Origin of the sequence: Leptolyngbya sp. PCC 6406 (genome assembly GCF_000332095.2) — a bacterium.
Lineage (GTDB): Bacteria > Cyanobacteriota > Cyanobacteriia > Phormidesmidales > Phormidesmidaceae > PCC-6406.
In genome coordinates this window covers 4452627-4499227 of sequence record NZ_KI913949.1, presented here as the reverse complement: position 1 = coordinate 4499227, position 46601 = coordinate 4452627, and the positions used below count along the sequence as shown (strand labels likewise).

At 57.1% G+C, this 46601-nt stretch carries 38 protein-coding genes; 20 read left to right on the top strand and 18 right to left on the bottom strand.

What is annotated here, in order from left to right:
• Positions 1 to 90: 90 nt before the first annotated feature.
• From pstC to LEP6406_RS0219945, 7 genes are all read right to left on the bottom strand, one after another.
• Positions 91 to 1998: a phosphate ABC transporter permease subunit PstC gene (gene pstC / locus LEP6406_RS0219970; protein ID WP_008312319.1), complete on the bottom strand. Its 1908-nt coding sequence runs from the start codon at positions 1996 to 1998 to the stop codon at positions 91 to 93.
• Positions 1999 to 2120: 122 nt separating this feature from the next.
• Positions 2121 to 3821: a putative bifunctional diguanylate cyclase/phosphodiesterase gene (locus LEP6406_RS0219965; RefSeq protein WP_008312320.1), complete on the bottom strand. Its 1701-nt coding sequence runs from the start codon at positions 3819 to 3821 to the stop codon at positions 2121 to 2123.
• 37 nt (positions 3822 to 3858) lie between these two features.
• On the bottom strand, positions 3859 to 4629 hold the full coding sequence (locus LEP6406_RS35515; protein ID WP_317133859.1) for a 3-phosphoshikimate 1-carboxyvinyltransferase: 771 nt from the start codon (positions 4627 to 4629) through the stop codon (positions 3859 to 3861).
• A gap of 1 nt (position 4630) precedes the next feature.
• Positions 4631 to 5248 carry a 3-phosphoshikimate 1-carboxyvinyltransferase gene (locus LEP6406_RS35510; RefSeq protein WP_317133858.1) on the bottom strand — a complete coding sequence of 206 codons (618 nt, stop codon included), beginning with the start codon at positions 5246 to 5248 and terminating at the stop codon, positions 4631 to 4633.
• Positions 5249 to 5522: 274 nt separating this feature from the next.
• Positions 5523 to 6209: a uracil-DNA glycosylase gene (locus tag LEP6406_RS0219955; protein WP_008312322.1), complete on the bottom strand. Its 687-nt coding sequence runs from the start codon at positions 6207 to 6209 to the stop codon at positions 5523 to 5525.
• Between the two features lie 287 nt (positions 6210 to 6496).
• Entirely contained in the window at positions 6497 to 6970 is a 474-nt protein-coding gene (locus tag LEP6406_RS0219950) for a GNAT family N-acetyltransferase (protein WP_008312324.1), read from the bottom strand.
• A 211-nt stretch (positions 6971 to 7181) separates the two neighbouring features.
• Positions 7182 to 7784: a DJ-1/PfpI family protein gene (locus LEP6406_RS0219945; protein WP_008312326.1), complete on the bottom strand. Its 603-nt coding sequence runs from the start codon at positions 7782 to 7784 to the stop codon at positions 7182 to 7184.
• Positions 7785 to 8128: 344 nt separating this feature from the next.
• On the opposite strand from LEP6406_RS0219945, the gene LEP6406_RS30565 reads away from it, so the two are divergent.
• On the top strand, positions 8129 to 12331 hold the full coding sequence (locus LEP6406_RS30565) for an nSTAND1 domain-containing NTPase (RefSeq protein WP_008312329.1): 4203 nt from the start codon (positions 8129 to 8131) through the stop codon (positions 12329 to 12331).
• Positions 12332 to 12750: 419 nt separating this feature from the next.
• Here LEP6406_RS30565 and LEP6406_RS0219935 read toward each other — a convergent pair whose 3' ends face one another.
• The gene (locus tag LEP6406_RS0219935) at positions 12751 to 13026 is read right to left on the bottom strand and encodes a hypothetical protein (RefSeq protein ID WP_263971199.1); all 276 of its coding nucleotides are present in this window, start codon (positions 13024 to 13026) and stop codon (positions 12751 to 12753) included.
• Between the two features lie 250 nt (positions 13027 to 13276).
• Complete coding sequence (locus tag LEP6406_RS0219930; RefSeq protein WP_008315861.1) at positions 13277 to 15094, bottom strand: sodium:solute symporter family protein; 1818 nt, start codon at positions 15092 to 15094, stop codon at positions 13277 to 13279.
• 113 nt (positions 15095 to 15207) lie between these two features.
• On the opposite strand from LEP6406_RS0219930, the gene LEP6406_RS0219925 reads away from it, so the two are divergent.
• Positions 15208 to 15999, top strand: a complete 792-nt coding sequence (locus LEP6406_RS0219925) for a cyclic nucleotide-binding domain-containing protein (RefSeq protein ID WP_008315859.1) — start codon at positions 15208 to 15210, stop codon at positions 15997 to 15999.
• A gap of 589 nt (positions 16000 to 16588) precedes the next feature.
• Here LEP6406_RS0219925 and LEP6406_RS0219920 read toward each other — a convergent pair.
• Entirely contained in the window at positions 16589 to 17344 is a 756-nt protein-coding gene (locus LEP6406_RS0219920) for an SAM-dependent methyltransferase (RefSeq protein WP_008310233.1), read from the bottom strand.
• A 202-nt stretch (positions 17345 to 17546) separates the two neighbouring features.
• Between LEP6406_RS0219920 and btpA the strand changes: the two genes are divergently transcribed.
• From btpA to LEP6406_RS0219895, 4 genes are all read left to right on the top strand, one after another.
• Complete coding sequence (gene btpA / locus LEP6406_RS0219915; RefSeq protein ID WP_008310235.1) at positions 17547 to 18407, top strand: photosystem I biogenesis protein BtpA; 861 nt, start codon at positions 17547 to 17549, stop codon at positions 18405 to 18407.
• Between the two features lie 268 nt (positions 18408 to 18675).
• Positions 18676 to 20775 (top strand): bis-aminopropyl spermidine synthase family protein, encoded by a 2100-nt coding sequence (locus LEP6406_RS0219905; RefSeq protein WP_008310237.1) that lies wholly within the window; start codon positions 18676 to 18678, stop codon positions 20773 to 20775.
• Positions 20765 to 21259: a GNAT family N-acetyltransferase gene (locus LEP6406_RS0219900; RefSeq protein WP_008310239.1), complete on the top strand. Its 495-nt coding sequence runs from the start codon at positions 20765 to 20767 to the stop codon at positions 21257 to 21259. The genes LEP6406_RS0219905 and LEP6406_RS0219900 overlap by 11 nt, the downstream gene beginning before the upstream one ends.
• A 277-nt stretch (positions 21260 to 21536) precedes the next feature.
• Positions 21537 to 22454 carry a vitamin K epoxide reductase family protein gene (locus LEP6406_RS0219895; protein WP_008310240.1) on the top strand — a complete coding sequence of 306 codons (918 nt, stop codon included), beginning with the start codon at positions 21537 to 21539 and terminating at the stop codon, positions 22452 to 22454.
• Between the two features lie 154 nt (positions 22455 to 22608).
• Here the strand turns inward: LEP6406_RS0219895 and LEP6406_RS0219890 are convergent, their stop codons facing one another.
• The 4 genes from LEP6406_RS0219890 to LEP6406_RS0219875 form a co-directional block, all read right to left on the bottom strand.
• Complete coding sequence (locus tag LEP6406_RS0219890) at positions 22609 to 24477, bottom strand: peptidoglycan D,D-transpeptidase FtsI family protein (protein WP_008310242.1); 1869 nt, start codon at positions 24475 to 24477, stop codon at positions 22609 to 22611.
• 11 nt (positions 24478 to 24488) lie between these two features.
• Positions 24489 to 25022: a hypothetical protein gene (locus LEP6406_RS30560; RefSeq protein ID WP_008310244.1), complete on the bottom strand. Its 534-nt coding sequence runs from the start codon at positions 25020 to 25022 to the stop codon at positions 24489 to 24491.
• Between the two features lie 249 nt (positions 25023 to 25271).
• Positions 25272 to 27164 carry a biosynthetic-type acetolactate synthase large subunit gene (ilvB, locus tag LEP6406_RS0219880; RefSeq protein WP_008310248.1) on the bottom strand — a complete coding sequence of 631 codons (1893 nt, stop codon included), beginning with the start codon at positions 27162 to 27164 and terminating at the stop codon, positions 25272 to 25274.
• A gap of 160 nt (positions 27165 to 27324) precedes the next feature.
• Positions 27325 to 27924, bottom strand: a complete 600-nt coding sequence (locus tag LEP6406_RS0219875) for a hypothetical protein (protein ID WP_008310250.1) — start codon at positions 27922 to 27924, stop codon at positions 27325 to 27327.
• A 634-nt stretch (positions 27925 to 28558) separates the two neighbouring features.
• Here LEP6406_RS0219875 and LEP6406_RS28995 point away from each other — a divergent pair.
• A complete protein-coding gene (locus LEP6406_RS28995) occupies positions 28559 to 28906 on the top strand; it encodes a late competence development ComFB family protein (RefSeq protein WP_008310251.1) in 348 nt (115 codons plus the stop codon).
• A 409-nt stretch (positions 28907 to 29315) separates the two neighbouring features.
• Positions 29316 to 30935, top strand: coding sequence for a sensor histidine kinase (locus LEP6406_RS28990; RefSeq protein ID WP_081748116.1), 1620 nt, complete (start codon positions 29316 to 29318; stop codon positions 30933 to 30935).
• On the opposite strand, the gene LEP6406_RS30555 is transcribed toward LEP6406_RS28990, so the two are convergent.
• Entirely contained in the window at positions 30932 to 32350 is a 1419-nt protein-coding gene (locus tag LEP6406_RS30555) for an ATP-binding protein (protein ID WP_008310254.1), read from the bottom strand. The two genes, LEP6406_RS28990 and LEP6406_RS30555, sit on opposite strands and share 4 nt — an antisense overlap.
• Positions 32351 to 32898: 548 nt before the next feature.
• On the opposite strand from LEP6406_RS30555, the gene LEP6406_RS0219855 reads away from it, so the two are divergent.
• The 7 genes from LEP6406_RS0219855 to LEP6406_RS0219830 all read left to right on the top strand — a co-directional run bounded on the left by LEP6406_RS0219855 (position 32899) and on the right by LEP6406_RS0219830 (position 39136).
• Complete coding sequence (locus LEP6406_RS0219855) at positions 32899 to 34149, top strand: type IV pilus twitching motility protein PilT (protein ID WP_027269288.1); 1251 nt, start codon at positions 32899 to 32901, stop codon at positions 34147 to 34149.
• 4 nt (positions 34150 to 34153) lie between these two features.
• Positions 34154 to 34909, top strand: coding sequence for a circadian clock KaiB family protein (locus tag LEP6406_RS0219850; RefSeq protein WP_008315508.1), 756 nt, complete (start codon positions 34154 to 34156; stop codon positions 34907 to 34909).
• A 398-nt stretch (positions 34910 to 35307) separates the two neighbouring features.
• A complete protein-coding gene (locus LEP6406_RS0219845) occupies positions 35308 to 36651 on the top strand; it encodes an AAA family ATPase (protein WP_027269286.1) in 1344 nt (447 codons plus the stop codon).
• Positions 36629 to 38380 carry a tetratricopeptide repeat protein gene (locus tag LEP6406_RS0219840; RefSeq protein ID WP_027269285.1) on the top strand — a complete coding sequence of 584 codons (1752 nt, stop codon included), beginning with the start codon at positions 36629 to 36631 and terminating at the stop codon, positions 38378 to 38380. The genes LEP6406_RS0219845 and LEP6406_RS0219840 overlap by 23 nt, the downstream gene beginning before the upstream one ends.
• A gap of 49 nt (positions 38381 to 38429) precedes the next feature.
• Positions 38430 to 38573, top strand: coding sequence for a hypothetical protein (locus LEP6406_RS33040; RefSeq protein WP_155834729.1), 144 nt, complete (start codon positions 38430 to 38432; stop codon positions 38571 to 38573).
• Positions 38574 to 38769: 196 nt separating this feature from the next.
• On the top strand, positions 38770 to 38910 hold the full coding sequence (locus tag LEP6406_RS35705) for a DUF6972 family protein (RefSeq protein WP_409978145.1): 141 nt from the start codon (positions 38770 to 38772) through the stop codon (positions 38908 to 38910).
• Complete coding sequence (locus LEP6406_RS0219830) at positions 38864 to 39136, top strand: hypothetical protein (RefSeq protein WP_008315889.1); 273 nt, start codon at positions 38864 to 38866, stop codon at positions 39134 to 39136. The genes LEP6406_RS35705 and LEP6406_RS0219830 overlap by 47 nt, the downstream gene beginning before the upstream one ends.
• A gap of 180 nt (positions 39137 to 39316) precedes the next feature.
• Here the strand turns inward: LEP6406_RS0219830 and LEP6406_RS33035 are convergent, their stop codons facing one another.
• Positions 39317 to 39457: a hypothetical protein gene (locus LEP6406_RS33035; RefSeq protein WP_155834728.1), complete on the bottom strand. Its 141-nt coding sequence runs from the start codon at positions 39455 to 39457 to the stop codon at positions 39317 to 39319.
• Positions 39458 to 39506: 49 nt separating this feature from the next.
• Between LEP6406_RS33035 and LEP6406_RS33635 the strand changes: the two genes are divergently transcribed.
• Positions 39507 to 39677 carry a hypothetical protein gene (locus LEP6406_RS33635; protein ID WP_008315887.1) on the top strand — a complete coding sequence of 57 codons (171 nt, stop codon included), beginning with the start codon at positions 39507 to 39509 and terminating at the stop codon, positions 39675 to 39677.
• A 147-nt stretch (positions 39678 to 39824) separates the two neighbouring features.
• On the opposite strand, the gene cofG is transcribed toward LEP6406_RS33635, so the two are convergent.
• Entirely contained in the window at positions 39825 to 40826 is a 1002-nt protein-coding gene (cofG, locus tag LEP6406_RS28980) for a 7,8-didemethyl-8-hydroxy-5-deazariboflavin synthase subunit CofG (RefSeq protein ID WP_008315885.1), read from the bottom strand.
• A 337-nt stretch (positions 40827 to 41163) separates the two neighbouring features.
• Here cofG and psbA point away from each other — a divergent pair, with 337 nt between their 5' ends.
• The 3 genes from psbA to LEP6406_RS28975 all read left to right on the top strand — a co-directional run bounded on the left by psbA (position 41164) and on the right by LEP6406_RS28975 (position 43723).
• Positions 41164 to 42225: a photosystem II q(b) protein gene (gene psbA, locus LEP6406_RS0219815; RefSeq protein ID WP_027269284.1), complete on the top strand. Its 1062-nt coding sequence runs from the start codon at positions 41164 to 41166 to the stop codon at positions 42223 to 42225.
• Between the two features lie 354 nt (positions 42226 to 42579).
• A complete protein-coding gene (locus LEP6406_RS0219810) occupies positions 42580 to 42930 on the top strand; it encodes a carbon dioxide-concentrating mechanism protein CcmK (protein ID WP_008318328.1) in 351 nt (116 codons plus the stop codon).
• A gap of 151 nt (positions 42931 to 43081) precedes the next feature.
• A complete protein-coding gene (locus LEP6406_RS28975; protein WP_008318331.1) occupies positions 43082 to 43723 on the top strand; it encodes a hypothetical protein in 642 nt (213 codons plus the stop codon).
• A gap of 251 nt (positions 43724 to 43974) precedes the next feature.
• On the opposite strand, the gene LEP6406_RS0219800 is transcribed toward LEP6406_RS28975, so the two are convergent.
• Positions 43975 to 44835 (bottom strand): MlaE family lipid ABC transporter permease subunit, encoded by an 861-nt coding sequence (locus tag LEP6406_RS0219800; RefSeq protein ID WP_008318334.1) that lies wholly within the window; start codon positions 44833 to 44835, stop codon positions 43975 to 43977.
• A 267-nt stretch (positions 44836 to 45102) separates the two neighbouring features.
• Here LEP6406_RS0219800 and LEP6406_RS0219795 point away from each other — a divergent pair, with 267 nt between their 5' ends.
• Positions 45103 to 46092, top strand: a complete 990-nt coding sequence (locus LEP6406_RS0219795; protein WP_008318338.1) for a hypothetical protein — start codon at positions 45103 to 45105, stop codon at positions 46090 to 46092.
• Positions 46093 to 46601 lie beyond the last annotated feature (509 nt).

Sequence of the window (46601 nt, the reverse complement as noted above, 5' to 3'; positions counted from 1 at the left end):
GCGGGTTTAGCTCGTGTCTACTGGGGAATCCCAAATGGGAGGCTCAAAACCCGCCCTACCCAGTCGCTTGCTGTCTTCTGCCTTTCTGTCCTAAAGCGATGCCCTTAGGCGATCGCGCAGGATTCCAGCTAGTCCATTCATGGCTAGGCCAATCAACCCAAGCAACAGCACCGCTGCGGCTGCCTTGGCTTGAAAGGCGGGTTGGGGGCGGGACAGCCAGAAAAAGATCTGGGTTGTCAGGGTGGTAAAGGGGGAGCGTAGACCATCGAGATTGGGGGTAGGGATAAAGGTGATGAAATCGACGGTGCCTAGGGCAATCAAGGGGGAAGTTTCCCCCAGCACCCGCGATAGGGCGAGCCCCATCCCTGTAATCAGATCGGGGAGCGCGGTGGGTAGAGTGATGTGCCAGGTCACCTGCCACCGGCTCATGCCCATGGCATAGCCGCCTTTCTTCAGGGTGGGGGGCACCGATTGCAGGGCCGATCGGGAGGCAGTGATCAATAGGGGTAGTACTAGCAGTGTCATGATCAGAGCGGCGGAAATCAGGGTACGGCCTCCGGTAAACCACCCCAGTGCCCGCGCAAAGACGGCTAAGCCCAACAGCCCGTAGAGAATGCCGGGAATCGCCGTGGCATTGGCCAGATTAATCTCCACAAACCGATTCCAAAGTCCGTCCCGGCCATATTCCTCTAGATAAATGGCGGCGGCTAAGCCTAGGGGAATGGCCAGCAGGGCCGTCAACCCCAGCAGCCACAATGTCCCGGCTAGGGCCGCCAGAACCCCGGCTTGTTCGGGGTTGCGGGAGGTAAAACTGGTCAGAAATTGCCAGTTCAGTTCCGCCAGACCACTGCGAAAGGTAACCAGCACCAGCAGGGCGAAGAATATTGGCCCTACTAAGGACGCCCCCAATCCCAATAGGGCAAAAATGCGATCGCACAGTTGTCGCCAGGGCCATCGCACCACAAAGTCCCCCGATGGTTGGATATCCAGCACCTGTGGGGGCAGGGCAGTGGGGTCCGCAGACACCGCTGCCGTAGGTAAACTCTGCCCCTCGGTAAAGCGCCGGTAGCGGTGAACCAGCGTATTACCCACTGTATTCAGGGCCAGGGTCAGCAGAAAAAGGGTCATACCCACGGCAAAAATTGTGCGGAAAATCAGGCTCTCCGTTGGCACATCCCCCAAACTCACCTGGACAATGAAGGCCGTCATCGTACTGGCGGGAATGAGGGGATTCAGGGTGAGTTGGGGGGTTTGACCTGCTGCCACCGCTGCAATCATGGTTTCTCCTAGGGCGCGGGAGGCCGCCAGGGTAAAGGAGGCAATAATCCCCGGTAGGGCCGCTGGAACCAGCAGCCGGGTAATGGTTTCATATCGGGTCAGGCCGCAGGCAAAGGCTGCTTGCCGCTGGGCTGTGGGCACCGCCCGCAAAGCATCTTCGCTCAGGCTGGCCACAATGGGAATGATCAATAACCCCGTGACCAAGCCTGCACTGAGGCTATTGAAAACCGCCATACCGAGGAAGATCCGCTGCAATTGGGGGGTTACAAACAGCAGGGCAAAGTAGCCATAGACAATGGTAGGTACCCCCGACAGGGTTTCTAGCACGGGCTTAATCAGCCGTCGCACCAGCGGCGGGGCGTACTCGCTCAGATAGATGGCAGATAACAATCCCAAAGGCAGGGCAACTAAAAGTGCGATCGCACTCACCATCACCGTGCCACTCAGCAGTACCACAATGCCAAACTGCTGAGTTGAAAACAGCGGCGTCCAGCGAGTCTCCGTCAGAAACTGCCAGAGGGAAATTTCTTGAAAAAACAGCCAACTCTGGTAGATGAAAACCGCCAGAATTCCCCCAATTACCAGCAGGGGCAACGTCCCAGCCACCGCCAGAATCGCCACCGTGGCCCGCTCTGACCAACGCTGGCTCCAGGGGGCAATGGGTTCAAACACTTGAGACTCGAATTGCAATGATCGCAATGACTTAGGGGAAACAGGCATCACCAAGGGCGCTAGAGGATTCAGCTATAGAATTCATCCGATGCATCAAAAAACGGGCAGATTTTCCCCTCCTCCTCCGACCTTATCCCCCCAAAGTAAAGAAAAGGTAAATGCCCAGACCCTTAAAGGTGCTGGATCAACTCAGCAGCAGTCATGGGCAGCCCCACCCAATAGCCCTGAATGGCATCGCAGCCGTAGGTTTTGAGCAGTTCCATTTCCTCCACCTGCTCCACCCCCTCGGCAACCACCGCCAGATCTAGATCATGGGCCAGGGCAATAATGCGCCGCAAAATAATCTGATTTTTCCAATCCTCCGTCACCCCCCGCACAAAGCAGGTGTCAATCTTGAGGGTATCGATGGGAAGCTGGCGCAGATAGCCCAAGGAGGCGTAACCCGTACCAAAGTCGTCCAGCGCCACCTGTACCCCCAAATCCTTAAACTGGTGCAGCAACACTAGGGCCGACTCCACATCCTGCATCAGGGCCGTCTCCGTTACCTCCAGTTGTAGATGGTGGGCAGGCAGACCGATGTCCTTGAGGATGCGATCCAGGGTTTTACAGAGGTGGGGCTGATTCAGTTGGACACTGGAAAGATTGACCGACACCTGCACCGGAGGTAGACCTTGCTGCTGCCAGCGGGCCGCCTGTTCGCAGACTGTACGCAGTACCCATTCCCCAATCGGGACAATCAGCCCCGTCTCCTCCGCTAGAGGCACAAACCGGGCCGGGGAAATGTAGCCATGGTCAGGATGCCGCCAGCGAATCAGCGCCTCTGCCCCTTCGATGCGCCCAGTCATGAGGGTTTGCTTGGGCTGGTAATAGACCTGAAACTCTTGGCGCTTGAGGGCGTAGCGCAGCCAGGTCTCCAGTTGCAGTTCATCCCCCGACACCACGGGCATGTCAGAACGGTAGAACTGACAATAGTTACTCTTCTGCTGTTTGGCCCAATCCAGAGCGGCGTCGGCCTGACGCAGTAGAGTGCTGATGTCTTGGGTATTTTCGGGAAACAGAGCAATACCGATGCTGGTGGTGACAAAAACCTCCTGCTCCGGTAGGGAAAAGGAACGAGAGAGGCAGTCGATAATGTCTTCGGCAATGAGTTGAACAGCAGCGGCATCGGGGGGAGCGGGCAAAATGATGGCGAACTGGTTTCCTGTCAGGCGAGCTAGGGCGCTGGATCGGGGCAGAATACCCTGCAATCGGCGGGCGGCAGCCCGCAGGAGAGTGTCTCCAGCGGGGTAGCCCAGGGTGTTATTAATTTGCCGCAGGCGATCCAGGCTAATGGACAGGAGAGCGACGTGCTGTTTCCCGAGGGCGGCCCGCTGAACCGCCTGCATTAGACGCTGGCGCAGGAGGTGATGGTTAGGTAAATCCGTCAGGCTGTCATAGTGGGATAGCCGATTTAGCCGCTCCGCTGTGTGGCGCATGAGGGTGTTGTAACGCTGGGTGAGAGCGTCCTGTTTTCGCAGGCGGGCAGCGATGGCCTCTAGCAAGTCTCCATCGCTGAAGGGGGTCACTAGACAATCATCGGCTCCGAGGGTGGCGCATTGCCTCCCATAATCGCGATCGCTACGGTTGGTCAGCACAATAATGGGCAGTGCCACCAAGTCACTTTTATTCGTGATCAGATGCAGGAGGTGGGTATTGTCCCCGCCGCTGAGGTCTAGGCTGCACAGAATCAAATCGGGGGAATACTGGCGGGCGGTTTGAATACCTGCTTCTGCGGTTGCTGCCGTCATCACCTCAAAGCTCTGCTCTTCCAACATTTGGACCCGAGCTTGGCGGGAGATGCCCTGATCTTCAACAACCAACAGTTTGCGCATGGGAGGGGGGTGAAGCCGAGCGGCAGCGGTAAAATGATCAAAGGGGACGGGGTTTTGAGGGGGAAGGAGGGGTGGCCCCAGAGACTTGGGCTAGGGTGTGCATAAATTCGGGATAGGAAATGGCGGCAGCTTCGGCCCGGTGAAGGTGGGTGGTGCCTTCTGCCCGTAGGGCTGCGATCGCAAGGCTCATCGCTACCCGATGATCGGTAAAACTATCCACTTCAGCACCTTTCAGCATCGCACCTCCCATGATTTCCAAGCCATCGGGCCGCTCGACGACGGTGGCTCCTAGTTGGGTCAACTGAGTGGCCATCGCAGTAATGCGATCGCTTTCCTTCACCCGTAGTTCCGCCGCGTCTTGAATGATGGTTTTGCCCTCTGCAAACAGGGCTGCCACTGCCAGGATTGGCACTTCATCGATCAGACGAGGGATTAGATCGCCCCCCAAGGTGGTGCCCTTGAGGACACTGTGGCGCACCCGAATATCCGCCACCGGTTCCCCCGTCACCAAGCGCTCATTTTCCAAGGTAATGTCCGCCGCCATCTGGTGCAGGGCGTCCAAGATACCCGTTCGGGTGGGATTGACACCGACATTTTCAATCACCAATTCAGAACCGGGGGTGATCGCCGCTGCCACCAGCCAAAAGGCGGCGGAGCTGATATCCCCTGGCACGATTACCGTTTGTCCCGTGAGTTGGGCGGGACCATTGAGGGTGACAGTGAGGCTGTCAGGCTCCACCACCAAGTTTGCACCGAAGGCTTGCAGCATCCGCTCACTGTGATCACGGGAGCGGCTGGGCTCTGTCACCCTAGTCTGGCCCTCTGTCAGCCAGCAGCCCCGCTAGCAGCACACAGGATTTGACCTGGGCGGAGGCTATGGGGGAGTGGTAATGGATGGGGCGCAACCGCTGTCCCTGAACCGCCAGGGGGGCGAGGGTATGGCCCCGCCGTCCCCAAATCGTGGCCCCCATCTTTTGCAGGGGGGTGATCACCCGGCCCATGGGCCGCGATCGCAGAGAGGCATCCCCAGTGACGGTAAACACTCGATCGGAGTGGGAGGCCAGTAGCCCCAGCATCAAGCGTAGGGTGGTGCCGGAGTTGCCTGCATCCAGGACCGTATCGGGCTCCTGGAGATGGCCCAAGCCCACCCCCTGCACCGTGATCCAGTCCTGCTCTAGGTCAGAGATCTCCACCCCCATGGCCCGGAAGCAGGCGGCGGTGCTACGGGGATCTTCTCCCAGCAATAGTCCCTGGATGCGGGTCTTCCCCGTCGCGATTGCCCCCAGCATCAGCGCCCGATGGGAAATGGACTTGTCCCCCGGCACCCTCAGTCGTCCCGTTAGTACGACCCCCTGCAGCGGCGGTGTCACCGTTAAGGTCTGATGGTCAGCAGGGGTTTCGGTAATCTGTAAGCAGAGATCTGTCATAGAAATCAGGGCAAGGGAAGCAGGGTAGGGGAACCTAAGCGTCGGAGCCAGGAAAACGGTAATACTGAGCCGCAAGCGATTCTAGGAGGAGGTTGACCGCAAGGCAAGGGATGCAGACTCCTAGACGGTCCCCAGGCGCACAATTTTCCCTGTAGCAGAGCACAACTCGCTCTGCTACAGGGAGCCAATCTAAAGGCTAGGGAGGCAGGGCGGGGAATTCAGGGCGGGAGGTTGGCACCTCCACGGGCAGCATTTGCACCGCTGAGAAGATCTTCTAGGATAACTCGTCTAGCTTGGCTCGCACGGCCTGGATATCTTGCCACATCAGCCATTTGGGCGAACCGCGATCGCGGGATGGATTGCGAAGTAGGTAGGCGGGGTGAAAAATAGCCATACACCAGTGGCCCTGCCACTGCATCCACTGTCCCCGGATTTTGCTAATGGCTTTCTTCTCCCCCGTTAGCCCCTTGAGGGCGGTGGCCCCAGTCAGCAAGATGATTTTAGGATTCACTAGGCGGATCTGTTCCATCAAATAGCCTTTGCAAGCGGTGGATTCCTGGATGGTGGGAGCCCGGTTACCGGGAGGACGACATTTCACCACGTTGCAGATGTACACATCCCGCTCCGTATCCAGACGCACCGCCGCCAGGATTTTCTCTAGCAACTGCCCCGATTTACCCACAAAGGGCAACCCCTGCTCATCCTCCTGCTGCCCCGGCCCCTCCCCCACCACCAGAATTGGAGCCTGGGCACTGCCCCGACTCACTACCACATGGGTTCGTCCTGCTGCCAGATCGCAGCGCTGACAGCGCTGACAGTGGACCGTAAGATCCGCCAGGGAGCCATAGGTGCCGGGGGGAATGGGAACGCTACCGTCGGTGGGAATGGCGTCGTATTCAATGGTTTCGGTTAGGGGAGAGGCATCCTCTGGGGCAAACAGGTCAATTTGATCGTCAGCCATGGTGGGCAACAGGTTAGGCAACGGTAGGGCTATAACGTTCGGAAGTGCGAGCCGACGGACAGAAACGCCATAAGCAGTCCCAGTTTCTGGGGCGAGTTAGCACCACGCAACGTAGGCGCAGCCTTCTCGAAGGGTAGCCCAATGGCTCAGGAGATACAGTAAATGACGCAGTTGCGCATTGACAGTTCACGTTCTTATTTGGGGAGATCTGTCCTTAAGGCTCATAGTTTAGCTTACACGTCTGCTGTAAGAACTTGTGAGACCAGATATCAGCTTGTTCATTTATTCTACAGGAGCTTTTCCATTGCATAGTTGATTAACGTTTTGCCCCGACAAGTCACCTCCTGCTCTTTGATAACCAAAAACCCCATGCGCTGGAAAAAGGGCTTTGCGGTAATGCTTGCCTCAGTAAACAACCGACTCACTGATAACTCAACTGCCTTTGCCTCAATTGCCTGATAGATTTGTCTGCCTAAGCCGCAACGTTGATAGTTTTTGTGGCAGTAAAAGCAGCCGATATGACCATTCGCCTCCAACTCTCCAAACCCAGCAATTGTCCCATCATCAGCAGCAGCAACATAGGTGAATCGGTTCGAACACACTTCTAACCAGTTTCTAAAGTGGATATCATCGGGTGCCCAAGCCCTAACCTGATTGCTTGAGTAATCGCGGACATTGACTTCACGAACTGTGTCATGAAACAACTGTGCTATTTGTTCAACATCCTGTGTCTTAAACAACCGTATATTGATCATGCGCATATTGATCGTGATCGCACTCCATCAATTATAGCTATACCAAGTCCAGCTCGAAATCTGGAGTTTCCCCATCGGGGAAACTCTACTTCTTAGACTTGGGCCAGGTTTAAGTCAACTAGCCTAGTACCGCAGGGCGTAAATCAGCTCACTATTGTCGCGTCAGCCCAACATTTTCTGGTCCTTTCTCCCCTTGGGCTAGGGCTTCGGCGTGAGCTCACCGTCGCCACACTGTACCGCGACGTTCATGCTCCATTTCTTTCTCTACCTCATAGACAATTTGAGGACCAAAATACCGTTCTATGAGCCACAGCGTTAAATCCAAACCAGACGTGACACCTCCTGCGGTAACAATATCGCCATCGTCTACAACACGAGCATTGATAATTTCTGCCCCACTAGCTCTCAACTCTTCTATAGCAACATGATGTGTAATTGCTGGGCGACCTTTTAGAAGCCCTGTCTCTGCAACTAACATGGCACCTGTACAAACTGACGCTATTGTTGTGCCACTTTGATGCAACCGAGAAATTGCTTTTGGTATCTCACCTCGTTGCGCTTCAGCCCATGCTCCTTGTGTAGCCCGATTCCCCCAACCTCCCCCTGGTACTATCAAAATATCTGATTTCTGATCGATCCCAAGTTTGGCATCAGGTTGAACTCGCAATCCGTGAGCGGCAACAATTTCCGTAGAGCTATCTAGAGTCACGAGTTCTGCTTGTATGTCAGCACCAATTTCCGCCGCACTTCGCAAAACCTCAAGCGGAGCGATCGCGTCAAGCTCATCAAACCCATCAAAAATGATTATTTGTACTTTCATAATTTCTAGTATTCTTGATTTTTGCTTGCAATCCTAACCACTCTACCAATAAAATCCGGCCATAAAATCCAGTTAGTGCCCCCACTGAATATTTCGGGGCATACCGCACTAGGGCGTATGGACGATTAACGAGGAAACCTTTGCAGGGTAGGCATGACCACGTCAACCCTACTCAATCAAGCCATCACTATTGCTTGCCAGCCAAGACCTGAATGAAACGGCTGATTACCTTGCTGGAAATAGCCTGGAAGTGGGTGATCACTCATGACAGTGGAATCTGAGGGTATCGTAAGGCAAGCCTTTGGCGCTTCGCTCCTGCGGGGGGGACCCCAGACGAGACTGTTATGCCCCGTTACGCTCTGATTGTTGGCATTGGTCACTATCACGTTCTCCAGAATCTTTCCAAGCCGGAGGGGGACGCCCAGACGGTCCACGACCTGCTGAAGCAGCAGGGAGACTTTGATCATATTCACCTGCTGAATCACAGCACGGTGCCGGACGGGGTGACGTTTGAAGTTTTAAACGATGCCCTGGTGACCCTGTTAGAAAAGCGGGCCGATCGCAGTGAGGTGCTGATTTATTTCACCGGCCATGGCTTCATGGCGGGGGAGACGGCGGATGACCGGGAGGGGTATTTGGCCACCGGGGATTGCCAGGTGGAGATGGATGGCGACGCCATACTCAGCCAGCGGCGGGGATTGTCCTTTAAACGCTTAAACAAACTGGTGGGGCGGAGTAAGGCCAGCAGCTTGGTGATGTTGCTGGATTGTTGCCACGGGGGCTATTTCATCGAGGACGGGCTGGTGAAAGCGGGGTTGGACGCATTTCGGGACCGCAACTATTGCCTGATTGCCGCCTGTCGCGGATTTGAGCAAGCCTATGCAGAGCACCAAGATTCCCACAGTCTGTTTACCACCGCCCTAGTGCAGGGATTGCAGGCAGAACCGGACAGGGGCGAGATTACGGCATTAAGACTGTTTCAGGGCATTAAGACCGGGTTGAAGGGGGTAGGTCAAGAGCCGATTTTGCTCCATTCTGGGCAGGATGTGATGGTGCTGCGGCTGGCTCAGCAGCGGCTTGCCCCCACCGTGAGCGAACGGTGCCCCTATCAGGGATTGAATGCTTTTACCCCGGAGACGCGGGCATTTTTCTTTGGTCGTGAGGCAGAGGTGGGGCGAGTGGTGCGGCGGCTAGAGCAGGCCAACTTTGTGCCGGTGATTGGGCCATCGGGCAGTGGCAAGTCGTCGGTCGTGCGGGCCGGGGTGGTGCTCTGGGTGCAGGCGGTGGGGGGGCTGGTATTGGGGCCAATGAAGCCAGGGCCGGAACCCCTGGCGGAGTTGAAGCGTTGTTTTCTGCCCGTGTTTGACAAGTTCACCATTGGCTCAGTGTACAGAGCACTAGAGCGGAGGGCAGTGGCGGATGTGGTAGCGCTCTTACCCCCAGGAGAGCGCTATGTGCTGGTGGTGGATCAGTTTGAGGAGGTGTTTACGGTCTGCACCAACCAGGAGCAACGCCAGGAGTTTATTCACCTGTTGACCCAGTTGGGACAGCAGCCGGGGATGGCGTTTCAGGTAGTGACGACGATGCGATCGGATTTTGTCACGGCATGGTTGGGGAGCAACCCCTTGATCCGGGTGATTCAGGACAATGCGGTATGGTTGGGGCCGCTGGAGCCAGAGGGACTGCGGGATGCCATTGTATGCCCTGCTCAGAAGCAGGGTTATGACCTAGAGCCGGGGCTGCTAGAAGTGATGCAGCGTGATGTGGCTCAGGAGACCCATTGTTTACCTTTGCTGGAGTTTGCCCTGACGGAGCTGTGGCAGCAGCGAGATCAGGGCAGGCGGCAGTTGACCCTGGCGGCCTACACCGCTATGGGAGGCTTGCGGGGGGCGCTGCGGCAGCGGGCAGATGCGCTCTATGACCAGGCATTAAACACCGAGCTGGAGCAAGCGTGGTGTCGGCAGCTCTGTTTAGAGCTGGTCTATATCAGTTTGGATGGCAACGATACTCGCTGTCGCTGTGACCGAGGAGCCTTGCTGGGGAAGGGGGCAACGGTAAAGGAGCGGGAGGTGATTGAGCGGGTGTTGGAGGTGTTGATTGAGGGGCGGCTGTTGGTGGCCCATGGGGAAACGGTGGACTTGGCCCATGAGGCGTTGATGGGGGCATGGCCGCTGTTTGAGCAGTGGCGACAGCAGGATCGCGATCGCCTGCGGTTGATCCAGCGGTTAAAGGATGCCTACCAGGAGTGGCAGCAACGGCAGCGCAGTGAAGCGTATTTGGTGCAGGGGGGGCTGTTGGCGGAGCTACGGGAGCGCTGGGCCATCCTAAAACAAGACAAACTGGCGGCGGAACTGATGGATTTTTTTCGCCTCAGCGATGACCAAGAGCGGGAAAACGTTGCCGTTCTTGAGCGCGCCCTTGCAGAAACCCAACTGCGAGACGAATGTACCCGAATCAATTCCTTACCCGGAAACAACCCCCTGGAGCGTACCCTGCGTGCCATTCAAGCTGTGGGTCTCAGTCTCAAGGGTTTCCAAAACCAAGTCCTGGCTCCAGCCCAAGACGCCCTGCACCGAGCCTGGACTCACCCTTGTGAGTGCTTGCGGCTCCAGGGCCATAATGGTTGGGTTAATGCGGTGGCCTTTAGCCCCCACGGAGATCGAATGGTTTCTGGGGGCGCTGATGGCACTCTACGGCTGTGGGATCTGACGGGACGGCAGATCGGTGACTCCTTCCAGGGCCATGGGGATTGGGTCTTGGCGGTGACCTTTAGCCCCCAGGGGGATGCCATTGTCTCTGGTGGGGCTGACGGTACCCTGCGGTTGTGGGACCTGGCAGGGCGGCAGCTCAGTGACCCCTTCCAGGGCCATGGGGCTGGGATCAGGGCGGTGGCCTTTAGTCCCCAAGGGGATGCCATTGTCTCTGGTGGGGCTGATGGCACTCTGCGGCTGTGGGATCTGACGGGACGGCAGATCGGCAAACCATTCCGCCATGGGGATTGGGTCAGGGCGGTGGCCTTTAGCCCCCAGGGGGATCGCATTGTCTCTGGCGGCAAAGATGGCACCCTGCGCCTGTGGGATCTTGGGGGGTGGCAGATCGGCGACCCCTTCCAGGGCCATGGAGATTGGGTTTTAGCAGTGGCCTTTAGCCCCCAGGGGGATCGCATTGCCTCTGGCGGTGGTGACAACACCCTACGCCTGTGGGATTTGGGGGGGCGGCAGCTCGGTGACCCCTTCCAGGGCCATGGGGCCGGGGTCAGGGCAGTGGCCTTTAGCCCCCAAGGGGATCGCATTTTATCTGGGGGCAGAGACGGCACCCTGCGGCTGTGGGACCTGAGGGGGCGGCAGATTGGTTCTGCCTTCCAGGGCCATGGAGATTTGGTCAATGCGGTGGCCTTTAACCCCCAGGGGGATCGCATTGTCTCTGGGGGCGATGACGGCACGTTGCGGCTGTGGGATTTGGCGGGGCGGCAGCTCAGCGACCCCTTTCAGGGCCATGGGGATTTGGTCAATGCGGTGGCCTTTAGCCCCCAAGGGGATCGCATTGTCTCTGGGGGCGATGACGGCACGCTGCGGCTATGGGATTTGGCAGGGCGGCAGCTCGGCGACCCCTTCCAGGGTCACGGGGATTGGGTCTTGGCGGTGGCTTTTAGCCCCCAAGGGGATCGCATTGTCTCTGGGGGTGATGACGGTACCCTGCGGCTGTGGGATTTGGCAGGGCGGCAGCTCGGCGACCCTTTCCAGGGCCATGGGGATTGGGTTTTGGCGGTGGCCTTTAGCCCCCAAGGGGATCGCATTGTCTCTGGGGGCAAAGGCGGTACCCTGCGGCTATGGGATTTGGGGGGGCGGCAGCTCGGCGACCCCTTCCAAAGCCATGGGGATTTTGTCTTTGCGGTGGCTTTTAGTCCCCAGGGAGATCGCATTGTCTCTGGGGGCGATGACGGCACGCTGCGGCTGTGGGATTTGGGAGGGCGGCAGATTGGTGACTCTTTCCAGGGCCATGGGGATTGGGTCTTGGCGGTGGCTTTTAGTCCCCAGGGGGATCGCATTGTTTCTGGCGGCAATGATGACACCCTGCGGCTATGGGACTTGACAGGACGACAGATCGGCGACCCTTTTCAGGGCCATGGGAATTGGGTCGGTGCAGTGGCCTTTAACCCCCAGGGAGATGCCATTATCTCTGGTGGCCATGATGGCACCCTGCGCTTATGGGATCTAGGGGGGCGGCAGATCGGCGACCCCTTCCAGGGCCATGGGGCTGGGGTCAATGCGGTGGCCTTTAGCCCTCAGGGGGATGCCATTGTCTCTGGGGGCAAAGACGGTACCCTGCGGCTGTGGCCGGGGGGGACGTGGCGCGATTGGTTGTATTGCTGTGGGCAGCGGTTGTTGCGCCATCCTGCCCTGACCCAGCCCAGCAGTGACTTGGAGCGAGGGGTACTGGCGTTTTTGCAGGAGCAGGTGTGGACGGAAGGGGATTTGGCCCAGTATTACCAGGCCCAGAGCAATGGACTGGGCAAGCGGGGGAATGGCACTGGAACAGAAGCCTAGTACTGGGCGGCGTAAATACTCTGACCGTTCTATCGTGGCACACCTCGGCCCCTCACCCTAGCCCTCTCCCAAGGGGCGAGGGGACCAGAAAATGTTGGGCTAGTGCGACAGAATAGTTTCGTAGGGTGCATTCGCGAAGCAATGCACCGCAGAAAGGCAACGCCTAGGGGAAATGGTCACAGAATTTCCGCCCCAGAGTACTAGTGGGTCATTCGGAATGAATATAGCCATTCTTGAACGCTCCTAAAGCTTGTGGTAGCAGTGGCTTGGGTCAGCAAGTTAATGGCCACGTTCAAAGCAAATGACCCACTAGTCCATTTTTAATGGACTTAAGCCTGTTAGCCGGGAATTTTGAATTCCCGGCGGGGTGACGGCGCTAATCCCGAACTGACGTTACCTATTACCAAGTCCGAGTCTGCCTAGCTGGCTAGATCTGGCTGGCCATGGACCAACATCGACACATCGGGCAGCAACTCTAGCTCTGGGGAGGCTGGGGTTGCATCTGGGGGAGCCCCCAACGCCGTGGGCTCCCCTAGGGGGGCTGGGGCCAGCATGTCACTGGGTAAAAAGCTGCGGGCGCTTACAGCCACCATGGCAAAGAGAAAGGTGAGCACAATCAGCAAGGGGGCAATGTAGGCGCGAAAAAAGCTCATAGGGACGGGGGTAAACGGGGTCAAGCTGGGGGGGGTGGTCATCTCAGCGATGCACGGGCACAGCCTGCCGATGCCAGGGATAGCGCCAGAGATCACTTCGGGACTCGCAAGAAAATAAGGTACCAATTGCCACCTTGCCTATTGGTGCATTGCTTCGCGTTTCGCAAGCGACATAAAAGGCGAAGCCGCGCCTTAGCGCTATGCACCCTACCAGTGCTCAACGGTTCCGGTACTTTATTTAGACGCACGTCCCTTACCTGTATTCTACAGGGCCGTATTCTACAGGGCAGCCCTATTCCTCATTCTGGGATGTCCCCGGATCCGCCAAGCCGGGACGGGGCATAGGGACCACCGTCCAGCGGTGTAGGCGTCGTAGCGCTACCCCACCTACGACCGCCACAATCAATCCCAGCCAGCCCGTCACAGATTGCAACAGCAAAAATCCGCCTAGGGCAAACATACTGCCAAACAGAAGTGCCATGGCGGCAACGACCTGCTGGAACTGAAGCAGGAGGGGCACCGCATCCCAGGCGGCATCGGGAGCCCGTAACTGCTGAGCCTTCCAGCCCGGTCCACTGGGGCGGACCTTGGCGTAGAAGCGATCTAGGGTGGCATTGCTTTCGGGGGGGGTGGCGTACATGACGGTTACCCATACGACGGTGGTCAACCCAGCGGTGACCAGCAGCCGGAGGCCAAAGTCCTCAATGATTAGCAAGGGCACCACACTGGTAAAGAGGCCGATGATGAACCCCGTCACCATGGCGGCTAATTCCGCAGCGGCGTTGATACGCCACCAAAACCAGCGCAGGATCAACACCAGTCCCGGCCCGGTACCAATGGCAATCACGAGACGAAAAACTGTCGTTACATCCTGGGAGAAGAAAGCTGCGATCGCACCCAATATTGTCACCAGCACCGAGGCAATCCGCCCCGCTAAGACCAACTCCGCCTGGGTGGCCTGGGGTCGCATGAAGCGCCCATAGAGATCATTGGTCAGATAAGAAGCCCCCCAGTTGATCAAAGTAGACACCGTGCTCATAAAGGCAGCGATCAGGGATGCCACTACCAGACCCAGGAAGAACGGCGGCAAAAACTCCAACATGAGTAGGGGATAGCCCAGTTCTCGATCCTCCAACTCCGGGAAGGTGATGAGGGCTACGAGGGCCACCACAATCCAGGGCCAGGTACGAATGACGTAGTGGAGAATATTGAAAAACCAAGCCGCCTTTTCCGCCTCCCCCTCATCCTTAGATGCCGCCAGCCGCTGGATAAACTCGCCCCCGCCATCACTGCGGCGAAAGGCCCACCATTGCAGAAATACGTAGGCCGAGAAGGTACTGGCGGTGATGCCAGCGGTTTCGCTCCAACTGATCCAACTGCCGTTGCCGAACTGGATCGGCACCATGGACAGGGTTTCCGCCCCAAATTCCGTCTGAATCTGGCTTACCAAGCTGCCCATGCCCCCCACATGGGCCACGGCAATGACCGCCACCACGATCGCCCCAAATAGGCCCAAAAAGAACTGGAAAAAGTCCGTGGCCACTACCCCCCATAGTCCCGAAAAGCCTGCGTATACCAGCACCAGGACACTAATGCCCACCACACTCCACAACTTGCCATAGGGGCCGGGATCTAGCCCTAGGCTTTCCCACAGTTGCAGTGCGGTCACCACCTTGACCATGGCCAGCATGGCGTAGCCAATGCCAATGCAGTTAATCGGCACGGCAAACAGAAACGCTTTCACCCCCCGCAGCACCGCTCCCATGCTGCCGCCATAGCGCAGCTCCGTTAGCTCGGCGTCGGTGACAATTTCCGATCGCCGCCAGAGTCGCGCAAATACATAGATCATCACGACATGGGCGATGCCAAAGCTCCACCATTCCCAGTTGCCTGCGATGCCGCGACTGCCCACCACCCCGGCAATGTAGAGGGGGGTGTCAATGGAAAAGGTGGTAGCGGCCATGCTGGTACCCGCCAGCCACCAGGGCAGCGATCGCCCCGACACAAAGAAATCCACCAGGGATCCCGATGCCTTGCGTCCCAGGTATAGCCCCAAGCCTAAGGTCAATATCAGGTACGCTAGCACCACCAACCAGTCAATCAAAATCATGGGCAGAGGGAGAACTCACCATTGCACAATCACCGCAGCCATCATCTCACAGCGTCTTCGTCTCACTGGGCGTCTCTCATGACAGACTGGAGAGGTTTCATGCGAACTAAGGTATGGCAAAACGAGCTAAGGAAGTAGTGCCTAGCCCCCTTCAGCTCCTCAGTGAGGGTAATTTTCTGTTCCGGGGTATAGCGACGGACTTGCTAGAGGTCCATGTTCCCCCTGGCAGCCTGATCCAGGAAAAACTGTATTCCAGCCGTCCTATCTACACGGCCTTTCGTCCAGATACCTCCCTGGACTATCTCTATGCCATCGTTTCCGGTGGTCCGGTGATTACCCGCAGCACACCGTTAGACCGGGTCATTGCCCTCACCTACCCCGGCGGCTGTTTTGGGATGCGAAATCTAGACTTTAGCTATGGTGTGGTCAGCCGCTCTTTTCCTAGTTTGGTGGAGGCATATAAAACCACCGACGTGATTAAAATCCCTTTGGCGGCGGTGCAAAATCTGTACCAGGCAGATCAGGGATTCCGCGATCGCTATGGGCAATTGTTTGAATTGCGGGAAAAGTTCCAATATCACCTACTGAATTGCAGCACCTATCCGCCCCAGGCCGTTGCCTCTCTGTTACGGGCCTTAGTCTATCAAGAGCGGACCCTGGGCCATCAACCCCAGACGAAGGGACTGTTTGCTTTTGACTTGCCCGTGGATCTAATTGCCCGCGCTAGCCAGCTCAACCATCGCACCGTGGAGCAGGTTTTGAAGGGAATGGTACAGGTGGGGCTTTTGGCTCCGGTGGATACTGGGGATAATAGTGGGGACTGGGTGCGGGTGGCAGATCCAGAGGGACTCAAGGCGGTCTATGGGGCCACCCGCGACAAGGTGTCTTGGTGGCCCCTACGCTAGGGCCGCATCCCAGGCTAGGGGCCAAGGCTAGTGGTCTGTCAATCTTTATTTTGTGGATAGCTTGTTTCCAGGCTCCCCTTAGGGACGTGTGTCTAAATAAAGTACCGGAACCGTTGAGCACTGATAGGGTGCATAGCGCTAAGGCGCGGCTTCGCCTTTTATGTCGCTTGCGAAACGCGAAGCAATGCACCAATAGGCAAGGTGGCAATTGGTACCTTATTTTCTTGCGAGTCCCTTATGGCAGGTAGTCCAGGATCAGAACGCTCACGATTTTAGTCTTGACGCTCCACTAGTGGTCTGTCAACCTTCAATTTGTGATTGATGTAGGCTGGGTCAAACGAAGTGAGACCCAGCACAGGCAAGGGTTTTGCTGGGTCACGCTAGCGCTAACCCAGCCTACAAATCGCAGCTTGACGCTGCCCTAGTACTGGTCGGCGTCAAGACTCTAACCGTTCCATCGGGGCACATCTGGCCTCCTCACCGTTCGGCTGGGTTTACGCCGAAGCCCTGCCCTCTGCCAGGGGTAGAGGGAACCAGAAAATGTTGGGCTGGTGTGACAGAATAGTAAGCCCATTTCAGCCTAGGTGTCCTAGGGCGATGAAGCCTGCAAGAGATAGAAGGTATAGCCATAACAATGGCTGAACTGTTGGAATAGAGTCATTTCTGCCTCGGTATCACGGAGGACAGTTTGCTCCACGGGGCTTAATCCAGTTTTGGGGTAGGTGGCTAGGCGCGATCGCAGTGGGTCATAGTAATTTTTCCACCAAGCCTCACTGGGTAGTCTGGGCGTATCTAGGACTCGAAAGCCTGCCCTGATAGCGCGATCGCAGTTTTCTGCCTCGGTCTCCATTTCTGGATAGGCCGCTTGCCAATAGGTGCGGGCGGGTGCGGGGATCTCCGTAGTGAACCAACTGAGTTCAGAGACAACAGCCACACCACCCGCCGCCAGCAAAGGTCGCCATAGGCCCAGAGCCCGTTCAAAGCCTAGATTATAGGCAGCCCCCTCAGACCACAGCAGGTCAATCCCAGCCTGCGGCCAGTCTAGCTGGCCCATATCGCCTTCAATGGACGTGATCAGGGCATCTAGGCCAGCAGCATGGGCGCGGGTTCTGAGTTCTTGAATAAAGACCGCAGATGAATCCACCGCTAATACAGGGCTTTGGTAATGTTCCGCCAGCAACAAGGCCCCCGCACCGCTACCACATCCGAGATCAGCAATTCGGGGTCGGGATGGCAATGGAGGCAGATGCCGCAGCAGGTTGTGGGTAAATTCTCCATCCCCTGGACCTTGCCGGTCGAGGCCCGTATGGAGCGCGATCAGAGCAGTAATGTATTCCTCTTCCATCGTTCTTTGAGATGTGATTCCCTAAGTAGCACTCTATCCCTAGGGACTCATGGATCTGGTTAGTTTGGGAGAATCGGGGGCGCGATCGCGTCCCCGATCAAACCAGGGGAAGCCCTTGGGGTACATTGGAAGGGGGAGCAAACCCTGAGGGTCTGCATCCCAGTGCAGGCTTGCCAGTCATTGCATCGAGACTTGAATCCACGTGAGTGTAACGACCCTTTTTAAGACCTCGGTCCCCGCCCTTGGCGTTGTCCATCTACTGCCCTTGCCCACGTCTCCTCGCTGGCAAGGCAACCTCCAGATCGTAATTGATCGCGCCGAACAAGAAGCCACCGCCCTGGTATCCGGGGGCATCAGTGGCCTGATCGTGGAAAACTTCTTTGACGCTCCCTTCCCCAAGGATCGGGTCGATCCCGCTGTCGTCAGCGCCATGAGCCTGATCGTCCATCGCCTCCAGCAGTTGGTGACGGTGCCCATTGGCATCAACGTCCTGCGGAATGATGCCCGGAGTGCCCTTGCGATCGCAACCTGTGTTGGAGCCCAATTCATCCGCGTCAATGTCCTCACAGGAGTCATGGCCACAGATCAAGGATTGATCGAAGGCTGTGCCTACGATCTGCTCCGCTACCGCCGAGAACTGGGCAGTGACGTGCAAATTCTGGCAGATGTCCTCGTCAAACATGCCCGTCCCCTAGGCTCCCCCAACCTCACCACCGCCGTCCAAGAAACCATCGAGCGGGGTCTCGCCGACGGCATCATCCTCTCCGGTTGGGCCACCGGTAGCCCCCCTAGCTTGGAAGATTTAGAACTGGCGAAAGCCGCCGCCAAACAAACCCCCGTCTTCATTGGCAGTGGAGCCGACTGGGAAAATATCGGCAAGCTGATTCAAGCAGCAGATGGAGTCATTGTCGCCAGTTCCCTCAAGCGCAAGGGCGACGTGAATCAGCCCATTGATCCCACCCGAGTCGGACACTTTATGGAAGCCCTAGAAGCAGGAATTGAAGCCCGCAATACCGTCATCGCCTCCACCCCCGAACGCTCCGTCCTCAGCCTGGGCCATTAAGGGATCGGTGGGTCAAGAATACTGCCGACTGGATAGGTCTGTGGTGGTTCCTGAGCCCTTGGGATGGGAGACGGGGGATGCTGACCTAGATGCGGCCTTCTTTTGCAATATCACCCTGCCGGATGATAAAGTCTCGAATCGGGATTGCCCTAATTAAGACCCGTTAAGGGTGAGAGTGACAGCCTACCCCCACCCTTGATCAAGGCATCCCAGGGTGATTCTGGTGCATCACCTAGGCTAGTTGGTGTAACCCAAGGGAGAACGAGCAATGCAGCACCTGATTCGTCGGCTGCTCCAGATGGGAGCAGTCCTAGTGTTGCTGCTAGGGGTGAGCTGTCCTGTCCTGTCCCAAGGGTTGTCAGAGTCGATCTATACCTATCAGGTGGGGGACACCTTTACCGTCCAAGCGACGACTCGCTTTCGGGGACGCACGGGAGACTACCAAGGTTACACCGAGCGGGAAAGCGATCGCCGCACCTACACCATCACCCAAATCGACAACGATGTGGTCACCTGGCAGGTGTCCTCCCGTTTTCGCTACTCCGACAGTGACGGCGGCTCCATGAACGAGACCTTTGCCTTCACCGTCAAAACCGATGCCAACACCCGCGCCTACCTAGAGGGCACCTACGACAGCCCGGACATCGGCCTCGACTATTACACCTTTGACTACATTTGGTTCCACATCCAGCCCGCCCTGGCTAATTTGGAAACCCGGCTGACCATCCTGGGGCAGACTTTTGTCGTTGAGCCGCCCAAAACCGTGCGCCTCGGCCCCCTACGCTTTGTGGATGCCCTCCATCTGGCCCTGCTTAGCCCCACTTCCCGCACGATTAACAACGCTGAGTACGATTCCACTGGCCAGTGGACGCTGAACGTTCTGGATGAGCACAATTATTACGACCCGGCCACGGGCTACATCCTGCGATCGGACTGGCAGGCGGAGGGCATCACCAGCTCAGGGCAGTTTTCATGGTCAGAGGAAATTGTCCTCCAGGACAGTTCCTTTCCGGTGCAGCGCAATTGGGGGGCGACCCTGCCCGGTGTATTCTCTTCCCTGGGATGGCTGGGCCTTCCCCTTGCTGCCCTGGTGGGTTATTTGCCCTGTCAGGGCTGGTTATGGCGGCGGCATGTGGACAAGGTGTTGCGCTTTGCCCAAGCCAGTCCCCCAGCGGCCACAGCCTTGGCCAAGCGGGCGCTGTCGGCCTGGAGTCCGGAGGCACTCGCCTACCGCGATCTGTTGACGACTGATTTCTTCCAGGAACCCAGGGTGGGCAGCTATCTGGAGCTGCGCCAGGGCCTCTACATCATCAACGACATCAACAACCGTCTGGGGGTGGTGGATACCCACGCGGATAAGTACCTACCCAATCAAATTCTGTCTACCCAACTGGATAATCTCCGGCTACTCTATCGATTGGCCCTGGGGGTGATGCCGGGGCAGGTTGCCTCCCCAGACAGCTTTAGCCCTGGGGGAGAGCCCAGGGATAGCAGTGGCCTCTCCCCCTCAGCAGCGGGGAATTCGGGCCTGAACCTATCCACCTATGGGGTGCCATCGCGGGGGTTTGCGGTCCCTGATCCCTATGGTGTGGAGGTGTATTCGGCCCATAGTGGGCCGGGAAGCCCTGGCTCTCAGGAGAACCAAGAGACGATTCAACTGCTGGCCCGACGGCGGGTGCTGGACTACACCCTGGGGCAGGCTCCCCTATCCCCCCGTTCCCACCTAAAAAAGGTGGAAAGAATCCTGCGGGAAAATCCCCAGGACGTGCTGATGGTGGGGGATGATGACTTGGTTTCCATTTCCCTGGCGCGGCGGGGAGTCCAGGTCACGGTGCTGGAGGTGGATCCCTATACCTGTGCTTTAATCCAGGGGATTGCTGATCAGGAAAATCTGCCCCTGGCCCTATGGCAGCATGATTTACGGCGATCGCTGCCTCGGGAAATTGATGATGTCGCCAGTCGGTTTGATCTCTTTGTCACGGATTCGGACTTCACCATTGAGTCTTTTTTCCTATTCCTGACCCGAGGCTTGTCCCTATTGCGGGTGGGGGGCGTGGGGCTGATTAATTTTGAAAACCGGCGATCGCAGCGATTCAAAGCCCGCTATTTATTGGAAAAGCTCCGGGTGGCAATCCTAGAGGCAGATCAAGAGCGCTGGAGCTATGTGATTTTGCGCAACTCCAAGGTGGAAACCAGCCGGGTGCGGCGGGGTAAGTATGTCCATGTCAACTATAGGGACGATATTCGCCTCGCCGAGGCCAATTACTCCTCTGTTCTTTTCCGGATCCAGCGCACGGTAGAGACCCAGGTGTTACTGCGTCCCCACGAGGATTTCCTGGGAGCAGATAGTTCCATTTATGACTACTAAGCCCTTCGTCATTGAGCCCACTCAAGATGCTGAGGTGATTATCCATGCAGCCCTACCCGGTCTCGCGGATGTGGAGCAATGGATCAGCCGCGAGAAGTTGACATTTTTGCTGGATCGGGGGTTGGTGATTGCCTTCTTGGCCTATGGCCAACCCAAGCTGGATCTGCCGACAGGGGTGATTATGGGGGGGCTGGAGGAGGAGGGACGGGTGTGGATTGAGGTGTTGTCTGTCCATCCCAGCTACCGCCGTCTAGGGGTGGCTACGGCATTGATGGAGGAGTTGCGATCGCAGGCCCAAGCGATCCAGGCCCGAGGGCTGATGGTGGATCTGGATGATGACAATTACCAAGCCCTGAAGTTCTACAAAAGTGTAGGCTTCAAAAAAGTAGGGTTTGTCAACCACTATTACTACGATGGTTCCAAAGCCATTATTCTGTTCTGTCCCCTGGCAGCAAACTCCCCAGGGTTCCCCCACCGCCTCTGATGCCCTAGTGTTCCGTCAGGAAAATTGTGACGGGCCGAAGACCCTCAAAATTCAACCCCAACTCAACTTCAGGATTTCAGTCACCCGTCAATCATTAATTAACCGAGCACTAGGCTGGTCTGTCTCTGCGGTGACCTCACCGCAGAGGCCAATCCCTGACACGACTTGACAGCTTAAGCCTTGAAACGAGATGAAAAGACAGTCCCTCTGCCGACTCGGGACTGAATAGGGCAAAATAGGAAAGAATTTTGCTGCATTGCATGGAGTTCGTTGGCCTATGCCCCGTCGCCGTCAAGAAACCCGCTGGATTCATCGCTGGGCACGCTGGATAATTGGCGCGATCGCGATTATGGGAGCCCTGGGCACTGCCTACCTGACGGTAGTGAAGCTCAGCCAGGGAGAAGCTGCCTGCCCCACGGGAGGATGTGATGTCGTCCTTTCCAGCCCCTATGCCATGGTGTTTGGCATTCCCCTCACCATCTTTGGCTTCCTTGGCTACGCGGGCATGGCAACGATGGCCCTAGCTCCGCTAGCCATTGATGCCGATCGCAATAAAGATCTTCGCAAGACCCTAGAAAGCTGGACCTGGCTGGGTCTCTTTCTGGGGTCTGTCGCCATGATGGTCTTCAGCGGCTATTTAATGTACCTGCTGGCCTTTGTCCTGAAGACCCCCTGCATCTATTGCATCACCTCCGCCTGCTTTGCCTGCGGTATGTTTGGACTTGCGATCGCGGGTCGCTATTGGGAAGACAGCGGCCAACTCATCTTCACCGGGCTCATCGTCGCGGTGGTCACCCTCACGGGCACCCTGGCCATCTATGCCCCTATCAACAGCCCCCGTAGCGCCGATAGCAACATTCCGGGACAGGCCGGTCCCCCCATCACCACCGTCTCCAGTGAGGCTCAAGTACAGCTTGCCCAGTACCTCACCGATGTCGGTGCCGTCATGTACGGAGCCTGGTGGTGTCCCCACTGCCACGATCAAAAGCAACTCTTTGGTCAAGAAGCGGCCAAGACCATCACCTATGTGGAATGCGCCGATGACGGTCAAAATCCCCAGGTCGAGCGCTGCCAGTCCACCCCAGGAATCCAAGGCTTTCCCACCTGGCAGGTGAATGGAGAATTCTACAGCGGCACCCAAAGCCTAGAAGCCCTCGCCGATATCTCCGGCTATACCGGCCCTCGGGAGTTCTAACCCTATTTCCTACTAGTCCCGCAGGGCTTAAATCAGCCCACTATTGTCGCACCAGCCCAACATTTTCTGGTCCCCTCTCCCCGTGGGAGAGGGCTAGGGTGAGGGGCCGAGGTGCGCCACGATAGAAAGGTCAGAGTATTTACGCCGCAGAGCACTAATCCGGTGCTCCCCCGGCGGTAGATGGGGTAGGCGGCACCACCCAGACTCCACCCAGGGCTTGGGTCGAAGAGGGGGGAATGCCCTCTAAAACCACCAGGGATTCCATCACCTTTTTAACTAGGGGGGCGGCTACGGTTGAACCGTAGGCGTTCTCCCCCTGGGGCTCATCGATTACCGCTAACACTACAAAGCGGGGGGCTTCTACGGGCAAAATACCGACAAAGCTGGTAATGCGTCCATCGCCGTAGTAGCCTCCTGCCGTTACCTTTTGGGCCGTCCCGGTTTTGCCCGCAATGCGATAGCCACGAATTTGAGCGGCTTTTCCGGTGCCATCCCGCACCACCGCTTCCATCATTGCCAGCACCGCTGCACTGGTCTCCGGAGAAAAAACTTGGGTGGGGGCAGGGCGGAGGGGCTGCCAGCGCAGGTCACCGACTTCATTCACCAAGCCCCGCAGTACGTGGGGCGTCACCATTCGGCCCCCATTGGCGACTGTCGCTTGGAGTTGCAGAAGCTTCATGGGCGTCATCACCACCCCTTGACCAAAGGCCACAGTGGCCGCATCAACCCGACTGTTGAGGAACTGTTCCCGAGTCTTGATCGGTGCCGGCACTTCACCGGGAAGATCGATCCCCGTGGACTGGCCAAACTCTAAATCTACTAACCATTGGTAAAAGTCAGCAGTGGGCATTTTTTCCATGATGTGGACCATGCCCACGTTGCTGGAATATTGCATGACCTGAGTAATGGAGAGGCTACCCGATCTTCCTGACGACTCATAGTCAGCATTCTGGATGGTCCAGTCATCCACCTGGATGCGACCCTCATCGTAGATAACATCATTGGGCTGGATGGCTCCACTTTCCAGCGCGATCGCAACATTGACCGGCTTCAAGGTGGATCCAGGCTCATAGAAATCTGTCACGACCCAGTTTCTGAGGCGATCTAGGGGAGCCTCATAGTAGCGATTGGGATCAAAGGACGGAGCCACCGCCAGGGCATGGAGCGCCCCAGTGTTCACATCCATCACCATCACGGTGCCCCGTTTGGCCCCAAAGGTGGCCAGGGTATCCTGGAGAGCGTCTTGAGCCACCTGTTGCAAGCGGGTATCTAGGGTCAACTGGAGTTGGGCGGGGCTGTCTAGGCGCAGATTCCCAACGGGGAGGGCGGGGCCTGCGACGACAGTTGGTTTGCCGGGGGCAATGGCTAGACGTTCCTGTTGAGTCAGCTCTAGGCCAGTCTGAGCTTCGCCATCTAGGTTGACAAAACCCACAATGGGGCCAAAGGAATCCTGCTGGGGATAAAAGCGCTGCTGCTGAGGAATCAGTTCTAGCCCGTCTAATCGCAGTTGCCGAATGCGACGGGCCACCTCTGCGGAAATATTGTCTGCGAGTCGGACCCCAGTGTTTTGCGATCGCAGTTTTGCCGTCAGGTCGGAGGCAGGCCGCTCTAGAAAGGGGCTGAGGGTAGCTGCTACTACTCCTGGGGGCTGATGGAATAAAGCTGGGTGACCATAGAGGGTATACATCACCCGATCCACCGCCAATAGGTTGCCCTGGCGATCCACAATGGGACTTCGGGCTAGGGGGGGAGCCCCTATTTGCCGCTGCTGTTGGGTGGCGCGATCGCGTAACTCTGGCCCCTGAATCAATTGGAGATGGGCAAGACGAATCCCGAGAACTAGGGCGATGAGGATGAGTAGCCCCCAAATCAGGGCCGCCCGCAAACCCAGGGCTGGAGGTCGCCGCTTAGTTTTCCGGCCAGGAACACGGGATGGGGGCGTACCCCGCCGCGATCGCGGCGGGCCGCCTGCACGGTCACCCCGAGTCCAGCGGGTTGCAGAGGATTTCAAGAAGGAGGCCATAGGGGATCATCCTAGTAGCCTAGAGGCCGAAGGGGGATGGGGGATGTTGCGCGGGATGGAGGTGTGCGAGAAGTCGCCGGTTCCTCCGGTACCGCATCCGGCTCCAGAAAAATTACCCCTCCGGTTTGAGCCGTTAAACTCCCCGAGGTCACCTGCTGGGCAAGGTGATGCTTAAGCACCGCCTTGCCCGTCGTGAGCTGTTGTTCCTGGCGCTGGAGTTGCTGGAGGTAGCGGGTCGTAGCCCCCAGTTGGCGATCGGCGCGCACCGTCATGCCATAGGCTACAAAGGTTGCCCCCACTAGCCCTGCCGCCATCACCACCGATAACGCCTGTCCCCCCATCAGCGCCTTCAGCCACAGGGGAGACCGGGGTCGAGGTAGCGCCTCAATGGTCGTGAGAATCGGGGCTCCTTGGCGACGGAGGTACCCGCGCTGTGGTCGGCGCTGTGGTCCCAAGGGCATGACGGTTGCCGCAGAACGCGGCTCTCGACGAGACCGACGCCGTTGGTCTGGTACCGTTCCCTTGGACTTGATTGCAGCGGGCATACAATACTCCAGAAAATTCCAGAAATTATGAGCATCCCAGAAGCTATAGCGACATCCGTAGTGCGCCCTCAGGGATGACGTACATCCCTGAGGGCGCACAGCCGTGCGCCCCTACCGTGGGCGGACTGGATTGAGCGGACTGGCGACTGCTATGGGGGTACTCCAGAAATTATGGGCAATGCTAGCGCGCCGCCTTAATCTCAGCAACCATTACCGTGCGTTTGCCCTCTCACTGTCTACAGGTTTGGCCTACAGTTTTGTCCCACAAACGGGGCAAAAAGCATGGCTGACAGCATTTTCGGTACCGCAGTTACTACAAGAGATCACCTGAGCACCTTGAGCACTCTGGACCTTCTCGGGCAGCCCCAACATCTGGGCATTGCTCTTGCCGGGGGCCACCATGGGATAGCAATTTTCATCCCGGCGCACCTGCACATCCATCAGTACCGGGCCATCGTGGGCCAGCATAGTAGACACCGCTAGACTCAGGTCAGCGCGATCGCGCACTACCATTCCCTTGACACCATAGGCTTGGGCCAGCAGTTCAAAGTCCGGCATCCCAATCTCCATGTTGGAGGAGGAATAGCGCTCCCCATAGAACGCCTGTTGCCACTGGCGTACCATTCCCTGCCAGCCGTTATTAATGATCACCGTTTTAACGTTGATGCCATATTGGGCCAGAGTCCCCAACTCCTGGAGATTCATCTGGAAGCTGGCGTCGCCGCTAATGCAAATCACCGTTTCCCCCGGCAATGCCACCTGCACTCCCATGGCGGCAGGCATGCCGTAGCCCATGGTGCCGAGCCCTGCGCTGGAAATCCAACGGCGGGGGCCGGTCTTCAAGAACTGGGCAGACCACATCTGGTGCTGGCCCACATCCGTGGTGTAGTACGCCTGGGGAGCCTGACGCCCCAGTTCCACAATCACCTCCTGGGGAGCCAAGATGTTGTCATAGTGGGGCACCGTCAGCGGATAGTCCTGTTTCCAGTGGCGAATGCGATCGCGCCAAGCCTGGGTATGGGTCAAGTCCACCGAGCGACCATCCGCTTCTAGGCGACGCAGCAACTCCTGCACCACCAACCGCACATCTCCGACAATGGGCACCTCGGGAGCCCGATTCTTACCCACCTCCGCCGGGTCAATATCAATGTGAATCACCCGTGCTCGGGAGGCAAATTCATCCAACTTGCCCGTCACCCGATCATCAAAGCGGGCTCCCACCGCGATCAACAAATCGCATTCACTGACCGCAAAGTTGGCATAGGCCGTACCATGCATCCCTAGCATCCCCAGCGCCAGGTCATGGTGTTCATCAAAGGCCCCCTTCCCCATCAGGGTAGTGGTGACCGGAATCTGGAAATGCTCCGCCAGTTGCTGAATTTCCCCATGGGCACCCGCCGTAATTGCCCCACCCCCCACATAGAGCAGGGGCTGGCTGGCCGCCCGGATCAGCCGAATGGCATGACTAATCTGGCGAGGGTTGCCCTTGACCGTAGGCTTATAACCGGGCAAATGGACCTGCCCCGGCTCTACGGGTTCGTAATCAAATTCCGCTAACCCCACATCCTTGGGTACATCGATCAGTACTGGGCCAGGGCGTCCCGTCTGGGCAATGTAAAAAGCTTCTGCCACAATGCGGGCCATTTGGCGCGGATCGCGCACCACGTAGGAATGCTTGACGATGGGCAGGGTAATACCAAAGATATCGGTTTCCTGAAAAGCATCACTGCCAATGGACGCTAAGGCTACCTGTCCCGTAATCACCACCATGGGAATCGAGTCCATAGAAGCGGTGGCAATCCCTGTAACCAGGTTCGTGGCCCCCGGCCCTGAGGTGCCAAAGCACACCCCTACCTTCCCTGTCGCCCGAGCATAACCATCCGCCGCGTGGGATGCGCCCTGCTCATGGCGCACCAAAACATGGTGGAGGCCACCCTCAGCTTCAGCCCGATAGAGCTCATCATAGATGGGCAGAATTGCCCCGCCAGGATAGCCAAAAATTTGATCAACGCCATGGCGTCTGAGGCTATCAATCAGGGCATGGGCTCCGGTGGCCCGCCGAACCACGGGTTTAACGGGGCTGTGATCTGGTGTGGGAGCAGTCTTACGGACGGCGTTTTGGGCTGGAATAGTAGAGGTCATGGGACTGGGGGAAGCACAGGTAAATGAATGAAAAGTGGCGGTCACCCGCTAGGGCAATTTATATTCCTCAATCATGCCCGAAATACTTGTCCTCGCGTAGGGACAACCAGGACTCTTTATATTACAGACCATTTTCAGTTTCTCTCCTCCGAAAAGTTGCCTAACGAACCGGGGTCGTGACCTTGGCCCTGATCTGCCATAGACAATCCACTAAAAACTGCAAAGCAGTCGTAGCAGATCCATCCTTCAAATCAAGACCATTTGGGGATTGGAGCGTTTGCCAGCCCGTTACCGTAGCAGGGGTGCGCCAGAGATCCCGGTGGGGAACAGGGGGATCGGCATAGAAATGGCCCTGGCCAGATCTGGGCCAATGGGTTGTTTGATGGGTAATGAAATCATGACTGAGGCGGTAGACCGCAAAGGGTCCAACGATGGGCACCCCCCAACCGTCCAGAGCAATCACGGCCCCAACGGTATGACCCTGGACAGATCCATAGTGGGCCACTCCCGCCGCCGCAACACACCCGGCACTGAAGGCCACAAATATCAGGGGCGATAGCCGCAGGCCAGTTGGAGACTCTTCCGTCCAGTCTTGGGTCTGGAGCCAACGCCGGAGCGCATAGGGGGACCAGGCATCTCCAGGGCTGGTGGGGGCAACCCGAATGGTGGACATTAATTCAGGGGCAGCCTCCTTGAGTTGGGCCAGGAACTCGTGGGTCCAGCCCCTGGGATGGCTCCCCGGACAAAGAATAATCGCCATATCTAGCAAGCCTATGTGATTTTTGAAGACCTTTATGGCGTGGGAGAAGCGAAGCGCAACCCACGAAGAGGCTTACTCAAAGCTGAGGCAGGATCGCCATATTTTGATCCGGGTATTTGACTGGAATTGTTGCAGGAATGATACCAATTTTTCTGTCCTACCACCCCTCTTCTTAACTTAGATTTCCCTATATTTATTTTCGTAACTCTTATTGTAAGATTTTGGCAGAAGACGGTGATTTTTTCTAAAACGTAAATAGATGCTTTTGTCGAACTCTAAAGATAAAGTGATTTGCCCTTTCTGAGAGATTGTCTGCACCAGAGCTAATGGAGAATCAATAAATTCAAGATGGATATTTGATTGAATTGCTTACGATCTAGACCATTTAACTCTGATCCCTATCTTCCCAGCTCTTCATACAGCCCCATGTATTAGTCTTGGCTTTTGAGGCAGTTCTAGGGACCAAAAATTGCCACGAAAGTAATTCAATTTTCTTTTTTTGCTAAATTTGGCCTCTGGGAAGAGCTGGGCACGTTTGGGTTAGATATCGGTTGGATGAAACAACCGCATGACCTCGGCGCTACTCCCTTCAGGGAGCCCGACGGGAGTGAACCTATAAAACTGGAGTGGAACCATGTCTCAAACAATTGTGAATCTTGCCTTGCCGGTCGTCGATGAAAAAATTGAGGAGGTTTTGGGCCAGTATCCGATGCAGCCCCACCAAGCTATCTTCGGTAGCAACGATTGGCGGCAGAAGCTAGTCGCCTATGTTCTCAGCCGGATGCCGTCTCTGTATGCTGCCATGGATGAGAAGCAAGGGTGCTCCCTTCAGGCCACAACCCACTGCTATTCGCTGGAGCAACATCACCACATTGGGCAGTTGGTTCACCAGGGAATTCAGCATTTGTTGCACCAGCACCAATGTCAACACCAGGGGATCCCGACCCTCTCCTCTGAGACGCCCTCTAGTTGGTTTGGCTAGGGGCTGGGGACAATCAAAGCCAGATTCCGTATTGTGGAGCGGTTACAGCCCCTAGGTTGATTCAGTAAGGTAGGCGTGGTCATGCCTACCCGGCAAGGGTTTTCCCATGACTTGTCCACAGGCCCTAGTCCTGTGCGGCGTAAATACTGTGACCGTTTCATCGTGGCACACCTCGGCCCCTCACCCTAGCCCTCTCCCACGGGGAGAGGGGACCGGAAAAGGTTGGGCTGGTGCGACAATAGGGGACTGATTTACGCCCTGCGGTACTAGGACAATTCGGTCACAAGCTGAGAATAACCTGGGAAAAAGTTGGGAATCCGGTCTGAGTCGTTCGGTTCTGCCCCTAACCTTCCCGCAGTCTGGTCCAGTACTGTGGGGAGGAATAGAGGGTCGGTACTCCCCTGGAGGGGTGCTGCACTGCCTGCAACACCGGGGGGAGGCGACCGTGGAGGATATCCGCAATATATCCCTTAGTGATCAAGTGCTAGCCGCTAGTGGCGACGGTGCGATGGCCCCTTTGGGCCAGTCTCTGACCATCGCAATGGGAACTTCTTCTCAACGTCGAGGCAACCGTCAGGCTGCTGAGGTGGAATGGCAGGCCGCGATCGCGGCTCTGACCCAGATGTTGAGTCTGCTACCCCGACCGACCAACGCCCCCATTTCAACCCCAGTGGGTACGGTGGTCTCAGGGCCATTGCCTGTGATTACGGACCCGGTGTTGACCCAACGGCTATCCCTGTGGTTAATAACGCCCCAGCCCCTAGTTGATGCCCTGAATGGACGGCGAGCCCTCCTCCCTGCTGCCAACACCGGCCATACCGCCCCCGCCCCCGCCATTCCAGCCCTCCCAATAGCCTCTACGGATCCGCTGCTATCAGAGCGGTTCTGTCTCGTAGTCACCCCTACCTTCCGCTTGGCCCTAGTCCTGGGACAGCCCACCGGCAGACCCTGGGCTTTTCAGTACAGCTTTGATCCGGTGGTGTTCCAGTTGGTTTGGAGCCAGATCCACACCGCCGTAGCCGCCCTAAACAATACTGACCTCCCCAAACTAGAACAGCACCTCAGCACCTACCCCGAGGTAAGCCCCGACTATCGTTTAGTGGCCCAGTTTAGTCAGGGGCTAGTGGCCCATTTACCCCACCGCAACAGGGCTCCTGCTCAGCAAGAGTCTGGATTGCAGTTGGCCCATTGGCATCCGATCTCCGGTGGTAGTGGCACCTTTGGTCGAAGTCGCGACACCCTAGCCTGGACGACGGAGGCTTCATCCTCGCGTTCTAGTCCATCTCCCCTCAGCCCTGATGTAGAACTACTTCAGGCCATGGCCCACGAAATTCGCACTCCTCTGACGACGATTCGGACCCTGACGCGATCGCTGTTGCGTCGTCAAGATGTGGGGGCTGACGTAGCTAAGCGCCTGCGCCGCATTGACGAAGAATGTACCCAGCAGATTGATCGCTTCAGCCTTATTTTTCGGGCGGCGGAATTGACCACAACCCCCCACGATGGTCTTCGCCCAACCCCTGGCCATCGCGCCCAGTCCCCTCTAGCCCCCATTGCCCTAGCCCAGGTGTTTCAAGCCGCCGTACCCCAGTGGCAACAGCAGGCCCACCGCCGCAACCTCAGCCTCATCGTTAGCCTGCCCCCCCACCTACCCCGCGTGACTAGCGACCCCACCCTGCTGCACCAAGTTCTCACGGGGGTGGTGGAATGGTTTACCCAGGGGCTCCCGGCCCAAAGCCAGATTCAGATGCGGGTTACCCTGGCAGGGCCGCAATTGAAGCTCCAGTTTGAATCCCAGCCCACGGAGGGCAGCCCCCCCCTGGATGGAAATTCCCAGAGCCAGCGTCCACCCCTCCGTTCCCTAGGGCAGCTCTTAAGCGTGGCTCCCGACACAGGCGGTGTCAGCCTCAACCTAGATGTGACCAAAACTTTGTTTCAAGCCCTAGGGGGCAAGCTGATCGTGCGTCAGCGTCCCCCACAAGGGGAGGTGCTAACGGTGTTTTTGCCGCTGGAAACCCGCGAGATTTAGGGCGCTTCCTCCACCATGGCGGTAGGGAGAAGAATGCGGAACAGGGTTCCCGTACCGGGCTGACTCTCTACCCGAATCTGGCCTCCGCAGTAAAGGAGCAGTTGCTGCACAATCGTTAGCCCCAGCCCAGCCCCTTCTTCTGCTTGGGGATGGCGGCCTCGATAAAAATGCTTGAAGACTAGGGGTATTTCCTGGAGTGCGATGCCTGCCCCCGTGTCCCGTACCGTCAGGGTGACCCAGTCTGTCCCCTCCTTGCCCGCAGTCACCCAGACTTCGCCACCCGAGTTGGTGTATTTAATGCTGTTGTGCAGCAGATGAATCATGATTTGCCGCAGCCAGCTTTCGGGACAGGCTACGGACGGCAGCGTATCAGAGATGGTATAGGCCAAACGTACCCCCTTTTCCTCTGCTAGGGGTTGGTAGGTGCTGACCACTCCCGGCACCACATCAAATAGTTGGACGGGGCCGGGGGTAATGGTGGCCACACTCATTTCGATTTGGAGGAGATCCAGGACGCCATTAATCAAGGTGCTCTGGCGATCGCACTCGCGGCTAATCATGTCTAGATAGCGTTGGCGCGACGAGGGCTTAAGCGTCGTGTTCCCCAAGAGCGGCAGGGCAGTTTTGATCGTGGTCAGGGGAGCTCGCAGTTCTTGGCCAACGGAGTTAAGGAAGTCATCCTTAATCCGTAGGGTATTCATCAGGGCTTCATTTTGGGTGGAGAGGTTGGTGGCCGTCATGGCCTTGTGGCGTAGGGCTTTAATCTGTCGCCGATTTTGGTCTTGTTGCTGCCAAATATGGCCCATTAGGGCATCCACGACCCCAGCATCAAGGGTGAGGGGTAAGGCAAAGCGCTGATCCCAGTCCGTGAGTAACTCAGCTAAATCACTACGGTCGGGATGCTCAGCCCCACTCTGGCGAACCCACTGGCGAAGCTCATCCAAGGCCCCCTGGAGGGCAGCGGGCTGAACTGTGGTGGACAAACTTACCTGCGATCGCGAGGAGCTAACTTCATCAGGACTGTCAGGGTTCAGGGGTACTGGGGTACTTCGATCCTCCCGATAGTGGCGTTTGGCCAGCACCATGGCTCCCAGGGTTGGCCCCACCATCAACATGCCGTACTCCCCCCGGAGGGGGCGATTCCTGGGTAAGGGTACCGACATCCCCCAGTCTCCTAGGGACAACGATTGTCGAGTCAGCAGATAGACCCTCGACCTTGGCGTGATCGCCTCACAGAATTGCTGGAATTCCTCTAGCCAAGCTCCGCTGCTGGGAAGTTTAACCCAGATTTGAGCAGGTAGGTGTTGGTCTCGTACCACTGTCAGCCACGCCCGCAAACAGTCTTTGAAACTGTTGGGAGATACCTCAATGGTGGGGAGACTAGAACCCAATTGATGCCCCATGAGCTGGACCATGATGACCGTTGCCCTAAAGTAACCCGAGAAAATCTAGAGGATGGGGACCGAAGCACTGGATGCCTCCATTTTTGTCGATCCATCTCAGTCCTTTCATAGATTTTCTTCAAGGCTATCTCCCTTACTCCGAGAGATCTCACTTTGACAGCAGGAATTTCGGGAATTTTGGATTTTGGAAATTTTATGGATGGGCTGACCTTCCGGTCCGTAACCGGCCCTGGGCCTAGCCTGGGACACCGCCACCCGAGGGGACTGGGTAGGGGACTGGGCAAAAATATCTGGGCCTGCCTTTCGTCTCCCTTGCACATCTGGGAAATCTATGGATCATTGGGGACAGTGGCATCTAGGGTTAAGGTACTGCGATCGCGGTCCGTTTCGTTTACCCGGTCTCCCCGATCCGAGTCTGGCCCCAGTTCCCTGTCTCTACCTGTCGGCATCCCATGATGTCAGGGTGGGTCAGAGGGGGTTAGAAATTGCCCTGACCCACAGCGATTTGCGCGTCATTTCTCTTCTCTATCTCCTTGTTATTTAGTACGGGAAGCATCCTTATGTCTGCCGAGTCCTCCCAACGTCCTCCCGCTCCGCCCCGTATGCCCCCACCCCCGCCACCGGGACGGCCTCCGGCTGCTGCGGGTACTCGTCCCGCTGCGCCCCCCCCCAGCGCTGCGCCCCCGCCCCCGCCACCGGGACACCGCTCTGCCCCGCCGCCCCCCATGCCCGGTGCCACCCCGGCCAAGGGCAGCATTAGCCTGGAGAAAATCGTCCGGGAAGCCTTCGACAAGGGATTTTCCGACGTTCACCTCGGTGTAGGGGAAGTGCCTCGATTCCGCGATCGCGGTGAGATCGCCATGACCGACTACCCCAAAATCACTGAAGCCATGTTCTATGGCTGGTTGGAGGAAGTCCTCAAGCCGGAGGAGATTCAGCAGTTCAAGCAAACCTTCGACTTTGACGGAGCGGCCCAGTTCGACTTCTCCCGGATTCGGATCAATATTTTCGACACCCTGCTGGGGCCTGCCATGGTGCTCCGCCTGATCCCCACCAAGATCTTGACCATGGAGCAACTCAGTCTGCCGCCTGTGTTTAAGGATCTTTGCCACTACCACAAGGGTCTGATCCTAGTCACGGGGCCAACGGGCTCGGGTAAATCCACGACCATGGCCGCCATGATCGACTACATGAACAAGGAGATGGCCAAGCACATCGTCACCATTGAGGATCCGATTGAATTTGTCCACACTAGCCAAAAATCCCTGATCAAGCAGCGGGAAGTGGGCCGTCATACCCTCAAGTTTGAAAGTGCCCTCAAAGCCTCCCTGCGGGAAGACCCCGATGTCATCCTAGTGGGGGAAATGCGGGATAAGGAAACCGTCAACACAGCGCTCAAAGCAGCCCAAACGGGGCACTTGGTCATGGGAACCCTGCACACCAATAGCGCCGTGAAAACCGTAGAACGGATTCTGAACCTGTACGAGCCGGAGCAGCAAGCTCCCGTGCGAGTGTCCTTGGCGGAAGCCCTCGTCGCCGTCATTGCCCAGGGGCTCTGTCGCACGACTGACGGCAAACGCGCCGCCTACCACGACATCCTGATCAACACCGATGCCATCAAGGACTATATCCTCAAGGGTGAGCTAGATGAGGTGGAAGCCCTCATGCCCAAATGCGGCTTTGATGGCATGGTCACGATGAACCAGTCCCTCTATACCCTGTATGAGTCGGGACGGATCACCGAGGAAGTTGCCCTCGAAGAATCTCCCCGACAAAACGAAATGGCCCAGATGCTGCGGGGTCGAGTCTAAGCCTGTGACAAGTTCCGAAACTGAAATCTCAAATCGCTCCTCGGAGTTTAAGGGCATTGCCCTATTTACCCCAGGGGGCGATTTGGTCTATTGCCGCGATGAGCAGAAGCGATCTCAGTGGCACGTCAACCTCTGCGCGGCACTTCAAGAATATTTGACCCTGTCGGCACCGCCCCACTTCTTGGTACCGACCTATGCTGCTACGGTGGATTGCTGGCGTTCTCCCACCACCCAAGGGCTACATGTCGTCGCGGAAGCCGCTCCCCAGGTTTGGCGCTATCAGGGTTTACTCAATCGCATCTTTGGCTTGGGGGATGTGGAGTGGCAGCCGGTATATCCCAACCCCGAGATTAGCAGTCCGGCAGTCCTTGCCACCTATCGGAACCAGTTCTCCGAGTTATGGGTGGATCATGATTTGGTGCTCGATATTTCCCAGGAGCGAGCCCCCGAAGCCTTTGCCTCCGTGTTATCGGAAACACCCCAAATTCATAGCTCTGGTCCGGTGCTCCGGCTCTTTGTCTCTAGCCAATCTGCCCTGACCGAACCTATCCTCAAAACCCTTCAAGAGGTTTTAGAAACCTCCCGATACCGTCCCTACAGTTTGAAGGTCATCGATGTCTCGAAACATCCCGAACAGGCGGAGGCGGATCAGATTTCTGCGACGCCTACCCTAGTGCGGGTGTGGCCGCTACCTCTACGGCGGTTGGTGGGGGAGTTGGACAACCCCCGCGCCATTCTGGGTCTGCTCAGCGATCGCTAGTACCGCTACGCGGAATTCAAAATTCAAAATTCAAAGTCGCTCCCGTAGGATGCGTTAGGCGCTAGCCGTAACGCATTAAGCAACAAACCAGAAACGAACCAGAAACCATGCGTTACGCTTCGCTAACGCATCCTACAACTACAACGTCGCTTCAGTAGGATGCGTTAGGCGCTAGCCATAACGCATCAAGCAACAAGCCAGAAACGAACCAGAAACCATGCGTTACGCTTCGCTAACGCATCCTACAACTACAACGTCGCTTCAGTAGGATGCGTTAGGCGCTAGCCGTAACGCATCAAGCAACAAACCAGAAACCATGCGTTACGCTTCGCTAACGCATCCTACAACTTAGAATGGAGCAGAACAATGGAGCCGACTGCCGCACAGGGGTAACCGCCATGGCTAGCAGAGCCACCGACTACCGCGCCAAGACCCTAAAGCAGGCATTTCGGCTGTGCAATTTGGGCGCACTCACCGGAGTAGCGCTAAACCGCTATCGGGTAGATCTGTCAGCGGTGCGCAATGAAGCCGCCATTGACAGCGTGAGTCGGGAACTGGACTTTTTGGACCCAGGAGAACCCGCCGCCATTCTCTTCACCGGGCATCGGGGCTGCGGCAAAAGTACCGAACTGCGGCGACTGGAGCAGCAGTGGCAATTGAACTACGAAGTAATCTACGTCCGCGCCACCGATGAACTGGACATCAACGATGCCGACTACAAAGACATCTATCTGGTCATCATCAAATACATCACCCAAGCCCTCCACAGTTGGGGGCTCAGCCCCAACGCCAAGCTGCTGAAGGCATTTGAAGATTGGTTTAAGGAAATCACCGGGGAAAGCGAGGAGTCGGTCACCAAGTCCGTCAGTCTAGGGGCCGAAGCGGAGGCGGGGCAGCAGTTTCCGTTCATCTTTAAGCTGGCGGTGAAGCTGCTGAGCGAAATCAAGGGCTCAGACAGCTACAAGCGCACGGTGCGGGAGAACTTGCAACAGGGCTTTTCCCGGCTGCGGGACAACACCAATGCCCTGCTCAAGGATGCCTACAGCCAACTCACCACCAAAAAGCCTAACTGCAAGGGGTTTCTGCTGATTTTTGACAACTTGGATCGAGTGCCGCCCCAGGTGGGGGAGCATTTGTTTCTGAAATATGCCAACCAACTGCGGGAACTCCAGACCGTGCTGGTCTACACGGTGCCAATTTCAGTCATTTACTCCGGCGGCAACTACAGCAACGCCTTTGGCAATCTGAATGTGATGCCCATGGTCAATATCTACCAGTACGATCCAGACGCGATGGAGTTGGTCTACCGTGATACCGGGTTGACTGCGCTGGTGGAACTGCTGGCTAAGCGGGTGGATGTGGAGACACTGTTTGCCAGTCGGGAAGCGTTGATGGCATTGGTGAAGCTCAGCGGCGGCCATGTGCGCCAACTGATGCAACTGATGCGCCAAACCTGTCTGCTGGCGCGGGGGCCACAGATCACCGTTGAGGATGTCACCCGCGCAGCGGCAAAGGAAAAGAACAATTTTGAGCGGTTTATCCCCCGCGAGCATTACCCGGTGCTGGCCCAGGTGTGCCGCACCAAGGCCATGCCCGCTGAGCCGGAAGCAGAGGCGATGATGCAGTCGATGCTCTTCAACATTACGGTGTTGGAATATGAGGAAGGAGACGACACCACCCGCCGCTGGCTCTATGTGAATCCCCTCGTGAGGCAGATCGATGCACTTCAGCAACTTCTTTAAGCAAGGTGCGCCGAAAACCCCAGCGCCGCCCCTGCCAGAGCCGGTGGCGGTGAGCCCATGGCTGGCCCAAAACCAGGAGACGCTGGACGAGCTAGCCCGCTTTATTGACTTTGCGGAAGGGTTCACCCTGGGGTTTCTGGAAATCAATTTTACAAAAGACCTAGATGACGTAATCAAGGCGCTGCGGAAACGGTCAGAATGCGCCATGGTGCAGTTCCACGTCTTCAATTTTGACGACCCTAATTTGCGCTTTTTGAAGGATGCCCTAGAGGAAAAGATTCAGCAGTTGCCGCCCCCAGTGTCGCTGTTGCTGGTAGAAAAGCGGGTGATTATGGTCAAGGGGCTAGAAAACGCGATCGGCCTGTTTGGCGACTACCCGCCCCTGTTGCAAGACCTCAACTTTGTGCGGGATGCCTGGATTGAGTCGGTACCCTACCCGGTGCTGTTGTGCCTGCCCAGCTACGCCATTCAGCGGGTGAATAAGTTTGCGCCGGATTTTTGGAGTTGGCAGTCGGGGGTATTTCGCATCGCCGCTAGCCAGGAACGCAGCGATGAAGCCTCGATCTACGCTCTCCATGCCCAGAAGATGCTTGGCAGCGCCAGCCAACTGGAGCGGCAGGAGCGCATCAAGCTACTGGAAAAACTGGCCCAGGAATTTGACCCGCTGCAAGCCCACCGCTGCAAAGCCGACCTCCGCATCGCCGCCCAAGCCCTGACGAAACTGGGCATTGTCCAGTGCTTTGCGGGGGAACTGCTTAAAGCAGAAGAGGCGCTGGCCCTGGCGGCTCAGGTTTTCTCCAAACCTGAATGGCAGCCGGAAACGAAACGGGACTTGACCCTGCGGATTAAATACCTCACCTGGCACGGATATCTAGCGACTGGATTGGGGCAAATCACCGTTGCAGAAGAACGGCTTCAGAATTCGCTGCTGCTGAACAAGGGTTTTGATGCAGGGTTAAAAGCAACTGCTTACCTATATCTCGCCAACCTGAAAGCGAACCAGGGGGAGTTAGAGGACGCGATCGCCCTCTACCAGCAATCCTTAGCGATCAAAGAGCGCATCGGAGATGCCCAGGGCAAAGCCGCCACCCTGCACCAAATGGGCAGACTGAAAGCGGACCAGGGGGATGTAGAAGGTGCGATCGCACTCTACCAGCAATCCTTAGAGATCTTCGAGCGCATCGGGGATGCCCAGGGCAAAGCCAGCACCCTGCACGGAATGGGCAGACTGAAAGCGAACCAGGGGGAGGTGGAGGACGCGATCGCACTCTACCAGCAATCCTTAGAGATCTTCGAGCGCATCGGGGATGCCCAGGGCAAAGCCAGCACCCTGCACAGAATGGGCATACTGAAAGCGAACCAGGGGCAGGTCGAGGACGCGATCGCACTCTACCAGCAATCCTTAGCGATCAAGGAGCGCATCGGTAATGCCCAGGGCAAAGCCGCCACCCTGCACTGTATTGCAATTCTGAAAGCGAACCAGGGGGATGTAGAAGGTGCGATCGCACTCTACCAGCAATCCTTAGCGATCAAGGAGCGCATCGGGGATGCCCAGGGCAAAGCCAGCACCCTGTCTTTCCTGGGAGAACTGATTGCCCAACGGGGTGAGGTGGATCGAGGGATTGCCCAGTTGCAAGAGTCGGTAACAATTTACGAAAAAATTGGGTCACCGGACGCTGCGGGTGTTCGCAAGGTGCTGGAGCGGGTGCAGCGTATGAAACAGGTGTAGACCAGCCAGGGGACAGGTTCCTAAACGGTCACGTTGCCGTACCATCCAATTGCTTTCCAGGAACCTGTCCCCTTTCCCAGCCCTCCCCTATCTGCAAAAGTCCCTCGCCATCTTCCAGCGCATCGGCTCCCCCCATGCCGCTACCGTCCAAGCCATCCTCACCCGCATCCAAGCCGATGCCGCCAGCGCTTAGCCTTTGACCCTGGTTCCTAGCCTCCGGCTGGGAACCCCCATTGGCGGCTCCGCCTCCAGAGCCCCAGAGGCAGAGCCTCCCGGTCTAGTGCCCAGGCAGAGCCCAGGGCACCAGAGGGAATCCAGCCTTCCGTAGGATGCGTTAGGCGCTAGCCGTAACGCATCAACCCGCAGCCCAGCCCAGCAAACCAGCAACCATGCGTTACGCTTCGCTAACGCATCCTACAAATCCACCCTGGCTCCTAGCCGATCGCTCCATCACACCCCTGTTTTATGGAGAGATAAAAATCAATGCAGGAAACCGATACCACGTCATCCCAAGATCTCGCCCCAGCTAAACCCGACTGGGACTTCCTCGAAGTCTGGATCGACCCCTTCCTCTCGCCCCCCTACATCTTGCTCCTTCTCGGCGAAAAGACCGGCACCTGCCGCATCCACAACCCAGCAGAAAACCACAAACTCATCTTCAGCAGCGCCACCTACCAAGAAGCCGAAACCTGGCTCCTCGAAGACGAATACGAACCCCTCCAAGGACGACTCAACGCCCTCCCCCCTCCCCCGTAGGCTTGGGTCAACCGTAGGGCGACCCAGCTTAACCAACCCTTTCCTGCTGCGCCCAGCCAGTCCCCTGTGTCCCCTGTACAGGATCGCTTGTCCTTGCCAGCTTAACCAACCCTTTCCTGCTGCGCCCAGCCAGGGGACGGGTTCCTCATCCCCAATCTTCCCCACCCAACCAGGCTGTTCCTAGGAACCCGTCCCCTTTGCACCCCCGCCTCCCATTTCCTGGTTCCTAGCCTCCGGCTGGGAACTCCTCAGGTGACTCTGCCGGGGCACCAGGGCACACACCTCTACCGCGATCGCGATCGCGTCACCCAGAACGCCCACCAGGGGTAAAATCCACTAACCTGATAGGCACCGCCCATCAGCACCTCCTATGCAACTCATTCTTGATGACGAAAAGACCAAACAACTTCTAACTGAAGTACTCGTCGAACTACTGCAACAAAAGCGTGAAATCTTTTATGACATTGTTCTCGATGCCCTAGAAGAAGTGGGTCTAGCTCAAGCCATGATAGAAGGCGAAGAAACAGAATTTGTCGAATAGTCTCGTTCCCAGTGTTCCGTAGGATGCGTTAGGCGCTAGCCGTAACGCATCAACCAGAAAACCAGCCGGGAAAACCAGCCGGGAAAACCAGCAATGATGCGTTACGCTTCGCTAACGCATCCTACAAACTGCAAACCCTTTCCGGGTCTAGACCTCCGAGGTTTTCAAAACCTCGGAGGTCTTTGTTGCGATGTGTTGTCGCCATTGCCGGACCCTTTGGCCTAGGGCCGGGTTTAGCCAACCATCATAGGCAGGGTAGACCGGTAGCCGGGGCTGGATCTGCCAGCCAGCGGCGTCAAGATCTTGGGCCAAGGCCGCAATGGTGGGGTGGGGATGGTCAGGATTGACCTCATCAATGGGGCCAATACCGCCTAGGTCGCGGGCTCCCGCTGCGAGGGCAGCAATCAGAAACTGGGAGGAAGACAACAGATTGGGGGGCACTTGCAGCGTGATGTCATCGGGTAATAGGGCACGGGCGCGGGCAATCGCCGCTACCAGAGCCGCCGCCCCATAGCCCATCGGCTCATGGGTATCTTGGTGACCGGGCTGGTAGGGCTGCAAAATCACCTCTTGAATATGGCCCCAGCGGTGATGACAGCAGGCGATCGCCGTTAAGGTATCGTCCTGATTCGCCACTGTTTCCCCAATCCCCAACAGCAACCCCGTAGTGAAGGGAATCCCCAATCGCCCTGCCTGCTCCAACTGTTCTAGTCGTAGGTCTGGATCCTTGCTGGGGGCATGGCGATGAACCCCCTGTAAAAGGCGGGGGGTCACCTGCTCCACCATCAGCCCCATAGAGACATTGACCTGCTGGAGTTGGGCCATTTCTTCTCGGCTCAAAGGCCCGACATTGGTGTGGGGCAGCAGCCCTATCGCCAACGCCAGTTCGCACAGGCGGTAGATGTGCTGAAGCCAAGGGGCACGACGGGTACTGGCGGGGTGGACCTCTCCACTCAGGATGAGAGCTTCAATTGCGCCCTGCGATCGCGCTTTTTGCAATTGTGCCCGAGCATCATTTTCAGAAAGCCAGACATCCTGCCCTGGGTCCACCCGGAAGTTGCAGTATTGGCAGCGATTGAAACATTCATAGGTGGGCACCAGGGTAATGGCGGGGCTGTAGGTGACCAAGCGACGGGGGGTCGAGGGCATGGCGATGTTGTCTCAGCCGGAAATCTAGGGCAGGGCAAATATGTAGGACTGGGGAACGATGCTCTCAGGTTAACGCCCCAAAACCTGTGGAGAACTGTAAATCTTATAGCCGTCAAAGAAATATTCGCGATCGCATCTACCCATTTCCTCCGTAGCCTCGATCATCTGAAACCCCTTCCTTCAGGGAGATTTGACAGGCCAATAGAGCGAGACCCCATGTGAGACTCACCTGAGGATTCCTTTACAAAACTCAGCATCTTCGTTAATATTGTCAACACAGGGGCGGAATTCCGACCTTGTAAATACATTCACAACTTTCCGTAAGGAATCATTCATCATGACAACGACACTACAGCAGCGCGAAAGCGCTTCCCTGTGGGAGCAGTTCTGTCAGTGGGTGACCAGCACCGAAAACCGCCTATACATTGGCTGGTTCGGCGTGTTGATGATCCCCACCCTGCTCGCTGCCACCACCTGCTTCGTCATCGCCTTCATCGCGGCTCCCCCCGTAGACATCGATGGCATCCGTGAGCCCGTCGCCGGGTCCCTGATGTATGGCAACAACATCATCTCCGGAGCTGTTGTTCCCTCCTCCAACGCCATTGGCCTGCACTTCTACCCCATCTGGGAAGCTGCCTCCCTAGATGAGTGGCTGTACAACGGTGGCCCCTACCAGTTCGTCATCTTCCACTTCCTCATCGGCGTCTTCTGCTACATGGGTCGTGAATGGGAACTGAGCTACCGCCTAGGAATGCGCCCCTGGATCTGCGTCGCCTACTCTGCTCCCGTAGCAGCGGCTTCCGCAGTGTTCCTGATCTATCCCTTGGGTCAAGGCTCCTTCTCCGACGGTATGCCCCTGGGTATCTCCGGCACCTTCAACTTCATGTTGGTGTTCCAAGCAGAGCACAACATTCTGATGCACCCCTTCCACATGTTGGGTGTAGCGGGTGTATTCGGTGGTTCCCTATTCTCCGCCATGCACGGTTCCTTGGTGACCTCCAGCCTAGTGCGTGAGACCACCGAAACCGAATCTCAGAACTACGGCTACAAGTTTGGCCAAGAAGAAGAGACCTACAACATCGTTGCCGCCCATGGCTACTTCGGTCGTTTGATCTTCCAATACGCCAGCTTCAACAACAGCCGTTCCTTGCACTTCTTCTTAGGTGCATGGCCCGTCATCGGCATCTGGTTCACCTCCTTGGGTATCAGCACCATGGCGTTCAACCTGAACGGGTTCAACTTCAACCAGTCTGTCCTCGACTCTCAGGGTCGTGTGATTGGCACCTGGGCTGACGTAATCAACCGCGCCAACCTGGGTATGGAAGTGATGCACGAGCGCAATGCTCACAACTTCCCTCTGGACTTGGCTGCGGCTCAGGCTCCTGAAATCATCGGCTAGTCTCTGACTCAGTCCATGACTTAAAAAGCGCCCCCGAGGGGGCGCTTTTTTGCGTTATGAATTTGAACCTGGGGATATATAGCGGTTCTCACTCGGGTTAAGTACAGGCAAGGGGCTTAAGCCCCTTGTTCCCCGAATTGCCATCAAGTTGAGCTGTACCTCATCCATTAGGGAACCGCTATAAGAGCATTTGGATCGGTGGATTCATGGATCTGGGCTGTGAACAAGGCTGACGGAAGGTGAAGATTTAGCGGGAAGGCAACAAAGCAGACTGCGATCGCGGCGGATGCTCCCCAGACTCATACAATAAAGCTTGCACCGAAGGATTTATTCAGGACTTAGGAGAGATCGGCAATGGCACAGGCAGTGGGCTCCCTAGAGACAAGAGGGTTTCCCCCCGTACTTGCGGCGGCGGATGCCATGGTCAAGGCGGGGCGCGTGACCTTGGTGGGCTACATTCGGGCCGGGAGTGCTCGGTTTGTCGTGAATATTCGCGGCGACGTTTCAGAGGTGAAGGCGGCGATGGAAGCCGGGGTAGCAGCGGCAGAGAATGCCCCTGGCGGTATTCTAGAAACCTGGGTGATCATTCCCCGCCCCCACGAGAATGTGGTCGCGATTCTCCCTATTGGCTACGACGAAAATGATGTGGAGAGTTTCCGTCAATCGGTGGAGCAGCCCATTCTGCCGGGAGCCACCGGGCGTTAGCGTCTTTCACGATCCAAAGAGCAGCCTATTCTGCTGAAAGCTATAGGCCATTAGCCTATTCCACTATTGAACAATCTTCTGGGTCAGGGCATGGGGACGCGCTTCCTATGCCTTGGCTATTTTTGACGCTGCAACTGTGGACCTTAGCATTGTGGGCCTTGCAACTGTGGGCCTTAGCACTGTGGGCCTTGGAACTTTTCGCCACGCCTTTCATCTGGGGGGACTGTGGCACCATGCAGATATAGACACCAGTCGATGTCTCTTTGCCATTGTCGTGTCGGAGGACAATTTTGTGATGATGGGACAAAGCTATAGTCGCGATACCGCTATGATGGCCTGCCGTTGGGGGGGCCGAGGGCTGGGGCTGCTGGCCGCGATCGCAGCCCTAACAGGAACTGCGATCGCAAACGAGTCTCAATCATTGTCCTTGGGATCGGGCTTCTCACCCAACCCCACCATTCTGCGAGGGCAGGGGGGCGGTCCCCATTCAGCGGTCTCCATTGTCGGTGTTAGCACCACCCCCACAGGCCCCTGTCTGGGTTACATCAGCCGTGAACCCCATCAACGCATCACCCTGGAAGATCGGTTCCCCAACCTAGAAATCCGCGTGGCAAGCGCCCAAGACACCACCCTAGTCATTTCAGGTCCAGGGGGAACTTGGTGCAACGACGACACCTACGGCTATGACCCAGCCATTGGCGGGGAATGGCTCCCCGGCAATTACCGCATCTGGGTAGGGGCCTATCGTGCTCAAGACACCCCTAGCTATCGCCTTTACATTGAAGAGAAGTAATGAAGAGCAGCAGCACCCCTGTCCCTAAGAAGAGGCACTACAAAGGATTTGCATAAAAGCAAAGTTCCATCCGTAGGGGCAATCTCTTGTGGTAGGCGAGATGTTGGGGTGTATAGCCTAACGGCATTCAAGAAAGGGGTAGGGGCGCGGTCCGAGGAATTCAGGAGTTAGGAGTCAGAATCCAGGAGGGTACTGAATTCTAGCTCCTAACTCCTCCCCAGGAGATTTGTCCCGCTTTGAGTTGACACCCCCTAATAGTTCAGCTTGATACCCTGGAACAGCATAAGGGTGATACAGAAATCCACGACAAATAGGGAGACCCAGGTGGTGACCACAGCAGAAGTGGCAGCGCGGCCTAGGGTTTTACTACAGGTAGTGGTTAATCCCCAGCAGCAACCCGACAACGCCGTCATGGCCCCAAAAATGACCGACTTCATCAGCACCGCCAATAGATCAGCCGGTTCCAAGAGGGTCTGGACAGATTCCATAAACACCGATGGCTCCAGGTGGTAAAGCTGATGGGCAATAAAGGCACCGCCTCCTACCGCGAGGACCAATCCCATCATGGTGAGTATGGGCAGCATAATGCAGCAGGCCAACACCCGAGGCACCACTAGGTAGTCGATAGGGTCGGTTCGCAACACCTTGAGGGCGTCAATTTGCTCCGTGATTTTCATACTGCCGATTTCGGCGGCAAAGGCTGAGCCCACTTGCCCCGCCAAGATGGCTGCACTGAGGATGGGGGCTAGCTCTCGACAAAATCCCAGGGCAAAAGCACCGCCCAACCCTTGCAATACCCCAAAGCGCTCCATTTCCCGAGCGGTTTGGATGGCAAAAATCATACCGGCAAACAAATTGGTGAGGAGTACGGGCACCAGGGCTCCAGGGCCTGCTGCCACCATGTGCTCCATCACCCGATGGCGCTGAACTCGCCCCCGCAGTACCCGGACCAATACCTGTCCTCCCAAGACCAAGGCCATCAGGATGTGGTAGCTACAGGAGCGCACACTGAGAAAGGGAACCCGAGCTAGCCCGCGATCGCGGTTAGCCCAGAGAGTGGCCTTTTCCTCTCGATGGGGATCAGGCGAAGTTTCCCGAAAAGGGTAAATCATAAATTTATTCAGAGAAATTTCAACAGAAATTTCAACGGATACGAGATCGGTGAATACAAGAGTTTAGTATCCCCCAGCGAGAAGTTGCCGATCGTTCATCCATCCTGGCGGTGTACTAGCCCCTAGCCGGAATGAGTCAGCGGCCCATCCTCTGAATACTAGGTGTTTCTAGACTGCATTACGAACAAAAGGGTTGCATTTTGGTTTTTTTGTAGTACATTTGTATTTAATTAGCCTTTAGTCCCCCTGTCCTGATGGGTAAATGCCATGGCTTCATCTGATACGCCCCTTGCTGCTGCTTTCCATGAGCGTATGCAAGCCCTACAGCAGAAGGCCCCCCCTAGTGAAACGGGACTGCTGTGGGCCAATCCTCGACAAGGATTCCCTAAGGGGGCAGCCTCTCAGGTCGATCTGGGAGCAACGGTCGCCGCTCTCCGGCAGCGAACGACCCATCTGACCGGCCATTATCCGGGAGATACCTCCGCCCCTATTTCCCCCGAAGAAGCACCCCCCACAGCCGCGCCGACTCCCGAGCCTGCCGCCGAACCTGTGGTTGCTGCTGTTCCCCCGGCCCTATCTCCAGAGGCATTGGCCTGTCTACAACGGCTGGAGGAGCAAGCCCACCGGATTAATGAGTTGGCCCAAGCCCAGGAGGTAGAAATTCAGTCCTTTAAACGCGGTATCGATAGTCTGGGCTGGACATTGCGCCACCAGGGACTCGCGACCCACTGGCCCGTGGAGCAGTTTTGCCATATTCAACAGGCAGGGGTGGCCCGAGTGTTTAGAACCCCCCAGGGCACGATGCTGCTGACCCAATCCGCTGTGGATCTCTACCAACAAGAGCGGGATGCTTCCCAAACGGCAGCCCTCCTGCGGCGGGGACAAGGATCTCCAAGTCCTAGCCGTGGGGCGGCATGGCAGATCCTCTGGGCAGAGCCCATCGCCGCTGTAACGGGATTCTGGCAAGCCCTCACCACGATATTGGAGGGACGATGGTCAGGGACCGGCCCAAAGGGGCCATCGCAGTTGATGCCCCTGGATTTGATGATTTGGTTGGGGGGAGGTGCGATCTTCCGCCAAGCCCTGGAGCTACTGCTGGCAGCCTCCCCTGGTCTCTGGCCGCTGTTGGTGGGAGCCGTCGTAGGCGCGGTGGTCTGGGCGCTCTACCGTCTGATGACCCGACCCAGTGTGGATATTGCGATCATGGTGCGGTTACTCCTAGCCCTCGTAGGACTTGTTCTCGGTGGCTATATCTAGGGGATAAATTTCGCGGATTTCCCCGGCGCTAGGCAGGGCGGGTTTTGAGGTTCCCATTCTGGATTTCCCAGTCAATACCGCATTGGGCGCGGAAACCGCGCCCCTACCCCCCACGGGCCAATATCGGTCACCCCTGACCCACCCCGCCCTTCGGTCACCCCTGACCCACCCCGCCCTTCGGTCACCCCTGACCCACCCCGCCCTTCGGGCACCCCTCCCAAGAGGGGATGTTAGGAAGAGGTTCCTTGAGCACAGCCAAGGGATTGCCCCTACGGAATTAACCTCAATCTTGGATTTCCCGGCACTGGGTAGGGCGGGTTTTGAGCCTCCCATTTGGGATTCCCCAGTAGACACGAGCTAAACCCGCCCCTACGGGATCTACCCCCCACCCTCACACCCCATCACCCCATCACCCCTAAGCCCTTCGGGCAGGCTTCGCCAACACCCCATCACCCCATCACCCCATCACCCTCACACCCCATCACCCCATCACCCCTAAGCCCTTCGGG

Coding starts and splice junctions, on each gene's coding strand:
- LEP6406_RS30565 (WP_008312329.1), top strand. CDS start 8,129: ATGCCCCGTTACGCTCTGATTGTTGGCATTGGTCACTATCACGTTCTC.
- LEP6406_RS0219810 (WP_008318328.1), top strand. CDS start 42,580: ATGGCACAGGCAGTGGGCTCCCTAGAGACAAGAGGGTTTCCCCCCGTA.
- LEP6406_RS0219965 (WP_008312320.1), bottom strand. CDS start 3,821: ATGCGCAAACTGTTGGTTGTTGAAGATCAGGGCATCTCCCGCCAAGCT.
- LEP6406_RS0219830 (WP_008315889.1), top strand. CDS start 38,864: ATGCAGGAAACCGATACCACGTCATCCCAAGATCTCGCCCCAGCTAAA.
- LEP6406_RS0219795 (WP_008318338.1), top strand. CDS start 45,103: ATGGCTTCATCTGATACGCCCCTTGCTGCTGCTTTCCATGAGCGTATG.
- LEP6406_RS0219855 (WP_027269288.1), top strand. CDS start 32,899: ATGTCTGCCGAGTCCTCCCAACGTCCTCCCGCTCCGCCCCGTATGCCC.
- psbA (WP_027269284.1), top strand. CDS start 41,164: ATGACAACGACACTACAGCAGCGCGAAAGCGCTTCCCTGTGGGAGCAG.
- LEP6406_RS0219800 (WP_008318334.1), bottom strand. CDS start 44,835: ATGATTTACCCTTTTCGGGAAACTTCGCCTGATCCCCATCGAGAGGAA.
- LEP6406_RS0219945 (WP_008312326.1), bottom strand. CDS start 7,784: ATGAAAGTACAAATAATCATTTTTGATGGGTTTGATGAGCTTGACGCG.
- cofG (WP_008315885.1), bottom strand. CDS start 40,826: ATGCCCTCGACCCCCCGTCGCTTGGTCACCTACAGCCCCGCCATTACC.
- LEP6406_RS0219920 (WP_008310233.1), bottom strand. CDS start 17,344: ATGGAAGAGGAATACATTACTGCTCTGATCGCGCTCCATACGGGCCTC.
- LEP6406_RS35510 (WP_317133858.1), bottom strand. CDS start 5,248: ATGACAGATCTCTGCTTACAGATTACCGAAACCCCTGCTGACCATCAG.
- LEP6406_RS0219845 (WP_027269286.1), top strand. CDS start 35,308: ATGGCTAGCAGAGCCACCGACTACCGCGCCAAGACCCTAAAGCAGGCA.
- LEP6406_RS0219840 (WP_027269285.1), top strand. CDS start 36,629: ATGCACTTCAGCAACTTCTTTAAGCAAGGTGCGCCGAAAACCCCAGCG.
- LEP6406_RS0219875 (WP_008310250.1), bottom strand. CDS start 27,924: ATGGCGATTATTCTTTGTCCGGGGAGCCATCCCAGGGGCTGGACCCAC.
- LEP6406_RS33635 (WP_008315887.1), top strand. CDS start 39,507: ATGCAACTCATTCTTGATGACGAAAAGACCAAACAACTTCTAACTGAA.
- LEP6406_RS35705 (WP_409978145.1), top strand. CDS start 38,770: ATGCGTTACGCTTCGCTAACGCATCCTACAAATCCACCCTGGCTCCTA.
- LEP6406_RS0219905 (WP_008310237.1), top strand. CDS start 18,676: ATGCAGCACCTGATTCGTCGGCTGCTCCAGATGGGAGCAGTCCTAGTG.
- ilvB (WP_008310248.1), bottom strand. CDS start 27,164: ATGACCTCTACTATTCCAGCCCAAAACGCCGTCCGTAAGACTGCTCCC.
- LEP6406_RS0219925 (WP_008315859.1), top strand. CDS start 15,208: ATGGCAAAACGAGCTAAGGAAGTAGTGCCTAGCCCCCTTCAGCTCCTC.
- LEP6406_RS0219895 (WP_008310240.1), top strand. CDS start 21,537: ATGCCCCGTCGCCGTCAAGAAACCCGCTGGATTCATCGCTGGGCACGC.
- LEP6406_RS28995 (WP_008310251.1), top strand. CDS start 28,559: ATGTCTCAAACAATTGTGAATCTTGCCTTGCCGGTCGTCGATGAAAAA.
- LEP6406_RS0219935 (WP_263971199.1), bottom strand. CDS start 13,026: ATGACCACCCCCCCCAGCTTGACCCCGTTTACCCCCGTCCCTATGAGC.
- pstC (WP_008312319.1), bottom strand. CDS start 1,998: ATGCCTGTTTCCCCTAAGTCATTGCGATCATTGCAATTCGAGTCTCAA.
- LEP6406_RS30555 (WP_008310254.1), bottom strand. CDS start 32,350: ATGGTCCAGCTCATGGGGCATCAATTGGGTTCTAGTCTCCCCACCATT.
- LEP6406_RS0219950 (WP_008312324.1), bottom strand. CDS start 6,970: ATGCGCATGATCAATATACGGTTGTTTAAGACACAGGATGTTGAACAA.
- LEP6406_RS0219900 (WP_008310239.1), top strand. CDS start 20,765: ATGACTACTAAGCCCTTCGTCATTGAGCCCACTCAAGATGCTGAGGTG.
- LEP6406_RS0219955 (WP_008312322.1), bottom strand. CDS start 6,209: ATGGCTGACGATCAAATTGACCTGTTTGCCCCAGAGGATGCCTCTCCC.
- LEP6406_RS0219930 (WP_008315861.1), bottom strand. CDS start 15,094: ATGATTTTGATTGACTGGTTGGTGGTGCTAGCGTACCTGATATTGACC.
- LEP6406_RS0219890 (WP_008310242.1), bottom strand. CDS start 24,477: ATGGCCTCCTTCTTGAAATCCTCTGCAACCCGCTGGACTCGGGGTGAC.
- LEP6406_RS30560 (WP_008310244.1), bottom strand. CDS start 25,022: ATGCCCGCTGCAATCAAGTCCAAGGGAACGGTACCAGACCAACGGCGT.